This is a genomic window from Nocardia abscessus (genome assembly GCF_015477775.1).
Lineage (GTDB): Bacteria > Actinomycetota > Actinomycetes > Mycobacteriales > Mycobacteriaceae > Nocardia > Nocardia abscessus_A.
The window spans coordinates 57672-114493 of the sequence record NZ_JADLQO010000011.1 but is presented as its reverse complement, the minus strand read 5'-3'; the positions used below and the strand labels follow the sequence as shown (position 1 = coordinate 114493).

At 66.9% G+C, this 56822-nt stretch carries 55 protein-coding genes and 1 pseudogene (2 of these 56 cut by a window edge); 23 read left to right on the top strand and 33 right to left on the bottom strand.

The annotated features are described in order from the left end of the window. The 5 genes in view from IU450_RS25570 to IU450_RS25550 are tightly spaced (at most 37 nt apart) and all read right to left on the bottom strand, a layout consistent with a single transcriptional unit that may run on beyond the window. Nucleotides 1-427 carry the 5' portion of an enoyl-CoA hydratase/isomerase family protein gene (locus IU450_RS25570; protein ID WP_195152437.1) on the bottom strand. The gene continues 365 nt to the left of window position 1, outside the view, so only the first 427 of its 792 coding nucleotides appear in the window; its start codon is at nucleotides 425-427; its stop codon lies beyond the left edge, outside the window. Nucleotides 428-438: 11 nt separating this feature from the next. Then, nucleotides 439-1593, bottom strand: coding sequence for a CaiB/BaiF CoA transferase family protein (locus IU450_RS25565; protein WP_195152291.1), 1155 nt, complete (start codon nucleotides 1591-1593; stop codon nucleotides 439-441). 14 nt (nucleotides 1594-1607) lie between these two features. Further along, nucleotides 1608-2777: an acyl-CoA dehydrogenase family protein gene (locus tag IU450_RS25560; protein ID WP_195152290.1), complete on the bottom strand. Its 1170-nt coding sequence runs from the start codon at nucleotides 2775-2777 to the stop codon at nucleotides 1608-1610. Nucleotides 2778-2779: 2 nt separating this feature from the next. Next, nucleotides 2780-4735: an AMP-binding protein gene (locus tag IU450_RS25555; protein ID WP_195152289.1), complete on the bottom strand. Its 1956-nt coding sequence runs from the start codon at nucleotides 4733-4735 to the stop codon at nucleotides 2780-2782. Between the two features lie 37 nt (nucleotides 4736-4772). After that, complete coding sequence (locus IU450_RS25550; RefSeq protein WP_067488553.1) at nucleotides 4773-5234, bottom strand: MaoC family dehydratase; 462 nt, start codon at nucleotides 5232-5234, stop codon at nucleotides 4773-4775. 130 nt (nucleotides 5235-5364) lie between these two features. On the opposite strand from IU450_RS25550, the gene IU450_RS25545 reads away from it, so the two are divergent. The 5 genes from IU450_RS25545 to IU450_RS25525 are packed head-to-tail and all read left to right on the top strand — an operon-like array spanning nucleotide 5365 to nucleotide 9498. Beyond that, entirely contained in the window at nucleotides 5365-6528 is a 1164-nt protein-coding gene (locus IU450_RS25545) for an acyl-CoA dehydrogenase family protein (RefSeq protein WP_324197819.1), read from the top strand. Further along, complete coding sequence (locus IU450_RS25540) at nucleotides 6525-7424, top strand: HpcH/HpaI aldolase/citrate lyase family protein (protein ID WP_195152288.1); 900 nt, start codon at nucleotides 6525-6527, stop codon at nucleotides 7422-7424. Before IU450_RS25545 ends, IU450_RS25540 begins: the two co-directional genes overlap by 4 nt. After that, complete coding sequence (gene fabG / locus IU450_RS25535; protein WP_195152287.1) at nucleotides 7421-8167, top strand: 3-oxoacyl-ACP reductase FabG; 747 nt, start codon at nucleotides 7421-7423, stop codon at nucleotides 8165-8167. The genes IU450_RS25540 and fabG overlap by 4 nt, the downstream gene beginning before the upstream one ends. Beyond that, complete coding sequence (locus IU450_RS25530) at nucleotides 8164-9033, top strand: FAS1-like dehydratase domain-containing protein (protein WP_195152286.1); 870 nt, start codon at nucleotides 8164-8166, stop codon at nucleotides 9031-9033. The genes fabG and IU450_RS25530 overlap by 4 nt, the downstream gene beginning before the upstream one ends. Before the next feature lie 12 nt (nucleotides 9034-9045). Next, complete coding sequence (locus tag IU450_RS25525) at nucleotides 9046-9498, top strand: MaoC family dehydratase (protein WP_195152285.1); 453 nt, start codon at nucleotides 9046-9048, stop codon at nucleotides 9496-9498. A gap of 56 nt (nucleotides 9499-9554) precedes the next feature. On the opposite strand, the gene IU450_RS25520 is transcribed toward IU450_RS25525, so the two are convergent. The 4 genes from IU450_RS25520 to IU450_RS25505 form a co-directional block, all read right to left on the bottom strand. Next, nucleotides 9555-10448, bottom strand: coding sequence for an HpcH/HpaI aldolase/citrate lyase family protein (locus IU450_RS25520; protein WP_195152284.1), 894 nt, complete (start codon nucleotides 10446-10448; stop codon nucleotides 9555-9557). A gap of 56 nt (nucleotides 10449-10504) precedes the next feature. Then, nucleotides 10505-11641, bottom strand: coding sequence for a lactonase family protein (locus tag IU450_RS25515; RefSeq protein WP_195152283.1), 1137 nt, complete (start codon nucleotides 11639-11641; stop codon nucleotides 10505-10507). Between the two features lie 282 nt (nucleotides 11642-11923). After that, nucleotides 11924-13423 carry an aldehyde dehydrogenase gene (locus tag IU450_RS25510; protein ID WP_195152282.1) on the bottom strand — a complete coding sequence of 500 codons (1500 nt, stop codon included), beginning with the start codon at nucleotides 13421-13423 and terminating at the stop codon, nucleotides 11924-11926. 130 nt (nucleotides 13424-13553) lie between these two features. Then, nucleotides 13554-14267, bottom strand: a complete 714-nt coding sequence (locus IU450_RS25505) for a GntR family transcriptional regulator (RefSeq protein ID WP_195152281.1) — start codon at nucleotides 14265-14267, stop codon at nucleotides 13554-13556. A 244-nt stretch (nucleotides 14268-14511) separates the two neighbouring features. Between IU450_RS25505 and IU450_RS25500 the strand changes: the two genes are divergently transcribed. Both IU450_RS25500 and IU450_RS25495 read left to right on the top strand, forming a co-directional pair. Then, complete coding sequence (locus IU450_RS25500) at nucleotides 14512-14652, top strand: hypothetical protein (protein ID WP_195152280.1); 141 nt, start codon at nucleotides 14512-14514, stop codon at nucleotides 14650-14652. After that, the gene (locus tag IU450_RS25495; RefSeq protein WP_195152279.1) at nucleotides 14649-14927 is read left to right on the top strand and encodes a hypothetical protein; all 279 of its coding nucleotides are present in this window, start codon (nucleotides 14649-14651) and stop codon (nucleotides 14925-14927) included. The genes IU450_RS25500 and IU450_RS25495 overlap by 4 nt, the downstream gene beginning before the upstream one ends. Nucleotides 14928-15085: 158 nt before the next feature. Here the strand turns inward: IU450_RS25495 and IU450_RS25490 are convergent, their stop codons facing one another. From IU450_RS25490 to IU450_RS25470, 5 genes are all read right to left on the bottom strand, one after another. Further along, complete coding sequence (locus IU450_RS25490; protein ID WP_195152278.1) at nucleotides 15086-15451, bottom strand: nuclear transport factor 2 family protein; 366 nt, start codon at nucleotides 15449-15451, stop codon at nucleotides 15086-15088. 223 nt (nucleotides 15452-15674) lie between these two features. Next, entirely contained in the window at nucleotides 15675-16115 is a 441-nt protein-coding gene (locus IU450_RS25485; RefSeq protein WP_195152277.1) for a nuclear transport factor 2 family protein, read from the bottom strand. A gap of 48 nt (nucleotides 16116-16163) precedes the next feature. After that, nucleotides 16164-17654, bottom strand: a complete 1491-nt coding sequence (locus tag IU450_RS25480; protein ID WP_195152276.1) for an aldehyde dehydrogenase family protein — start codon at nucleotides 17652-17654, stop codon at nucleotides 16164-16166. After that, the gene (locus IU450_RS25475; protein ID WP_195152275.1) at nucleotides 17651-18100 is read right to left on the bottom strand and encodes a VOC family protein; all 450 of its coding nucleotides are present in this window, start codon (nucleotides 18098-18100) and stop codon (nucleotides 17651-17653) included. Before IU450_RS25475 ends, IU450_RS25480 begins: the two co-directional genes overlap by 4 nt. A 69-nt stretch (nucleotides 18101-18169) precedes the next feature. Then, the gene (locus IU450_RS25470) at nucleotides 18170-19723 is read right to left on the bottom strand and encodes an aldehyde dehydrogenase family protein (RefSeq protein WP_195152274.1); all 1554 of its coding nucleotides are present in this window, start codon (nucleotides 19721-19723) and stop codon (nucleotides 18170-18172) included. Nucleotides 19724-20307: 584 nt separating this feature from the next. Between IU450_RS25470 and IU450_RS25465 the strand changes: the two genes are divergently transcribed. After that, nucleotides 20308-20601, top strand: coding sequence for a putative quinol monooxygenase (locus IU450_RS25465; RefSeq protein WP_195152273.1), 294 nt, complete (start codon nucleotides 20308-20310; stop codon nucleotides 20599-20601). A 26-nt stretch (nucleotides 20602-20627) separates the two neighbouring features. Further along, complete coding sequence (locus IU450_RS25460) at nucleotides 20628-21776, top strand: lactonase family protein (RefSeq protein WP_195152272.1); 1149 nt, start codon at nucleotides 20628-20630, stop codon at nucleotides 21774-21776. 83 nt (nucleotides 21777-21859) lie between these two features. Here IU450_RS25460 and IU450_RS25455 read toward each other — a convergent pair whose 3' ends face one another. Beyond that, complete coding sequence (locus IU450_RS25455; RefSeq protein WP_195152271.1) at nucleotides 21860-22774, bottom strand: alpha/beta hydrolase; 915 nt, start codon at nucleotides 22772-22774, stop codon at nucleotides 21860-21862. A gap of 316 nt (nucleotides 22775-23090) precedes the next feature. On the opposite strand from IU450_RS25455, the gene IU450_RS25450 reads away from it, so the two are divergent. Beyond that, nucleotides 23091-24320, top strand: a complete 1230-nt coding sequence (locus IU450_RS25450) for a CaiB/BaiF CoA transferase family protein (protein WP_195152270.1) — start codon at nucleotides 23091-23093, stop codon at nucleotides 24318-24320. 39 nt (nucleotides 24321-24359) lie between these two features. Here the strand turns inward: IU450_RS25450 and IU450_RS25445 are convergent, their stop codons facing one another. From IU450_RS25445 to IU450_RS25430, 4 genes are all read right to left on the bottom strand, one after another. Beyond that, nucleotides 24360-25379 (bottom strand): MBL fold metallo-hydrolase, encoded by a 1020-nt coding sequence (locus IU450_RS25445; protein WP_195152269.1) that lies wholly within the window; start codon nucleotides 25377-25379, stop codon nucleotides 24360-24362. Between the two features lie 86 nt (nucleotides 25380-25465). Next, nucleotides 25466-27430 (bottom strand): hydantoinase B/oxoprolinase family protein, encoded by a 1965-nt coding sequence (locus tag IU450_RS25440; RefSeq protein ID WP_195152268.1) that lies wholly within the window; start codon nucleotides 27428-27430, stop codon nucleotides 25466-25468. A gap of 2 nt (nucleotides 27431-27432) precedes the next feature. Next, nucleotides 27433-29511 carry a hydantoinase/oxoprolinase family protein gene (locus IU450_RS25435; RefSeq protein ID WP_228835106.1) on the bottom strand — a complete coding sequence of 693 codons (2079 nt, stop codon included), beginning with the start codon at nucleotides 29509-29511 and terminating at the stop codon, nucleotides 27433-27435. Nucleotides 29512-29531: 20 nt separating this feature from the next. Beyond that, nucleotides 29532-29756, bottom strand: a complete 225-nt coding sequence (locus IU450_RS25430) for a hypothetical protein (RefSeq protein WP_195152267.1) — start codon at nucleotides 29754-29756, stop codon at nucleotides 29532-29534. Between the two features lie 288 nt (nucleotides 29757-30044). On the opposite strand from IU450_RS25430, the gene IU450_RS25425 reads away from it, so the two are divergent. The 5 genes from IU450_RS25425 (at nucleotide 30045) to IU450_RS25405 (ending at nucleotide 36214) form a co-directional block, all read left to right on the top strand. Then, a complete protein-coding gene (locus tag IU450_RS25425; protein ID WP_195152266.1) occupies nucleotides 30045-30692 on the top strand; it encodes a TetR/AcrR family transcriptional regulator in 648 nt (215 codons plus the stop codon). Nucleotides 30693-30947: 255 nt separating this feature from the next. After that, entirely contained in the window at nucleotides 30948-32432 is a 1485-nt protein-coding gene (locus IU450_RS25420; protein ID WP_324197818.1) for an aldehyde dehydrogenase family protein, read from the top strand. Then, the gene (locus IU450_RS25415; protein ID WP_228835104.1) at nucleotides 32432-33385 is read left to right on the top strand and encodes an SDR family NAD(P)-dependent oxidoreductase; all 954 of its coding nucleotides are present in this window, start codon (nucleotides 32432-32434) and stop codon (nucleotides 33383-33385) included. The genes IU450_RS25420 and IU450_RS25415 overlap by 1 nt, the downstream gene beginning before the upstream one ends. After that, on the top strand, nucleotides 33382-35121 hold the full coding sequence (locus tag IU450_RS25410; RefSeq protein WP_195152265.1) for a class I adenylate-forming enzyme family protein: 1740 nt from the start codon (nucleotides 33382-33384) through the stop codon (nucleotides 35119-35121). The genes IU450_RS25415 and IU450_RS25410 overlap by 4 nt, the downstream gene beginning before the upstream one ends. 1 nt (nucleotide 35122) lies before the next feature. After that, the gene (locus IU450_RS25405; protein WP_195152264.1) at nucleotides 35123-36214 is read left to right on the top strand and encodes an NAD(P)H-dependent flavin oxidoreductase; all 1092 of its coding nucleotides are present in this window, start codon (nucleotides 35123-35125) and stop codon (nucleotides 36212-36214) included. A gap of 57 nt (nucleotides 36215-36271) precedes the next feature. Here the strand turns inward: IU450_RS25405 and IU450_RS25400 are convergent, their stop codons facing one another. Further along, nucleotides 36272-37216: an FAD-dependent monooxygenase gene (locus IU450_RS25400; protein ID WP_195152263.1), complete on the bottom strand. Its 945-nt coding sequence runs from the start codon at nucleotides 37214-37216 to the stop codon at nucleotides 36272-36274. A 450-nt stretch (nucleotides 37217-37666) separates the two neighbouring features. Between IU450_RS25400 and IU450_RS25395 the strand changes: the two genes are divergently transcribed. Continuing rightward, nucleotides 37667-38605, top strand: a complete 939-nt coding sequence (locus IU450_RS25395; RefSeq protein WP_416382902.1) for an alpha/beta hydrolase — start codon at nucleotides 37667-37669, stop codon at nucleotides 38603-38605. A gap of 72 nt (nucleotides 38606-38677) precedes the next feature. Here IU450_RS25395 and IU450_RS25390 read toward each other — a convergent pair whose 3' ends face one another. The 5 genes and pseudogenes from IU450_RS25390 to IU450_RS25370 form a co-directional block, all read right to left on the bottom strand. Continuing rightward, nucleotides 38678-39571, bottom strand: coding sequence for a LysR family transcriptional regulator (locus IU450_RS25390; protein ID WP_195152262.1), 894 nt, complete (start codon nucleotides 39569-39571; stop codon nucleotides 38678-38680). 49 nt (nucleotides 39572-39620) lie between these two features. Then, nucleotides 39621-41054 (bottom strand): MmgE/PrpD family protein, encoded by a 1434-nt coding sequence (locus IU450_RS25385; RefSeq protein ID WP_324197817.1) that lies wholly within the window; start codon nucleotides 41052-41054, stop codon nucleotides 39621-39623. Between the two features lie 8 nt (nucleotides 41055-41062). Next, complete coding sequence (locus tag IU450_RS25380; protein ID WP_195152260.1) at nucleotides 41063-41836, bottom strand: N-acyl homoserine lactonase family protein; 774 nt, start codon at nucleotides 41834-41836, stop codon at nucleotides 41063-41065. 61 nt (nucleotides 41837-41897) lie between these two features. Continuing rightward, entirely contained in the window at nucleotides 41898-43361 is a 1464-nt protein-coding gene (locus IU450_RS25375; RefSeq protein WP_195152259.1) for an aldehyde dehydrogenase, read from the bottom strand. Nucleotides 43362-43716: 355 nt separating this feature from the next. Next, nucleotides 43717-43881: pseudogene (locus tag IU450_RS25370) on the bottom strand (bifunctional 3,4-dihydroxy-2-butanone-4-phosphate synthase/GTP cyclohydrolase II); the annotation flags it as partial. 110 nt (nucleotides 43882-43991) lie between these two features. Here IU450_RS25370 and IU450_RS25365 point away from each other — a divergent pair. Beyond that, nucleotides 43992-44150, top strand: coding sequence for a hypothetical protein (locus IU450_RS25365; RefSeq protein WP_195152258.1), 159 nt, complete (start codon nucleotides 43992-43994; stop codon nucleotides 44148-44150). Here IU450_RS25365 and IU450_RS25360 read toward each other — a convergent pair. The 6 genes from IU450_RS25360 to IU450_RS25335 are packed head-to-tail and all read right to left on the bottom strand — an operon-like array spanning nucleotide 44132 to nucleotide 49845. Next, nucleotides 44132-45286, bottom strand: coding sequence for a CaiB/BaiF CoA transferase family protein (locus tag IU450_RS25360; RefSeq protein ID WP_195152257.1), 1155 nt, complete (start codon nucleotides 45284-45286; stop codon nucleotides 44132-44134). The genes IU450_RS25365 and IU450_RS25360 overlap by 19 nt on opposite strands. Beyond that, nucleotides 45279-46457, bottom strand: a complete 1179-nt coding sequence (locus tag IU450_RS25355) for a CaiB/BaiF CoA transferase family protein (protein ID WP_195152256.1) — start codon at nucleotides 46455-46457, stop codon at nucleotides 45279-45281. Before IU450_RS25355 ends, IU450_RS25360 begins: the two co-directional genes overlap by 8 nt. Before the next feature lie 52 nt (nucleotides 46458-46509). Continuing rightward, the gene (locus IU450_RS25350) at nucleotides 46510-46932 is read right to left on the bottom strand and encodes a Zn-ribbon domain-containing OB-fold protein (RefSeq protein ID WP_195152255.1); all 423 of its coding nucleotides are present in this window, start codon (nucleotides 46930-46932) and stop codon (nucleotides 46510-46512) included. A gap of 18 nt (nucleotides 46933-46950) precedes the next feature. Then, the gene (locus IU450_RS25345) at nucleotides 46951-48156 is read right to left on the bottom strand and encodes a thiolase family protein (protein WP_195152254.1); all 1206 of its coding nucleotides are present in this window, start codon (nucleotides 48154-48156) and stop codon (nucleotides 46951-46953) included. A 4-nt stretch (nucleotides 48157-48160) separates the two neighbouring features. Next, on the bottom strand, nucleotides 48161-48664 hold the full coding sequence (locus tag IU450_RS25340; protein ID WP_195152253.1) for a MaoC/PaaZ C-terminal domain-containing protein: 504 nt from the start codon (nucleotides 48662-48664) through the stop codon (nucleotides 48161-48163). 35 nt (nucleotides 48665-48699) lie between these two features. Beyond that, nucleotides 48700-49845, bottom strand: a complete 1146-nt coding sequence (locus tag IU450_RS25335; protein ID WP_195152252.1) for an acyl-CoA dehydrogenase family protein — start codon at nucleotides 49843-49845, stop codon at nucleotides 48700-48702. A 336-nt stretch (nucleotides 49846-50181) separates the two neighbouring features. Between IU450_RS25335 and IU450_RS25330 the strand changes: the two genes are divergently transcribed. The 4 genes from IU450_RS25330 (at nucleotide 50182) to IU450_RS40015 (ending at nucleotide 53987) form a co-directional block, all read left to right on the top strand. After that, nucleotides 50182-51537: a phenylacetate--CoA ligase family protein gene (locus IU450_RS25330; RefSeq protein WP_195152251.1), complete on the top strand. Its 1356-nt coding sequence runs from the start codon at nucleotides 50182-50184 to the stop codon at nucleotides 51535-51537. A 79-nt stretch (nucleotides 51538-51616) separates the two neighbouring features. Further along, nucleotides 51617-52558, top strand: a complete 942-nt coding sequence (locus tag IU450_RS25325) for a LysR family transcriptional regulator (RefSeq protein WP_195152250.1) — start codon at nucleotides 51617-51619, stop codon at nucleotides 52556-52558. 332 nt (nucleotides 52559-52890) lie between these two features. Beyond that, nucleotides 52891-53445: an MFS transporter gene (locus IU450_RS40020; protein ID WP_228835103.1), complete on the top strand. Its 555-nt coding sequence runs from the start codon at nucleotides 52891-52893 to the stop codon at nucleotides 53443-53445. A 281-nt stretch (nucleotides 53446-53726) separates the two neighbouring features. After that, a complete protein-coding gene (locus IU450_RS40015) occupies nucleotides 53727-53987 on the top strand; it encodes a hypothetical protein (protein ID WP_228835102.1) in 261 nt (86 codons plus the stop codon). Between the two features lie 167 nt (nucleotides 53988-54154). On the opposite strand, the gene IU450_RS25315 is transcribed toward IU450_RS40015, so the two are convergent. Continuing rightward, nucleotides 54155-54439 (bottom strand): hypothetical protein, encoded by a 285-nt coding sequence (locus tag IU450_RS25315; protein WP_195152249.1) that lies wholly within the window; start codon nucleotides 54437-54439, stop codon nucleotides 54155-54157. Here IU450_RS25315 and IU450_RS25310 point away from each other — a divergent pair. Beyond that, nucleotides 54438-55583 carry a low temperature requirement protein A gene (locus tag IU450_RS25310; RefSeq protein ID WP_195152248.1) on the top strand — a complete coding sequence of 382 codons (1146 nt, stop codon included), beginning with the start codon at nucleotides 54438-54440 and terminating at the stop codon, nucleotides 55581-55583. The two genes, IU450_RS25315 and IU450_RS25310, sit on opposite strands and share 2 nt — an antisense overlap. A 176-nt stretch (nucleotides 55584-55759) precedes the next feature. On the opposite strand, the gene IU450_RS25305 is transcribed toward IU450_RS25310, so the two are convergent. Next, on the bottom strand, nucleotides 55760-56695 hold the full coding sequence (locus tag IU450_RS25305) for an alpha/beta hydrolase (protein ID WP_195152247.1): 936 nt from the start codon (nucleotides 56693-56695) through the stop codon (nucleotides 55760-55762). Nucleotides 56696-56721: 26 nt separating this feature from the next. On the opposite strand from IU450_RS25305, the gene IU450_RS41010 reads away from it, so the two are divergent. After that, nucleotides 56722-56822, top strand: partial view of a recombinase family protein gene (locus tag IU450_RS41010; protein ID WP_324197831.1) — the beginning only. The gene runs 208 nt beyond the window's last position; 101 of the gene's 309 nt are visible here — the first part of the coding sequence; the start codon lies at nucleotides 56722-56724; its stop codon lies beyond the right edge, outside the window.

Below are 56822 nucleotides of genomic sequence, written 5' to 3'. Positions count from 1 at the left end.
GGCGCACGTGTCCGTCGACGATCTTGGCGCGCCGGCCCGCCACCGAGATGTCGGCGAGCAGCGCCGCCACCAGACCCGCGCCGGCGGCGGGGCCGTTGATCGCGGAGATGATCGGCTGGGGAACCTCGATGATGTTGCGCACCAGGTCCCGCGCCTCCCGCATCACCCTGGTCCGGGAGGTGTAGTCACCGATCATGGCCTCGACCAGGTCGAAGCTGCCCCCGGCAGAGAAGGCCCGCTCCCCCGCGCCGCGGATGACGACTGCTCGCACCGATTCGTCGAGAGCGATCACCGGCCAGATGTCGGCGAGGTGCCGATGTGCCTCGGCGCCGACCGAATTCAGGTTCGGTCCGTCGAGCACGATCCGCAGCACGCCGTCGGCTGGGCGGTCGATCGTCAACGACGAGAACTCCTCGTAACCGGGCACTTGTTGTCCTTTCATTCGCTGATCGACACCGCGTCGGCGCCGGTGGGGGCGGCGGTCGCCCACCGCGCCAGAATGTCGTCGAGGTCGCCGAGACCGGTGGGCGGGCACGACGGGGTGCGGGCCGGCGTCCGGTCGAAGCGCGGCGCGGGCGCCGGGTGCAGCACTCCCGAAACACGGTGGAATACTCCGCGTTCCACGTTGTGCGGGTCTTCGGCGGCTTCGTCGAAGGTGAGCACCGGGGACACACAGGCATCGGTGCCCTGATAAATCTGCCACCACTCGTCGCGGGTCCGCTTCGACACCGCGTCGGCGATGAGTTCGCGCAGTCTCGGCCACTGTTCGCGGTCGTCCTGGCCCGGCCAGCCGGTGGTGTCGACACCGAGCCGGCTCGAGAACTCACGGTAGAAGTCGGGTTCGAGCGCGCCGACCGCCAGATACCGGCCATCGGCGCACCGGTAGGTGTCGTAGAACGGCGCACCGGAGTCGAGGAAGTTGGTTCCCGGTTCGTCGGAGTACAGCCCGGCGGCGCGCAAGCCGTGCAATTTGGCCGTCAACACGGCGACACCGTCGACCATCGCCGCGTCGATGACCTGACCGCGGCCGGTGCGCGCGGCCTCCACCAGCGCGCAGGCGATGCCGAACGCGCCGATCGCCCCGCCACCGGCGTAGTCACCGAGCAGGTTGATCGGCGGTCGCGGCGCCCCGCCTTCGGAGGCGAGGGCGTGCAGGGCGCCGGACTGGGCGACGTAGTTGATGTCGTGTCCGGCGTCCTTGGCGCGGGGACCGGTCTGGCCGTATCCGGTGAGCCGGACGTAGACCAGTCTCGGGTTGCGTGCGGTGGCCACCTCGGGGCCCAGCCCCAGCCGCTCGGTGACACCGGGGCGATAGCCCTCGATGAACACATCGGCCGAATCAGCAAGGCGTAGAACGGCTTCGCGCCCTTCCGGGTCCTTCAGATCCACCGCCACCGACCCGACACCGCGGTTGACCACATCGGTCTCCTCGGTCAGGCCGACGGTCTGGCTCAACTCACGCGCCGAACGGTGCGGTGGCCGCACCACCCGGACGACGTCGGCGCCCATGTCGGCCAGCAGCATCGACACATAGGGCACCGGCCCCATGCCTGCCAGCACGACGACACGCACACCCGCCAACGGTCCCGTCATCGGTATTTCCCCTTCTAGTAGGAACGCGGTAGGCCGAGCACCTGCTGGGAGATGTAGTTGCGCACCATCTCCTGGGAGAACGGCGCATTTCGCAGCAGACGCACCTCCCGCCACAGCCGCTCGATGTGGTACTCCTTCGCGTAGGCGTACCCGCCGAGTGTGGAGAACGCACGATCACACGCCTCGAAACCGGCTTCAGCACCGAGGTACTTGGCCGCGGCCGCCTCGGGACCACACGGCAGACCCGCGTCGAACAGTTCCGCGGCCCGCATGATCATGCCCTCGGCGGCTTCCAGGCGGATCCACGAATCGGCCAGCGGATGCGCCACGGCCTGGTTCTGACCGATCGGACGGTCGAACACCACGCGGTTCTTGGCGTATTCGGCGCCGATCTCGAGCGCGGCGCGACCCAGGCCCACGCCTTCCATGCCGACCACGATGCGCTCGGGGTTCAGGCCGTCGAGCAGGTAGTAGAAACCCTTGTCGACCTCACCGACGAGCCGGTCGTCGGACACCTCGAGGTTGTCGATGAACAGTTCGTTGGTGTCGATCGCGGCACGGCCCAGCTTGTCGATCTCGCGCACGGTGATCTTGGAGCGGTCCATGTCGGCGAGGAACAGCGACATGCCCCACAGCGGCTTGTCCTCCCGCCGCGGCGAGGTACGAGCCAGCAGCAGAATCTTGTGCGCGTTCTGGGCGTTGGTGATGAACACCTTCTGCCCGTTGATCACCCAGCCGCCGTCGACCTTGGTCGCCTTGGTCTTGATGCGCGAAGTGTCCACGCCCGCAGTGGGTTCGGTGACGCCGAAGGCCATCAACATCTCACCGGAGGCCAGCTTGGGCAGGTACTCGCGCTTCATCGCCTCCGAGCCGTACTTCACGACCGGGGCAGGCGGGAAGACATAGAAGTGGATCGCCGAACCACCGCTCATCCCGGCGCCGGAGGCCGAGATCTCGCCGAGCATGACCGCGGCCTCTTTCAGGCCCAGGCCGATGCCGCCGTACTCCTCGGGGATCATCGCGCCCAGCCAGCCGCCCGCGGCGAAGGCTTTCACGAAGTCCCAGGGGTATTCGTGCTTGTTGTCCTTGTCGAGCCAGTAGTTGTTGTCGAACTTGCGCGCGAGCTCGCGCGTGGCCTGTCGGACGACTTCGACGTTGTCGTCGGTCGCTGTAGCGGCAGTCATTGCTACTCCTGTTCGTCGCCCGCGGACACGGGGATCGCTTCGAGTGGGGTGGCTGGGTCGAGGGAGGACATGTCTCCGGTCGGTGCCCCGAGATACCGGGACCGAATGGCCCGGCGCATGATTTTTCCGTTCTTGGTCTTGGGCAGGCTCTCCACGACGACGACCGAGGGGGCGAACGAGCGTCCCGCATTGCCGATCGCGGTGTCCTGCAGGTCTTCCGGTGTCTCACCGGTGGACCGCAGCACTGCGAAAGCGACCGCTCGCTGGCCGCGCAGTTCGTCGGGCACGCCGATCACGGCGACCTCGGCGATCCGGTTGTCGCGCAGCAGCGCCGCCTCGATCTCCGCGGGACCGACCCGGCGACCCGACAGTTTGATGGTGTCGTCGGACCGGCCGTGGATGCGCCACATGCCCTGGTCGTCGATGCTGGCCAGGTCACCGTGCACCCACACACCGTCCCACTGGTTCCAGTAGGTCTCGAGATAGCGTTCGCGATCCTGCCAGAAGGCATGTGTCATACCGGGGAAGGTGTTGCATACCACCAGTTCCCCTATCTCACCGACGACCGGGTTGCCGTCCTCACCGAACACCGCGGCGTCCACGCCGGGCAGTGCGCCGGTGAAGGCGGCCGGGGCGGCGGGCAGGAACGGGTACCCGATGAGCAGGCCGCCGCCGACCTCGGTGCCGCCGCTGTAGTTGACGATGGGCCGGGTACCGCCGCCTACCTCCTGGAACAGCCACCACCAGGTGGGTTCGTCCCAGGCCTCGCCGGTGGACACGAAGGTGCGCAGGCTCGGCATCGCGTGGGTGACGGCCACACCCGCCGCCTTCAGCGCACGCGCCGCGGTGGGCGCGATACCGGCGACGGTGACACCGTTGCGTTCGATGATCTCCCACATCCGGTGCGCGGTGGGGTGCGTCGGCAGACCCTCGATCATCACGATCGTCGCGCCCAACTGCAGCGGACCGGTCATCAGCATGGGGCCGACGAGCCAGCCGAGGTCGGTGATCCAGGAGACGACATCGCCCTCGTGCACGTCGAAGCCATAACCGAAGTCGACCGCCGTCTTCACCGCGAAACCACCGTGGGAATGCACGATGCCCTTGGGGCGACCGGTGGTGCCCGAGGTGTAGACGATGGTCAGCGGGTCGTTGGACTCGGTATCGGCGGTCGGCACCGGGGCCGGATCGGCGTCGAGCTCGTCGTAGTACACGTCGCGGCCCTCGCGCATCGGCACCTCGGTGCCCAGCTGCCGGATGACCACGACCTTGGCCACGGTGGGCGCCGACTCCAGCGCCGCGTCGGCGGTCGCCTTCAGCTCGACCCGCTTACCGCGCCGCGTCGTCCCGTCGGCGGTCACCAGCAGCACCGCTTCGGAATCCTGCAGGCGGGTGGCGAGCGCGTCCGGTGCGTAGCCGCTGAAGGTGGGCACCGACACGGCCCCGATCATCGCGATCGCGAGGAAGGCCACCGCGGCCTCGGGCACCACCGGCATGAACAGCACCACCCGGTCACCGCTCCGCACACCCAGCTGGGTGAGGTTGGCGGCGAAACGCCGCACCTGCGCGTCGAGTTCGGCGAAGGTCAGCGTGCGCCGCTCGCCCTCGTCACCCTCGTAGACCACCGCGAGCCGATCGGCGGCGGGGCCTCGCGCGTGCCGGTGCGCGGCCAGCCGCGCGATGTTGACGCCACCGCCGGTGAACCACCGGGGGAACGGTTTTCCGGCCGAGTCGTCGAGGACGCGGTCGAACGGGACCGAGAAGTCCACGCCCAGGTCGGTCGTCGCGGCCCGCCAGAACCATTCGGGCTCGGCGATGGCTCGCTCGTTGAGCTCGGCGACCGCCGCGGCGTCGTCACCGAATCCCCAGGCGCGCATCGCCGCGAGCAGGCGGCTGCGCTCACGGATCTGTGCATCGGGCACCCAGGCCGGCTGCTCGGCAGGCTGAACGTCCACCATGACGTGTCCTCCTCGTTGCTGGTTCGTCGTGGCCGGATCAGGCCTGCTCGGCCGGACGCTTCATCATCAGGCCGACGCGCAGGGCGTCACAGACCACCTCGTCGCGCTGGTTGATACCGAGGTGACGGAAGGTCACGATGCCGGAGTCGTTGCGGCTCTTGGATTCCCGCTTGTTCTCGATCTTGGTCTGCACGTGGATGGTGTCGCCGTGGAACACCGGCTTGGGAAACTTGATCTGCTCGAAGCCCAGGTTGCCCAGGGTGGTGCCTTGCGTGGTCTCCGGCACGGTGATACCCGAGACCAGACCGAGGATGAACAGACTGTTCACCAGGCGCTGCCCGTAGATGGAGTTCTTGCTGTACTCGGCGTCCAGGTGCAGCGGGGCCAGATTCAACGTCATCACACTGAACAGCGTGTTGTCGGCCTCGGTGACCGTGCGGCGGGTGGGGTGGTCGATGACCATTCCCGGCTCGAACTCCTCGAAATACAGGCCAGCCATGTCGCATCCTCTCGAAATATATTATGTACTAGATAGCGCTGAACGGATGCTACCTCACCGTTCGACTTATCGTATATTATATCATTGTATATTATATCTAGTATTAGCCTCATCCCCAGAGGAGCCGAGAGTGTCCGAACTCAGTGCCGAGGACTTCGAGCCGATCCTGGCTCACGTCCGTACGTTCATCCGTACCAAGGTGGTCCCGCGCGAGCAGGAGATCCTGGAGACCAACGCGATTCCTGACGACATCCGACAGGCCGCCGCCGAGATGGGCCTGTTCGGGTACGCCATCCCGCAGCAATGGGGCGGTCTCGGCGTCGACCTCACCCAGGATGTCGAGCTGGCCATGGAGTTCGGCTACACCTCGCTGGCACTGCGGTCGCTGTTCGGCACCAACAACGGCATCGCCGGCCAGGTGCTGGTCAACTACGGCACCGACGAACAGAAGAAGCAGTGGCTCGAGCGGATCGCCTCGGGCGAGGTGCTGGCCTCCTTCGCGCTCACCGAACCCGGCGCGGGATCCAATCCCGCCGGTCTGCGCACCCGTGCCCGCCGTGACGGCGACGACTGGGTGATCGACGGCCAGAAGCGGTTCATCACCAATGCCCCGCTCGCGGATCTGTTCGTCACCTTCGCCCGCACCGCCGAGCCCGGCCCCGACGGACCCGGTATCGCGGTGTTCCTGGTGCCCGCCGATACACCGGGCGTCATCGTCGGACCCAAGGACGCGAAGATGGGCCAGGAAGGTGCCTGGACCGCCGACGTCACGTTCACCGATGTCCGTGTCCCCGCCGACGCCTTGGTCGGCGGCTCGGAGAACGTCGGATACAAGGCCGCGATGGCCTCGCTCTCGCGTGGTCGCGTGCACATTGCCGCGCTCGCCGTCGGTACCGCCCAGCGCGCGCTCGACGAATCGGTGGCCTACGCCGCCACCGTCACCCAGGGTGGTACGCCCATCGGTGATTTTCAGCTGGTCCAGGCGATGATCGCCGACATGCAGACCGGGGTGATGGCCGGCCGCGCGCTCGTGCGCGACGCCGCCGCCAAGTACGTCTCCGGCGAGGACCGGCGGATCTCCCCCTCGGTGGCCAAGTTGTTCTGCACCGAGATGGTCGGCCGGGTCGCCGACAACGCGGTGCAGATCCACGGTGGCAGCGGGTACATGCGTGAGGTGACGGTCGAGCACATCTACCGCGACGTGCGCCTGCTGCGCCTGTACGAGGGCACCAGCGAGATCCAGCGCCTGATCATCGGTGGCGGGCTCGTGCGCGAAGCGAAGAAGCGCGCGTGAGCACGAATACCGCGACCGATCTCGCCACCCGGGTCCGCGTCGCGTCGACCCTGCTGTTCGTGCCGGCCGACCGTCCCGAACGCTTCGCCAAAGCCGCCGCGGCGAATCCGGGTCTGGTCGTGCTCGATCTCGAGGACGCGGTGGCGCCCGATGCCAAGGAGGCCGCCCGCGAAAACGCCGTCGCCTGGATCGAGGCGGGCAACGAGTGCGCCGTGCGCATCAACGCGGCCGGAACCGTCCGGCACGCGGACGATCTCGCGGCCCTCGCACCGCTGCGCTGCGCGATTGTGCTGCCGAAGGCCGATATCGAGGTTCTCGATGGTGTCGTAGCTACCCTCACCGAGGCACGAGCGAGCGGTCTCTATCACCCGAAAGCCGGCGGCAGCCAACCCCTGCTGATCGCATTGATCGAAACCGCCGCGGGGGTACTGCATTCCACGGCTATCGCGGCCACGCCGGGTGTGGAGCGGCTCGCGGTCGGCACTTTCGACCTCGCCGCTGAACTCGGTGTCGACCCCACCGATCGCGAAGCGCTCGCCGGTACCCGGCACGCACTGGTCCTCGCTTCTGCCGCCGCGGGCCTGCCCGGCCCGATCGACGGTGTCACCGGCGCCGTCGATGATGCCGGCCTGGTCGAGGACGACGCCCGCTACGGCAAGCGGCTCGGGTTCACCGGCAAACTCTGCATCCACCCGCGTCAGCTCCACCCGGTAGCCACGGCGTTTCGCCCCACCGAGGCCGAACATGCCTGGGCACGAAAGATCTTCACCGCGATCACCGATACCTCCGGTGTCGCCGTGGTCGACGGTGCCATGGTCGACAAGCCCGTGCTCGACCGTGCCCGGCGCATCCTGGCGCAGCTCGACGCCACCACCGACAGTGAGGAACAGCCATGACCGGACCACTTCTGGCCGACAAGACCGCCGTCATCACCGGCGCCGCCCAGGGCATCGGCTACGCCATCGCCGAACGATTCGCCGCCGAGGGCGCGCGCGTCGTCATCGGTGACATCGACGGTGCCGCCGCGCAGGCCGCCGCCGACAAACTGGGCGGCGCGACCGTCGCCCGGGGGGTGCGGTGCGATGTCACCGTCGCCGACGACGTCCAAGCCCTGATCGACGCCGCCGCCGAATCCTTCTCCCCCGTCGACGTGATGGTCAACAACGCGGGCATCACCCGCGACGCGACCATGCGCAAGATGACCGAGGACCAGTTCGACCAGGTCATCGCCGTCCACCTCAAGGGCACCTGGAACGGCACCCGGCTGGCCGGTGCGGTGATGCGGGAACGCGGCAGCGGCGCCATCGTCAACATGTCCTCGCTCTCGGGCAAGATCGGCCTGCCCGGCCAGACCAACTACTCCGCGGCCAAGGCAGGCATCGTCGGCCTGTCGAAGGCCGCAGCGAAAGAGCTCGCGCACCTGGGCGTGCGGGTCAACGCCATCCAGCCCGGCCTGATCCGCACCGCCATGACCGAAGCCATGCCGCAGAAGGTGTGGGATCAGAAGATGGCCGAGATCCCGCTCGGCCGCGCCGGTGAGATCGACGAGATCGCCACGGTCGCACTGTTTCTCGCCTCGGACATGTCCTCGTACATGACGGGCACGGTGCTCGAGGTGACCGGCGGGCGGTTCATGTGACCGCGTCCACCTGGCAACCGCATACGGAAACCACCACCGAACTCCTCGATCCCGCGCCGGTGGCCGCGTTGGCCGCGCTGCTCGACCACGGCCTGCCCGCCCCTGGCCCCGGCGATCCGCTGCCACCACTGTGGCACTGGGTGGCGCTGCCGCGATGGGCCACCTCCGGCGTGCTCGGGCCCGACGGGCACCCTCGACGCGGCTCGTTCCTGCCACCGGTCGAACTGCCCCGACGCATGTTCGCCGGCGGTGAGATCCTGCTGCACGCACCGCTTCTCGTCGGATCGACGGTGCGGCGCGAGGCCGAGGTGGTCTCGGTGACCGAGAAGAACGGCCGATCCGGCGCACTGGTCGTGGTCGACGTACGGATCCGTTTGTTCACCGAGACCGACCAGCTCGCCGTCGAGGAAACACAGAACCTGATCTACCGGGAGGCCGCACCCGCGCCGGAACAGCCCGCGCAACCGCCTTCGGCCGTGGACACCCTGCCGCGCACTCCCCTGCACCGCACGGCGGACAACGCCTGGGAGCTGCGGACCGATCCGTCACTGCTGGCGCGGTTCTCCGCGGCCACCGCCAACGCGCACCGCATCCACTACGACTGGCCCTATGCCACCGGCGTGGAGGGATACCCGGGGCTGGTCGTCCACGGCCCGTTGCAGGCCATCGCACTGGCCGAGATCCACCGCCTGATGGGCGGGGCGCCGGTGCGGGAGCTGCGCCACCGCGGCCGGGCGCCGCTGTTCTGTGGACAGCCCGCACGCTTGCTCGCCACCGAGGTGCCCGACGGGGTGGCACTCGAATTGTTCGGTCCCGGTGGCGAATCCGCCGGACCGAACGCCACCGTCGACGTCACCACCGATTGATCAGGAGAGACCGTGCCCCGCGTATTCACCACCCTCGACGAGGTCCGCTCCGCCGTGGGTGAGCCGATCGGCCCGAGCGAACCGTACCTGGTCGACCAGGCGCGCATCTCGGCGTTCGCCGAGATCACCGATGACGAGCAGTGGATTCACGTCGACCCCGAGCGGGCCGCCGCCGGACCGTACGGCACCACCATCGCCCACGGGTATCTCACGCTGTCGCTGATCTCGCATTTCCGGCCGGAGCTGCTCGATTTCCGATTCGGCTCGGCCCGGGTGAATTACGGCGTCAACAAGGTTCGCTTCCCCGCGCCGTTGCCCGCCGGGTCGCGGCTGCGGGCAACCGTGACGATCACCGATGTCACGGACACTCCTGCCGGGGCCTCGGTGACGGCGAAGTACGTGCTCGACGGCGGCGCGGTCAAACCCGCCTGCGTGGCCGAGACGGTCCTGCTGATCGTCGACTGATCGCCTGGCAATAAGAGAAGGGGTGGCCGCGGCCACCCCTTCTCTTATTGTCGCTACTACACGTTGGCCGATACCGCGTCGGCCAAGGCGATCACGCCCTCCGCCGTCTTCACGTGCGCGAGATCGATGTGCTGGCCTTCGAAGTCGACGGCCGCGCTACCCGCGGCCTCCGCCTCGTTGAACGCCGCGATCATGCGCCGGCAGTAGTCGACGGTCTCCGGCGACGGCGAGAACACCTCGTTGGCGATCGCGACGTGCGACGGGTGGATGGCCACCAGGCCGCGGTAACCCAGCTGACGGTTGTCGAGGCAGAAGCGCCGTGCGCCGTCGAGGTCCTTGATGTCCTGCCACACACCGGTGACCGGGTGGTGCAGCCCGTTCGCCCGCGCGGCCAGGATGATCCGGCTGCGCAGATACAGCGTCTCGAGCCCGGCGGGGGTGAACTCGAAGCCGAGTTCGCGACCGACGTCGGCATTGGGACCGGTGGCACCGAGCAGGGAGGCCACCCGGGGGCTCGCGCCCGCGATCTCCTCGCAGTGCGCCATCGACACCGCGGTCTCGAAGGACACGATCAGCTGCACCGTCCCGACTTCGATGCCCTCACGCTGCTCGATGTGGCTCAGCACCGCGTCCAGGCGCACGATCTCGTCGGCCGTGAACACCTTCGCCAGGAACAGCCCAGCCAGCCCCGGTCGCACGACGGCTTCCAGGTCACCGCCGAGCAGCCCGCTCACCTCCGGGTTGGCCCGCACCCACAGGTCGGGGCGCACGCCTTCGGCCGTGAGACGGTCGATCGTGGCCGCGACCGTGCCGCGCGCCTCGACCTTGTCCGCGGCGGGCACCGAATCCTCGAGGTCGAGGATCAGCGCGTCGGCGCCGGAGGCGACGCCCTTGTCGGCCCAGGAACCCTTGTGACCGGGGACGAAGAGCATCGAGCGGTACGGTTTCATCGTGTGCCTCCCTTGGCAGCTTCTGTGCAAGTATAGTCAATATAATATATGTAATATCATCGCTGCGCCGCCAGTACCGCGTTGGCGCCGTCGGCGAAGATCAGCCCCGTGTCGACGGACTGCTCCCCCGTCGCTGTCAGCCGCCCGTCGGACGCCATCGCATACGGATGCACGCGCGCGGTGATGCCGACGGTCAGAGTGTCGATGAGGAAAACCCGCTGCGATTCCGAGTCGACCACCACGCGGCCCGGCAAGGTGCCCGCCGACGCCGGGTACGGCGATCCGGGCAGCGGGCTCAGCGACCCGTTCTCCGCGATCTGGAACCCACCGATCCGGCCCGCCATCGCCTCGGCCATGTACATCCGGCGACTGTCGGCGGTGAAGACCGCACCGTGCGGCAACGGCATCATCCCGGTACGGAAGGGCGACCCCGGAACGGGACTCAGCTTTCCGTCGGCACCGATCGCATAGCCGGAGATGTCACCGCTGGCTTCATTACTGACATACATGAACCGGCCGTCCGGCGTCACACCGGGCAGGGTCGACATCAGACCCGCAGCGACGGAATCGACGAGGGTCAGCACACCATCGGCCCCCACGGCGAAACTGAAGGCCGTCGCCTCCAGCCAGCCGACGGCGAACACGAAACGGCCGTCCGGCGCGATCGCGAGCTGACTGAGCGCACTCACGCCGGGCACCTGAACCGCACCGGTGAACACCAGCCCACCGGTGGCGGTGATCGAATAGGTGCGGATTTCGTTCGTCACCGAACCGCTCGTCACGAACAGCCTCTTTCCATCGGGGGCGACCACGGCTCCGACGCCTGGACCGCCCAGCTCGAGATCGGCCTCGGGAATCGAGGTGAGAACGCCGTCGCTGCCGAGGCGGAAGCCGTTCACGGTGCCCGACACCGTGTTGACCGAGTAGACGTTGCGGCCATCCGGCGTGACCGTCACCGCCAGCGATCCGGTCCCGGACGGAAAGGGTGAGCCAGGCACTGTCGACAACCTGCCCGCGTCGTCGAGGCCGAGCACACTGATATTCGATGATGCCGCCCCGCTGATCACCAGAAACCTCGCACCCGGATCCGCCAGGGCGACCGAGGAATCCAGCCAACCTCCCGAGGCGAGTGCGAGCGTCACCGCGAGACCCGCGGCAGCGCGCCGGGGACGAAAACGCTGGGTAGAGAACATGTGTGCAACCTCCGACCGACCGACGAGCACCGCTGCTCCCCGATCGAATAGACACGCGCGATCTGCGCCAGGTACGAATCGGACGACGTTGTCCGTATGCCACCCTTTTCCCGATAGACGCTAGGCAGATTTCCGTGCACGCAATGTCCAAGAATTTGGACAGCACAGAATTTTCGGGCAGCACAATTTCCAGAGCCGCCGAACAACGCAAAAGGCCCCGCCGACCGAAGTCGACGAGGCATTTTCCGGTGAAATGTCGGTGCAGGGTGTACCTGAGAAGGATCAGTTGCCGAGGCCGGAGATATCGGCCGGCTCGTTGTCGAGTACCAGCGTTTTGGTTTCCAGGAAGGCCAGCAGACCTTCCGAACCACCTTCGCGACCGACGCCGGACAACTTGAAACCACCGAAAGCGATCGAGAAGTCGGTGCGCGGACCGTTCTGCCCGACCGTGCCGGTCCGCAGCTTGCGTGCCACGCGGTAGGCGCGGTCGGTGTCGTTGGTGAAGACCGAGGCGTTGAGGCCGTACGGGTTGTCGTTGGCCAGCGCGATGGCGTCGTCCTCGTCCTTCGCCGCGATGACGGCCAGGACCGGACCGAAGATCTCCTCGGTCGCGATCACCGATCGGTTGTCGACACCGGCGAAAACCGTCGGCTCGACGAAGAAGCCGCGCTCGAGCCCGGCCGGTCGTGCACCACCGGTCACCAGGCGCGCGCCGCCGGATTTCCCTGCGGCGATGTAGCTTTCGACGCGCTCCCGTTGGCGGGCGGACGCGAGCGGCCCCATGGCCACGCTCTCGTCGAACGGGTCACCCACCCGGATCGCCCTCATCGCGGCGCCGAGCGCGTCGGCGAGTTCGTCGTGACGCTTCTCGGAAACGATGACGCGCGTCAGGCTGTGACACGCCTGCCCGGCCAGGTAGCTGATGCCACCGGCGAGCACCTTCGCCGCCGTGCCGATGTCGTAGTCGTCGAGCACGAGAGCGGGCGACTTGCCGCCGAGTTCGAGGGTGCAGCGCGCCATCCGGTCGGCACAGATCGCGCCGATCGTGCGGCCCGCCGCCGTGGATCCGGTGAAGGTAACCTTGTCGACGCCGGGGTGGCGCACCAGCGTTTCCGACACCTGCCGGTCGGCGGTCACCACATTGACCACCCCCGGCGGCAGCCCCACCTGGTCGCAGATCTCGGCGAACAGGTACGCCGAGGTCGGCGCCTCCTGCGGTGGCTTCAGCACGATCGAGCAACCGGCGAGCAGAGCCGGCGCGCACTTGTAGGCCATCAGGCCGGCGGGGCCGTTCCAGGGCACGATCGCCGCTACGACACCGACCGGTTCGCGCACCAGCAGACCGGCGCCGCCGGCCGCGGGTGTGTGCGGCTCCCGGAACGCGAACGTCTCGGCCAGATCGGCATAGGCGTTGAAGGCGCCCGACAGGAAAAACGGAATACGGGTCTTGGCCAGCGAGTACACGATGCCCGATTCGATCGACCAGAGCCGGGCGAAATCGTCGCCCCGCCTGGTCAGTTCGGCGGCGATCGCGCGCAGGTAATAGGCGCGCTCGGTCGGCGACATCAGCGGCCACGGACCGGTGTCGAAGGCCTTGCGCGCGGCCGTCACCGCGGCGTCCACGTCCTCGACGGTCGCCGCACCGACGGCGGTGACGACCTGCTCGGTGGTGCAATCGAGGACCTCGAAGGTCTCCGAGGACGACACCGGAACCCACCTGCCGTCGATATAGGACGCCTCGGGATGCGCAGGCAGCACGCCTGCCACAGCCGACCTGGTCATGGAAAGTCCTCTCACCGCTGTGACGCATGTAACGTACAGGAATATATACTATATTCCGTATCATTGCATCACGCCTTGATCAGGCACAACGCGGGCGAGGGAGGTCGTCGGGTCGAATTCGGCCGACGGGTCAGGCCGTGGATCTGCGGGCCGACTCGGCCCACAGACCTTGCTTCTCCAACATGGCGATCAACTCGTCGGCACTGGACATGATGTGTTCGCGCATCAGGGTATCGGCGGCCTTGGGGCGACGCTTCTGCAACGCTTCGAGGATCAGCGGGTGATCACGCAACGTGTCCTCACCGTGCCCCTCGATATTGATGTAGAAGCGATTCGGCAGCTGCTTGACGACGGTTGCCAGCAGCATGGCCAACCGGCGTGAGTCCGCCGCCAGGTTGATCGAGCGATGGAACTCGTGACCGTAGGCGACGAGCGCCTCATCGGATCCGTTCTCCGCCGCCCGCGCGTGCGCTTCGACGACGCCCGCGAGATGGTCGAGTTCGCGCGCGGAGATCGACTTCGCGGCCCGGCTCGCCAGTTCACCGGCCATCGTCGCCTGCGCCCAGAACAGGTCTCGCACATCCTGTTTGCTGAACTCCGACACCATGAATCCGCGCCGCGCCACCAGTTCGACGAAGCCTTCGCCGCTGAGCAGTAGCAGACCTTCGCGCACCGGAGTGTTGCTGACACCGACGGCCTCGGCGATCGGTTCGATCCGCAGGAACTCACCGGGCCGCACCCGGCCCGAGATGATCAGTTCACGAACGTAGGTCGCGACGTCCTCCGACAGCTGATGACGCTGCTTGTTCGCACTGCGCGGCAAACGCTGCAGGGTGGTTTCCATCGGGGTCCTTTCGGTCGCCTGTTCATGCATTATGCCTCATATGTGACTTCAACCCAGGCGTGACACCAAAGGTCCGAGCATTTGACCAGTTGAGGGTGTCCATTGCTGGACACCGCGTGGTGAGAGCCCGGCTCAGGCTCGCCGAACGTCGCCCCCCACCCGGGCGAACACCCGGCAAGCTCCAGCGTGCCGGGCCGAAGAACGCAGGATGGAAGTTCACGAGGTGAGCCGGACAATCACCCGGATGGTCGACTCCGCAGTGACCACACACAGCGCTTCCGCCGAGGTGCGTGAACAGCTACTCGTCCTGGCCTCCCGATCTGTCGCCTCGGCCGACAAGCTCAGCGACGACACCGAGGCGGTGGCAGTCTGGAACGGGCCGTGACCACGTGCGTCCGGTTGGGCGTCGATCTCGACACCACGTTGTCGATCGTCATCGGAGCCATCGAACTGGTCGTCGACGCCGCGCCCGCGACCTCACCCCTCACCGCCGGCTCCGGGCAGGTACTGCGGACGGTCCGCGTGGCCACCGGGATCGTCGCGCGCGCCTACGGCCGAGCGGCCACCCGACCCACGACAGCGTCGAAGCAGCGCAGGAAGTCGCCGCCGCCCTGCTGCGCGGCGATTCGTCGAAAGTGCTCGGACAGTGCAACCAGATAACTGTCGCCGACGCCTACGCGATCATGGCCGTCCATTTGCCCGCACGGCGCGGCAGACCACACGATACGCCGCGTAGCCCGGCCGAACCCATTGTGGCGCGGCTGTATTCGGAGCTGCGTCGACGCTTCGGCCCGAGTGCGCTCGCACTGCGAGCATTCTCAGAAGGTCGCGGTCTCGAACACGACCCGGTCGTCCTTGATGTGGTACGTCTCGGTCGCGGTCTTGCCGTTGCTCAGATCGAAGGCGAGATACACGTATTCGCCCACCGCCTCCTTCCGGGTGAACGTGGGAGCCGCCGCCGTGTCGAGCTCTTCGGCCCCGGCCGCCATCAGCGTCGCCAGAAAGGCCTTCATAGCGGCCTTTCCGACCAGGGGCTCCGGTGCCAGGGTGGTGATGATGACGGTGTCCTCGGAATAGTCCGCGGCGATCGTGTCGATGTCGCGCGTGCCCATCGCGGCGATGTGCCGGTCGACGACCGCCATCGACGCTTCGGCGACCTTGTCGGCTTCGGAAGTCTTGCTCATCTGTTACCCCAACTCTCAACGGCTGCACGGCAACTGTGTCGTTGCCGATGCCAGGAGAATACGGAGGCTCAACGCCCGAATCCGTCCAGCAAATTGGACAGTCCGCCTCTCCTCGAGCGACTTCCGCACGACCGCCGATCGGCAGGCAAGACCCGGCGCACGCATGAAAGAGGCCCTGCGACAGCTGTCGCAGGGCCTCTTCGCGATGGTAGAGCAGTCCGCGCTACGCGAAGACCGGGCTGTCCGCGACGAAGCTCGCGAATGTCAGGCTTCGGGTCTGCCACTGCCCTTCGCGCTTGACGAACTCGAAAGCGTATGTGCCCGAAAGCAGTACCCGGGTGTCATCGGCAGTGAGACGGAAGTAGAAGACATCGGTGGCCGCTGTCGCGGTGTCACCCTGGATGTCGATCACCGGATTGGTGATGTGGTGATGGCACTGCGGAACTTCCCGCCACACCTTGCGCACCAATTCCCGTATTCCGTCGGTGCCGTGCCCCTCACCGCGAGGAAGCAGGTAGTCGGCGTCGGCGGACCAGATGCTCATGAAGGTCTGCTCGTCCTTCTGATCGATTCCGTGACAGTACTTCGCCATCAGTATCTTGATCTGCTCGAGGTCGACGACCCACTGGATCTTCTGCTCCAGGCCGCCACTGAGATTTGCCATAGTTTGTTCGAACTTTCCAGAGTCGGGATCGAAGGTGCTTCGTTCGAATCAGCGGTCGAGCAGTGTGACGACCGATTTGGTCTCCAGGTACTCCTCGAGCGCATCGGGACCGTTCTCCCGGCCCCATCCGGACTGTTTGAAGCCGCCGACCGGCATCTGGACGCCACCGGCGCGGTGGATGTTCACGCCGATGCGACCACCGCGCAGCCGGCGGGCGACGCGATGGGCCAGTGCGACATCGCGCGTCCAGACACTGCCCGCCAGCCCGTATTCTGTGTCGTTGGCCGCGGCGATGGCGGCGTCGAGATCAGTGAACGACATGGCCGCGATCACCGGACCGAAGATTTCCTCGCGGACGATCTGCATGTCCGGTGTCGCGTCGGCGACGACGGTCGGCGCGTAGTAGAAGCCCCGTCCGTCCAGGCGCTCGCCGCCGCTGACGACCCTCGCGCCCGCCGCCCTGCCACCTTCGACGTACCCGGCGACGCGGTCGAGCTGACGCTGGGAGATCAACGGGCCGAGCAGCGCGTCCGGGTCGGTGCCGTAGCCCACCTTCATGGTCCGGCCCTGCTCGGCGATTCCCTCGACCAGCTCGTCGTAGATGTCGGCGTGCGCGAACAACCGCGTGCCCGAGGTGCAGATCTGGCCCGAATTCCAGAACACGCCGATCGCGATCCCCGCCGCGGCGGCGGCGATGTCGGCATCGGGCAGCACGATCACCGGCGACTTGCCGCCCAGTTCCAGCGACACCCTTTTCAGGTTGCCGGTGGCCGCCGCGACGATCTTGCGACCCACTTCGGTGGAGCCGGTGAAGCTGATCTTGTCGACGCCGGGATGCTCGGCCATCGCCGCGCCCGTCGCCCCGAAACCGGTGACGATGTTGACGACACCGGCCGGAACGCCTGCCTCGAGCAGTATCCGGCCGAGGGCGAGCGCGGAGAGCGAGGCTTCCTCCGACGGCTTGAGCACACACGTGCACCCGGCCGCCAGCGCGGGCGCCAGCTTCATCGACATGGCGATCAGCGGTGCGTTCCACGGCACGATCATCGCCACGACACCCACCGGTTCGCGGTAGGTGGCGCCCTGTAACCGACGCTCGCCGGTCCCGATGTCGACGGTGGTGCCCTGGATCTTGTCCGCCCAGCCGGCGTAGTAGCGGAACTGGTTGATCGCCTCGGCCACCATCAGTTTCGCCTGGGAGACAGGCATACCGACGTCGAGGCTCTCCAGCCGCGCGATCTCCTCGAACTTCGCCTCGAGCAGCTCGGCCACCCGCCACAGCACCACACCGCGCTGCGCCGACGACAGACGCAGCAATCGTTCCTCGTCGAAAGCGCGCCGGGCCGCGGCAACCGCGGCGTCGACATCGGTGGCCCCCGCCTCGGCGACCCTTCCGACGACTTCCTCGGTGCCCGGATCGATCACGTCGAACGTCGAACCCGCCGCGGCGGGCACCCACTCACCGTCGATGAGCAGGTGCCCGGCGTCGGACCCGAACGCCGACCGCACCACCGCTTCCGCTGTCACGACCGGGCTCATGCGTGATCGTGGATGTAGGGAACCGGGTGCGGGATCTTGGTGCCCGGCGGCGGACTCTGCACCGCATTCGGATCACCGGAGACCAACTCGACCAGGTAGCCGTCCGGGTCGGCCACCATGGCCAGGGTCACCGGACCGAAATCGGTTGGTTCAACCCGCATTTCGTATCCGGCGGCCTCGATCTCCGTAGCCGCCGCGTTGACGTCGTCCACGACCAGCACCAGCGGCGCGTACCCGGGGACCGGGGCAGGTGCCGGCAGCAGATCACCGTTGAGCAGAACCAGGGTGCGCACGCCTTCGGAGTTCTCCAGCATCACCTCGGTGAGTTCCGGATCCACGAATTCGAGCAGCGCGCCGACCTTCTGATCGAACAGCTTGTAGAACGCCAGCGAGCGGTCGAGATCGCGAACGATCAGCTTGAAATTGGTGAACTGACCTTTGATCACAAGTTTCTCCGTTGGATCTTTCGAACACGAGCCCGGTCTTCGGGCACGCGCAGGTTCTGCGGAAACGTGCTACTCGGCCGAGGGCGGGGTGCCGAGCACCAGGCCGTAGGCGCGACGGCTGACATCACCGGACAGATCGATGGTGATGCCCTTGTCCTGGGTGAACTCGTCGAGCGCGTCCGGCCCGAGCTCACGACCGGTGCCGGACTGCTTGAATCCGCCGAAGGGCAGGTACTGAGAGATGTTGTGGTAGTCGTTGATCCACACCGAACCTGCCTCGATCTGGCGGGCAACCTCGAGCGCGCGCTGGTTGTCGCGGCTCCACACGGCGGCGGCCAAACCGTACTCGGTGTCGTTGGCGATCTTGATCGCTTCCTCCTCCGAGTCGTACTTCAGCACCGACAACACAGGCCCGAAGATCTCCTCGCGAGCGATGGTCATATCGTTGGTGACGCCGGTGAACACCGTCGGCTCCACCCAGTAGCCCTTGTCGAAGCCCGCACCGGTCGGCACACCGCCACCGACGACGACGGTCGCGCCCTCGGCCTTGCCCTTCTCGATGTAGCTCAGGATCCGCTCGTGCTGAGTCTTGTTCATCACCGCGCCGATGTCGGTGGCCGGGTCGACCGGGCTGCCGATCTTCAGCGTCTTCAGCCGCTCGACCAGGCGGGCGACGAACTCGTCGTGGATCGAGGCGGGCAGCAGCAGCCGGGTGCCGGATTCACACGCCTGGCCGGCGTGCAGCAAGAAGGCGTAGATCGAACCGTCCACGGCCGCAGTCAGATCGGCGTCGTCGAGCACAATGTTCGGGCCCTTGCCACCCAGTTCGAGCAGCACCCGCTTGACGGTGCCCGCGGCGTCGGCCATCACCTGACGGCCGGTCGCGGTGGAGCCGGTGAACGAGACCAACCGCACGTCGGGGTGCTTGACCAGGTGACCACCGACCGTGGGTCCGTCACCGACGACGACATTGAGCGCACCGTCGGGCAGTCCGGCTTCCTGCAGCAGCGCGGCAAGTTCGAGGGCGAAGATCGGGGTCTTCTCGTCGGTCTTGAGGACCACTGTGTTGCCCGCAGCCAGTGCCGGGATCGACTTCCACACGGCGATGACCGCCGGGAAGTTCCACGGGACGATGCCCGCGCACACACCGACCGGCTCCTTACGGATGAAGCTCGCCGAAAGCACCTGTCCGGCAACCGGTCCCGAGCGTTCCCACGCATAGGTGCGGGTCAGCTCCGCGTAGTGGCCGAGGTGCATCAGCGGGAAGCCGACGCCGATGGCACCGGCCAGCCGCAGCGGCATCCCGGTCTCCTTGGCGCTGAGCACGGCCAGCTCGTCCATCTTGCCGCTCAGTGCGGCGATCACCCGGTCGATCACCGCGGCACGCTCGGCGGGCGGGGTGTTGCGCCAGACCCCAGAATCGTGGGTCCGCTTGGCGGCCGCCACCGCGGCGTCGACGTGGCTCGTATCGGCCTGGGCCACGGTGACCACGACCTCTTCGGTGGCCGGGTTGATCACCGGAATGGCGGTGTCGGTGTCGACCCACCGGCCGTCGATGAACAGCCGGTAATGCGGAACTCCGTCACGATCGACAGCCGGAGTTTCGGGAAGAGTGGCAGTCATTTCTCACCTCTGGTTATGTGGTTCGCCGGAATTTCGGCGCGTGGAATTCAGGAACGGATCATGCGGCGGGACATCGGTTTTCGACTCGTCCCGGCCTCGAAATCAACAGTAGAGAGATCAGCGACACGCGAGTGTCCAAGTTTCTGGACAGCCGATTCGATGCATTTCTGCTATCTCCCAGCAACGAGCGCGGAGGCAGCGGAGAACACCAGTCCGGTGCCGACCGGTTGCGCCGATTCCGGCGTCAGCCGGCCGTCCGGTTCGATCCGGTAGCTGCACAGCGCAGCCATCGGCGCGGGTGCGGCCCCGGCGAGGTCGACGGCGCTGCACTGAATAACTCCGGAATTCACGTTTCCGGTGAGTGACTTCGATCATATCGAGCACTACGGGCTATTCAATTGACGTTTTCCGAAACGCCGCTTCACCCACCCCGAACCCCGATATCCAGGTACTTCACGCTGGTCGAATCGCCACTTTCCGATTTGCCAATTGGCCTGGAATGTGATGTGCGTTACGGTCGTTCCGTTCGCTGCCGGAGTTTCCGCCGAACATTCCTTTTCCCGCCGACAGGAGTCTGCATTTCCATGGCTATTCAGGTGACGATCGACATGGCCGCCAAGGTCGGGTGCTTCGACGATCTGCGGGAGTGGTTCGTCAAGAACCTTCCCGGCACCCGCAACTTCGCGGGCAACATCAGCGTCGAGGTCGCGCGCAACCAGGACGAACCGGCCCGCATCCTGTTCGTCGAGAAGTGGGACACCCGGGCGGATTTCGAGGCCTACCTCGCCTGGCGCGACGAGTCCGGCGTCATCGCCGAACTGCTCGAGATGCTCGACGGCGACATCACCTTCCGCTACCACGATTTCCTCGGCGTCTGACACGACGGCGAGGGGGTAGGTAGTCGATGACGACACTCGTACGAAGAAGGGCACGCCGTCGCGCCGCCCTGCTCCAGAAACCGGCCGCCGCGTTCGCGGCCGTTCTCCTCGGTGCCGGCTGGGCAGCGGGCGTCGCCGCAGCAGCTCCCAGCCACAACGCTCAGTTCCTGCTGATGGGCGGCACCGCGACCGGCGATGTGGCGGTGCTGCGGATCGCCGACGACGGTGGCCTGTCCCCTGTCGGGGGCTCACCGTTCAGCGCGGGCCCCGGTGTCCTGTCGGTGGCCGCGGCTCCCGACAGCCGCACCGTCTATGTCACGCAGGTGGGCGCCCAGCGCGTGACCGGATACCACATCGACGGCAACGGCGCGGCCCATCCGATTCCGGGTGGCGAGGTCGCGTTCAGCGGCGGCCCGGTGGTCACCTCGATCCTGACACCCGATGGGCGATTTCTGTTCATCGGCGCGGGCGGCGTACCGGGCCGGATCAGCACCTTCGCGGTCTCCCCCACTGGTGCGCTCACCTTCCTGCGCGAGACCACGGTCACCGGGTTCGCCGTCTTCCCCATGGTCACGGTCGATCCGAACGGCCGATATCTGCGCTTCACCAGCGCCGCCGACGCCAAGATCCACAGCTACCGGATCGGTGCGGAGGGCGAACTCACCTCGCTCGGTGATCCCGTGCCCGGCGGTACTCTCCCGGTCAATCCGGGCTACACGCCCGATGGCCGGTTCGTCTACGTGAGCAATGAGCAGGGCAGCAGTGTCTCGGGTTTCGCGATCGGTGACGACGGACGCCTGACACCCACTCCCGGCTCGCCGTATGCCACCGGCGGGATGCCGCACGCGGCCGAGGTCACCTCCGACGGACGCTTCGTCTACGTTCCTGAGGTCGCCGGCGGTGCGGTCGCGGGTTTCTCGATCGGTCCCGACGGTGCATTGACGCCACTGCCCGGTTCGCCGTATAAGCAACCCGCCGGGTCCTATCCCGGATTGGTGAAACTCAGTGACGACGAGCGCCACCTCTACGTCGCCGACTGCCTGCCGGCCACCGTGACGACCAAGGTCCACATCTTCGATGTCGGCCCCGACGGCACCCTGACCCGCTCGGCACTGCCCTCGGTCGACACCGGAACCATCTTCGGCGACGGACCGATCCTGGTGAAAACTTCCTGACCGACACACGAAAACGTCTGCCCCGCACGAGGATCACCCGCGCGGGGCAGACGTCTGTGTGAACGGTGACGCGACGGCCGGGATCAGCCGGCCAGACCCTTCCCGAAGAACTCGTCGAGCTTCTCCACGGCGGGGGTGACGTACTGGTCCACGTCGTAGAGGTCGATGTGGCTGGCGCCGTCGACCACGAACAGTTCCTTCGGCTCGGCGGCCTTGGCGACGGCTTCCTCGCTGAAGTAGGCGGTATCGGCCTTGGAGCCGACGATCATCAGCAGCGGACGCGGGGAGATCATGGCGATCTTGGCGTAGGCGTCGAACTGGGCGATGCGGTCGATGCTCTGCAACGGCCACTTGTTCTCCGAGCGCGGGTGGTTCGCGCGCGGGGTGATGTAGTAGTCGTGCGCCTCCCGGTACAGATCGGGCGCACCCTCGAGGCCTTCGGCGCTCGGCGGCGCCCAGATCTGGTAGTTCGGCTCGGCGCCCTGCGCCTCGGCGGTGCGCAGCGCACCGGCGGCGTCGAGCATCTCCTGCAGCACCGACGGGTCCTGGGTGCGGCCCAGGCCGTTGTTCAGGTAGTCGCCGATATCGAGACCGCTCACCGTGGCCACCGCCTTGATGCGGTGATCGGTCTGCGCGGCGAAGGGCACGTAACCGCCGGAAGCGCAGATGCCGAGGGCACCGATGCGCGCGGAGTCGATGTCGTCGCGGGTGGTCAGGAAGGTAACCGCGGACTTGACGTCCTCACTGCGCTGGAAGGGGTCTTCCAGAAAGCGCGGCTCGCCTTCGCTCTCGCCCTGGTAGGCGGCGTCGAACACGAGCGCGGCGTAGCCCTTGTCGGCCAGACGCTGCGCGTAGACGCTAGCGGTCTGCTCCTTGACACCACCGCCGGGGTGCGAGACCACCACGGCGGGCAGGCGCTCGCCGCCGCGGTTGTCGGGGGTGAACAGGATGCCCGCCAGGCGCAGGCCGTTGCTCGGGAAGGTGACGCTTGTGCGCATCAGGCACGATCCTTTCGATGAGATCTGTTCCGGCTCCAAGCCGATGCAACAACCTTCTCTCCGGCATAACCTGCCGACAATGGGAAAGATTCTTCCTATGAACCCACGATCCCAGTAATAACTTCTGCCGCAGGGTGACCGCCCGCGATTCAATCCTCGCGAATTCCCGCTTCGGAACATGTCACTGGGTTCGAGCTGCCCACCGGCCTACGATGAGGACAGCCGGTGACCGGGCCTCGGGTTCTCCCGGCACGATTCACGATCGCTGCCGGTGAGCTGCCCCGGCCGTGTTCCCCCATCACGAAAAGAGACGAACATGACCGGACCGCTCGACGGCGTGCGCATCCTCGACCTCACCTCGAACTTCATGGGCCCGTTCGCGACCCTGCTGCTGGCCGACATGGGCGCCGATGTGGTGAAGATCGAGTCGACGGCCGGGGACACCACCCGTGGGGTCGGTCCACGTCGCAACCCCGCCATGAGCGCGATCTTCCTGCACCTCAACCGCAACAAGCGCAGTGTGGTGCTCGATCTCAAGTCCGCCGACGGCAACGCCACACTCCAGCGCATGCTGGCCTCGGCGGATGTGTTGCTCTACAGCCTGCGTCCGAAGTCGATGGCGCGCCTGGGCCTGGCCTACGAGCAGGTCCGTGAGCGCAATCCACGTCTCATCTACTGCGGCGCTTTCGGTTTCGGCCAGAACGGCCCCTATGCCGACCGGCCCGCCTACGACGACCTGATCCAGGCCGCCGTCGGCATGCCGGTCCTGCAGAGCCGCAAAACCGGTGAGCCGACCTACATCGCCACCGCGATCGCCGACCGCGTCGTCGGCATGGCCGCGGCCAACGCAATCACCACGGCTCTCTACCGCCGCGAACGCTCGGGGTACGGCCAGGAGGTGCAGGTCCCGATGTTCGAGACATTCGCCCAGTTCGCCATGGGCGATCACCTCTACGGTCACACCTTCATCCCCTCGATCGGCACCTCCGGCTATGCCCGGATGATGAACTCCGACCGTCGCCCGTACCGGACCCGCGACGGTTACCTCGGCGTGAACGTCTACAACGACAAGCACTGGCATCGATTCTTCGCCCTGGCAGGCAAGCCGGAGATGGCACAGGACCCGCGCTTCGCCGATATCGGCGGCCGCACCGAGAACATCGGCCTGCTCTACCGCTTCCTCGCCGAAGTTCTCGAAACCAAGACGACGGCGGAGTGGGTGCAGATCCTGTCCGAAGCCGACATCCCCGCCATCGAGATGAACACCCCCGAAACCCTCCTCGACGATCCGCACATGAAGGACGTCGGGTTCTTCATCGAGGAGGAACACCCGACCGAAGGCCTGCTGCGATCGCTGGGCATCCCGCAACAGTGGAGCGACGACACGCCCGAATTGCGTTACCCCGCACCGAGACTCGGCGAGAACTCGGTACAGGTCCTGAGCGAGTACGGGTTCGGGGAAGACGAAATCGAGCACCTGGTGTCGACGGGCGCGGCCCACACACCGGAGACCCTGCAGGCCCGATCCGGTCCGGTGACCGGATGAGCGAGTGGAAGGGAACGAGCGCGGGACCCCTGGCCGGAATCACGCCGAAAGCGACCAGCGCGAAACGCCGTCGCGCTCGGTCACGGCCAAGCGCTGCTGCACCGCGAGCAGGTCGAGATGTTGCATCGTCTCGACGATCGCGAGCGCGGCGTTGTACGGTTCGAGCTGGTCGAGCCGTTGCAGGCGCTTGGTCCACGGGAGCAGCGTGGCGACCTCGGCGGTCGTAGCGGCCCCGTCGGCGACCGCCCGCAGGCACAGGTCGAGCCGGCGATCGTGATGGGCCACCAGCTCGTCGATGCGGGCATGGCTGCTCTCGGTGATCGGGCCGTGCGCGGGCAGCAGCCGCATATCGGGCAGGACGCGCACCTTGGCCAGCGAGGCGAGGAACTCGCGCAGCGGCACCTCGGGGCTGCCCGGCTCGAAACCGACCGACGGTGTGATCGTCGGCAGGATGTGGTCACCGGTGAACAGCAGGCCCGCCTCCTCCTCGGCGAAGACGATGTGGCCTCTGGTGTGACCGGGCGTGGCAACCGCGCGCAACCGGCGGGTGCCCGCCAACAGCCGTCGGTCGTCGTCGAGCCAGTCGGTCGGATCGGACCACATGTCGGTGTCGGCCTCCTGATCGAGCAGCCACGTCCGCCAGCCGGGGATCAGGTCGGCCGCGCCCGCCTGTTCGAGGGTGCGGGTATGTACCTGCGAACCCGTCGGGTCTGCGCGCATCGCGTCGAGGTATTCCTTCTCTCCGGTCCCGAGGCGCACCCGGCAACCGAGCTCGGCTGCCAGTGCCACGGCCTGGGTGTAATGATCGCGATGCGCGTGCGTGACCAGGAATTGCCTGATGTCGCGGGTGGACCAGCCCAGTTCGGCCAGCGCACGGTCGAAGACGGTGCGCGCGGCCGGGATGTTCCAGCCGCCGTCGATCACGGTGAGCCCGTCCTCGGTCTCGACGACATAGACGTTGACCGCGGCGAGCGCGTCGCTCGGCAGGGGCAGCGGGACCCGGTGGATGCCCGGCGCCACCGGATGAAGGCCCTCTTCTGCCCAGCCGTATTTCCCCATGACTCTGCCTCTCGATGCTCAGGCCCCGGCACGCCGGTGATGTCCGGCTAGATGATCCGGCCGGACACCGCCGCTGTCGGTTCAGCTCAGCGTGACGAGCGGGCCGCCGCGCGGCGCGTCTCGGTCGCCGCCACGTCGACCCGCAGGCCCTCCGGGTCCCAGTGCGGATCGCCGGTGATCACGACACCGAACTCACGCTCGGCGCCCTCGATGGTCGCGTACCCGTCGCGGACGTCGAGCTTGACCCGCTCCGGGTCGCGGTCGAGCGGGTCGCCCCAGCCGCCGCCGCCGTTGGTCAGATACCGCCAGGTCGCGCCCGGGCGAGTGCTCCACACCGGGGTCTGCCCGAAATAGAAATACTCACCGGCCACATCGGGCACCTGGGTGCGGGGATCGAGGGTGCCCGCGACCGCCGCCGCCTCGGCGTAGACGTCGTCGTCGGTGCCGACCAGGATGTCGGTGCCGCTGGTCGGCGCGCCGTCCTTGCCGAAGATCCAGACGCCACCGAGGGCGCCGTCACGACCGCCGTGTACCCCGATTCCGCTGGCCTGACGGAATCGCAACGGCATGGTCTGGTGCTGGGCGGCCTGGACGTACTGGATATCGCGGGCGATGGCGGCGCCACCGCGGTGCAGGCCGGGACCCGCTGTGTCGGCGATGTATTCGCGACGCATGATCCGCAGCGGGAAGTCGACTTCCAGCGATTCGGTCGAGGGCGACATGATGTTGAGCAGGTAGTTGCACGAGCAGCTGTCGCCGTCGCCTTCCTTGGACGCACCCCACGGCCCGTTCTCACCACCGGCCATGGCCGAGCAGAACCACGGTGTGCCGTCGGGGCCGACACCGTTGGCGTTGTGCACATTGGTCGAACCGAAGTCGCCGCCGATCGCGTTGGCGCCCAACACCGGTTCCAGGGCACGCAACAGCACGGTGAAGATCACGGCTTCGATCTCCCAGTAGCAGAAGATCGCGCCGTCGGGCGGAAGTGCGCTGGTGATGGTGCCCGGCGGGATCACCAGGTCGATATCGCGGAAGGTGCCGGAGGTGAATTCGCTGCCGGGGGCAAGCAGCATCTTCAAGCCGACGCCGATGGCGGACTTGGCGTCGAGTGAACCCGCGTTGATGGAGGTGCGGGCCTGGCGCGACGAGCCGCTGAAGTCCGCCTCGACCTTCGTGCCGCGCTTACGCAGGGTGAGCTGGATCGTGTACTCCTCGTCGGCGTCGACACCGTCGGCGTCCACCGATCCGGAACCGGTGTAGTCGCCGTCGGGGACCGAGGCCAGCGCGCGGCGCATGTTCTCCGCCGACGCGTCGCAGGAGTAGCGCAGGCTGCCGAGGTAGGCCTGCATCCCGTAGCGCTCGATGGTCTCCTGGATCAGTTGCTCACCGAGCGTGCAGCAGCCCTGGATGGTTTTGAAGTCCGGCAGCAGTAGTTCCGAGAGACGCACGTTGTCGAAGATCATCGAAAATGTCTCGCGCACAGGCTCACCGGCGTGATACAGCAGGCGCGGGCTGATCACCAGACCGTTCTCGTAGATATTGCGCTTGGTCCCGGAGAAACCGCCGGGCACGTCACCGCCGATGTCGAGCTGATGGGCGCGCAACACCATGAAGCCCGCGATGCGCTCGTCGTGGAACACCGGCCGGATGAAGCAGACATCGTTGGGGTGGTTGCCCATTCGGTAGACGTCGTTGCAGATCAGCAGATCGCCGGGCACCAGACGTTCGGGCCCGTACTCCTCCACCGCGACGCGCACACCGTCGGGCATCGTGCCGAGGAAAACCGACAGCCCGCTGGTCACCGCGCTCATCGTGTAGTCCTGCTCCGGCGGGGCGCACACGCACGCGGCGAAGTCGTAGGACAGTGCGATGATCGGCGAGAACGCGCGATGCAGCAGGCCCGTGACCACGTGCTGCACCGAATAACTCAGGCGGTTGGACAGCACCGTGGCGGTGAAGCGGTCGCAGTCGTAGCGGGCCCGGAACTGGTCGTCGGTGAGGTCGCGCAGCAGCGTCTCGGGACCGGCCGGAGCGGGAAGGGTGGTGGTCATGATCAGTTCTCCTCGGAAGCGGCGGCGCGGGTGATGACGATCTCGCCGACGGCGCCGACCCGCGCGATCTGGCCGGGCAGGACGAACGTCGTCGACAGCGGCTCCCGGATGACCGCGGGACCGGTGACGACGTCGTCGAGCATGAGATGTTCGCGTTCGTATTCGGCGGCCTCGATGTCGGTGTTCTCGAGGTAGCGCAAGGTGATGGTGCCGGTCGGCTTCAGCTGTTGGTCCTCGGGACGCTTCGGCGGGCAGACGTATTCGACCTTGGCCGTCGGCACGACCGCGGTGAGCCGGAAGGTGACGCCCTGCACCGGCATTCCCTCGAACCGGTTACCCGAGCGCTTCTCGTAACCGTCGTGGAAGTTGGTGATCATCTGCTCGACCACCCCGGGGGTGATCTTGCCGCCGGGTGCCTCGATGAACGGGGTCTCCCAGACCTGGCCCATCAGCTGTCCGTCGAACGAACGCACGAACGACACCCGGTCGGCGTCGCGGCCGAGGGTGCGGAGCATCGACGTCTCCATGTCGGCGTAGATGCCGTCGATCTCGTCGGCCGCCTCCGGGGTGAGCACGGTGTAGGCGGTGCGACTGTCGGCGTGCACCTGATCGGCGCTGACCAGGCCCAATGCCGAGAACAGACCGGGGTGCGGCGGCACGATGATGCTCTTGAGGTTGATCATGTCCAGCAGAGCGGGCAGCATCATCGAACCGGCGGCGCCGAAGGAGACCATCGCGTAGTCGCGCGGGTCCACACCGTTCTTCACCACGACGTCGAAGACGCCCTCGGCCACATTGTTGACCGCCATCTTGTAGGCGAAGCGCACCCGCTCAGGCATGGTCGCCTGGGTGTCGAGACGCTCGAAAGCCTTCTGCGCCAAGGCCGGATCGAGTTTGGACCGACCTGCGGCGAACCGGTTCGGGTCGAGGATGCCGATCATCAGGAAGGTGTCGGTGGTCGTCGGCTGCTCACCGCCACGCCCGTAGCAGGCGGGGCCGGGATCGGCGCCCGCGCTCTCGGGACCGACCTTCAGTTCGCCGGTCGGGGTAATGCTGACGATGCTGCCGCCACCGGCGCCGACGCTGATGATCTCGTTCGACAGCGTGTTCACGATCAGGTCGTGTTCGAGCTCAAAAGTGGTGTTCACGAACGGCGACCCGCCGGTCACGACACTCATGTCGCTGGAGGTTCCGCCGATGTCGACGCACAGCAGATTGGGCTCGTCGATCATCGCGCCCAGATGCGCGCACGCCACGGTGCCCGCCGCCGGACCGGAGAAGACGATGCGCGAGGGACGCTGCATCGCGACCTCGACGGGCGCGAGCGTCGCCGCGCAGTCGGCGAAGTTGAGTTCGCCGGTGAATCCGAGTTCGCCGAGTCCGGCGGCCAATTCGTCGGCGTAGGGGCCGTAGATCTTCTTGCACAGCACGTCGACGACCGTGGTCGAGGCTCGCGGATACTCCCGCGCGAGCGGGGACACCTCACTCGAGATCGAGCAGGCGACGTCGCCGATCTCCTCGTGCACCAACTCGCGTAGTCGCTGCTCGTGCCGACCATCTACATAGGCATTGAGCAGACAGATCGCCACACCTTCGACACTGCACCGCGCCAGGACCTGCAATTCCTTGCGGGCCTGGACTTCGTCGAGCTCGGTCACTATCGAGCCGTCGGCGCCGATCCGTTCGCGGATACCGCGGCGCAGGTAGCGGGGCACGATCGGCGCGGTCGCGTCGCCAAAGCTGCGCCGCCACGTCGGATCGGTGTTGCCTTCGGCCGGACGCCACCCGCGCGCCATGTCGAGGATGTCGCGGTGCCCCTCAGTGGTGACGAAGGCGATCTTTGGGATCCGGCGGGTGATGATGGCGTTGAGCCCGTGTGTGCTGGCGTGATTGAACACCGCGGCCGACTCCACACCCACCTCGGCGGCGCCCTCGAGCACCGCCTTGTAGCTCTCGACGACGTTCGTGGCGACCTTGGTCGTCTCGATGCGGCCATCTCTGATCGCGACGATGTCGGTGAAGGTTCCGCCGACATCGACGCCGATCATGCCGGTCAGCTCCGTTGCTGTGTTGCTAGTCATGAGTGCGATCTCTTCCTGGCTCAGATGCGGTCGGACAGCAGTTCGATAGGCCCGAGCTTCGGGCCGCGGGTGCGCGAGACCGAGTGCAGGCAGGACGAGCACTTGACCACGTCGAACCAGCCGCCCTCCGACAGCACGCGGTAGGCCCGCAGGTCGGTGGCGCCGCACGCCGGGCAGGCGCCGTCGACAGCTTTCCGCTCGACGGACAACCTCGGTTGGCTCGGGCGCGGATGCGCGATGGTCATGTGTTTCTCCTTCGGTTGTCGCGCCGGAACTCGGCGGCAGTAGGGCTCGGCCCACGGCGTGGGCGTGCCCGCGGGGGACCGGGATCTGCGGCGATCTCAACGGGCTCCGGTCCCGGCAGCTGTGGCGGCTGCCTACCACGATTAAATCTAACCGTGAGTAGAAAATATAATATGCATCACAGTTACGCAAGGGGGTGGAGCCACCGAGATTCGATCGATGTCCCCTCTCGCGCCGGAGCGTATTCTGGCGACGATTCGAAACTCCTCGGCAGACAGGTCAGTGCAGTCATGACGCAGAGCAGCACGAACGGACAGGCCAAGTCGGCACGCCCGGCGACGAAATCGGCGGCCACCCGCCGTCGGGTGATCGAGGCCGCCGCGCGGGTTCTGGTGAACCGCGGCTACAACGCCACCCGGCTCTCCGACATCGCGGCCGAGGCGGGGATGCAGGCAGGCAGCCTGTACTACCACTTCGACTCCAAGGAAGCCCTGGTGGAGGAGGTGTTGCGCTACGGCGTGCAATTCACCTACGCCCACGTGCGCGTCGTCGTCGAGCAACTGCCCGATTCGGCGACCGCGGGTGAGCGGATTCGCGCAGCGGTCGACGGGTTCCTGGACGCCACGCTGGAACTCGGCACCATGTCGCCCGCCCACGTCCGGACATTTCACCAGCTGCCGGACGAGATCAAGGAGCGACTACGCCCGGCCCGCCGCGCCTTCGGCCGGTTCTGGGCCGAATTGATCGACGCAGGCGTCGCCTCGGGCGAGATCAGGTCCGATATCGACCCCCTCGCGCTGCGCTTGTTCATCATCGGCACGCTCGAGCGGGTGGCCGAGTGGCCACCCGCCGCCCGCCGCGGCAGCCGCGATCTGTCCGGCATCATGCAGGCGCTGATCTTCGACGGGGTCGGCGGCACGACCCACAGCGCAGAGTAAGTCCGACAGCCCAAGCCGTGCGGTAACCCGTCAGCGGTTGATATTTTTTATATCTTGTCCGAAATTCTAATCTCCGTTAGAGTTTGTTGCAGAGGCAGTGTGCGAGCCTCCGTTGTCCCGGTCGAAGCCGGATCCGTCCGCTACGGGCTCGAATCGAGCGTCTGTTCGATTCCCCGCAGGTTCTGTCCACGCTCCCGGCCACCGAAACCGGGCGACGGTCTGTGCCACCGATTCGCGAACTCGAGGAGTGTCCGAGTGAGAACAGCCGACAATGTCGAGCGCCGAGAACTGGTCCTGACGGGCGAGCTGACGGTGCCGAGACCGGATGCCCTGCTGATCGGCGGCCGGTGGCAGCGTTCGTCGGGACCGTCCGTCGAGGTGGTCTCGCCGGTCACCGGACAACCCGTAGCCACGGTCGTCTCGCCGTCACTCGATGACGCGGATGCCGCCGTAGCCGCCGCGGCCGAGGCCTACCGCGGCGAGTGGCCCCGCCTGCCGCTCACCGACCGGCGCGAGATCTGTGCACGATTCTGCGAGCTGCTCGAGGCGAACCTCGACTGGATCGGTGCGGTCTGGGCTGTGGAATCCGGGATCCCGGTCCGCTGGTCGAAGACCTTGCACCGCTTCGCCGCCCAGGCCGCCTGGCGCACCGCGCTCGCGTCCGCGGAGGCAGCGCTCGCCCCCGAAACCCGCAGCACTCCAGTAGGCGAGGTCTTGCTCGAGCACGGTCCGGTCGGCCCTGTCCTGGCGGTCCTGCCCTACAACGGCCCGCTGGCGACCATGGGTTCCAAGGTGATCCCCGCACTGCTGGCGGGCACCTCGGTCGTGGTGAAGGCCGCCCCCGAATCGGCGCTGATGATGCGCGTCGTCGCGCAGTGCGCGGTCGAGGCCGGTTTCCCGTCCGGCGTGCTGAGCATCCTCGCCGGAGACGTCGAGGTATCGCGTCACCTGGTCCGGCACCCGGCCATCGAACTGATCTCCTTCACCGGCGGACCGGTCGCGGCATCGGACATCCTCGTGCAGACCGCGCAGCGCCTGCCGCGCACCGTTTTCGAGCTCGGCGGTAAGTCGCCGGCCGTGCTGCTCGACGACGTCGATCTGCCCCGGGCGATGCGCTCGCTGGTCGCGGGCGCGATGAGCGGCGCGGGTCAGGTGTGCGCCGCGCTGTCCCGCATCGTGGTACCGGCGTCGCGCCACGACGAGGTCGTCGATGCTCTCGCGGGCGCCTATCGCGGACTGCGCATAGGCGACCCGAGCGATCCGGCCACCGAGCACGGTCCACTCGCCAACCGTGCGGCCTACGAACGCACCGTCGGATTCGTGAAAACCGCTGTGGCCGAAGGTGCTTCGATCGCCTGTGGCGGACAGCGACCGCCCGGCTTCGATACCGGCTGGTTCTACGAACCGACTCTGCTGGTCGGCGTCGGTGAACAGGACACCGTCGTGCAGCAGGAGGTGTTCGGTCCGGTCACTGTCGTACAGCCCTATGACGACGTCGAGGATGCCGTCCGGATCGCCAACAGCACCGAGTACGGGCTGGCCGCGAGCACTTATTCCGCCGACCGCGATCGCGCCCTCGCCGTCGCGCGGCGGATCCGGGCGGGCTCGGTGGCGGTCAACACGTTCGGACCGACGATGGCGGCGCCGTTCGGTGGGGTGAAGCGTTCGGGCTGGGGTCGTGAATGCGGGCCGGAGGGCATCCGGGAGTTCACCGAGACCACCCAGATTCTGCTCGGCTGATGAGGACAACCAGCCACGACGCGGGCGACACCGCCCGCGCGGGCACTACGAAGGGACGAGACATGGCAGCGCAAGCGGCACTGGTGACCGGTGGAGCGAGCGGGATGGGCAGGGCGACGGTCGCCCGCCTCCTCGATCGCGGCATGAACGTGGTCATCGCCGACCTCAACGAGGAGGTAGCGCGCACGGCGATCGCGGAGTTCGCCGAGCTGGGTGCGGGCCGGGACCGGGTGAGCTTCGTGCGCACCGACGTCAGCAGCGAGGCCGACTTCGCCGCGGCGGTCGCCCACACCATCGAGAAGTTCGGCAGCATCGACGTGCTCGTCAACGCCGCCGGTGTCGGTGGCGCGTTCGGTCCGCTCACCGAAATCGACGTCGAGGACTGGGATTACACGTTCGACGTCCTGCTGCGCAGCGTGTTCCTCGGGATCAAGCACGCGGGCAAGGCGATGCGCGAGCAGGGCACCGGCGGATCGATCGTGAACTTCGGGTCGGTCGCCGCGCACGCGGGCGGGCTCGGCGTGCAGCCGTACTCGGTCGCCAAGGCCGCCGTCCTGCATCTGACCCGGGTGGCCTCGCTCGAGTTCGCGCCGGACCGGATCCGGATCAACGCCGTCTCCCCCGGCATCATCCAGACCCCGCTGATCGGGCTCACCGAGCAGGACCTGCAACCGGTCCTCGGCACCCTGCAGCCGCTGCCCGACGCGGGCCAACCCGACTTCGTGGCTGGAGTCGTCTCTTTCCTGGCCGGCCCCGATGCCTGCTTCATCACCGGGGAGAACATCACCGTGGACGGCGGAATGATCGCCGCGGGACCGCAATTGGGCAACATGGTGAACAACAACCCGGCCGCGCGCGGCCTGGTCGGCGTCAATCGCGGCAGCACCGGTGTTCGTTCGACGGTCCGGCGCAAGGTCGAGGTGGCCGCGTCCGCGAGGGACGGTGCCCGGTGAGCACACCGACGCCCGCCGAGCGCAGAGCGGAGCTCGAGCAGGCGTTCACCCCGTGGGTGCCGCGGACCTTCGACGAGCAGTTCGACCATGCCGTCACCCGATACGCCGAGCGACCGTATGTGATCAGCGGCGACCGGGTCTTCACCTACGCCGAAGTGCAGAGCCGCGCACGGCGAATCGCCGACGGCCTGGCCGCACTCGGTGTGCAACCGGGCGACCACATCGGCTTGGTCATGGCCAACTATCCCGAATACGCGCCGCTCAAGATCGCGATCTCCCGCGCCGGTGCCGTCGCGGTGCCGCTGAACTACCTGTACCGAACGCAGGAGCTGGGTTATGTGGTGACCCAGTCGCGCTGCAAGGTGCTGATCACGATGACGTCGTTTCGCGACATGGACTACCTGTCGATGCTCGACGAACTCGCGCCGGGCTGGGAACACGAAGGCGCCACGTCGCTCGGCGATCTGGAACAGGTGATCACTTTCGCCCCGGAGGGCGAGAGCGAATCCCGCAGTGGGACAGTCGATCTCGAAACTCTGGAACGAATCGGCGCAGAGTGTACCGGCGCCGCGCCGGGCGGAGCGCGTACTCCCGACGACATCTCCGACATCCTCTACACCTCGGGGACCACCGGGCAGCCAAAGGGCGTGATGCTCAGCCATGACGGACTGCACCGCGCCGCCTACGGGTCGGCGCTGTGCCGCGCGCTCGGTGACGGCAACCGGGTGGTGTTCGCCCTGCCCTGCTACCACCTGTTCGCCTACGGCCAGGCCGTGATCGCCTCGATCTACGTGGGCGGGGCCATGCTGCCGCAGCCGAAATTCGATCCGGTCGAGTACTTCACGGCGATCGAGCGCTATCGCGTCACCGACGTGCTCGCGGTGCCGACGATGAGCGTGGCGATGGTCGAGCATCCCGACCGGCACCGGTTCGATCTGTCCTCGCTGCGAATGATGCTGTCGGCGGCGGCTTCCGCGCCGACCTGGCTGTGGGACCGGCTGCGCGACGAACTCGGCATCACCGAATTGGTCACCGCCTACGGCATGACCGAGATGAGTGGCACGCTGACGATGACCCAGCCCGAAGACCCCTTCGAGGCGATCAGCACGACGGTCGGCAAACCCCTGCCGAGCGGTCCGGCCGGGCTCGCCGACCACGGCGACATCATCGCCGAATTCCGGGTGGTCGACTCGATCACCGGCGAGGACGTCGCGCCCGATGCGGTGGGCCAACTCGTCGTCCACGGGCCGACCACGATGAAGGGGTACTGGCAACGACCCGACGAGACCCTGGCGGTCCTGCGCGACGGGTGGTTCCGTACCGGCGATCTGGTCCGCTTCCTCGACAACGGGTCGATGACCATCGCGGGCCGGTCCAAAGATCTCATCAAGACCGGTGGCGAGTTGGTGACCCCGACCGAGATCGAGGAGTTCCTCACGGGCAGACCGGGTGTCAGCCAGGCCTATGTAGTCGGCGTGCCAGACGAACGGTGGGGCGAGGTCGTCGGCGCCTTCGTCGTTCCCGAACCGAACACCGAGCTCGACATCGAGGAGCTGACCGACGTGTGCCGCGCGAGCTTGTCGCGGTTCAAGGTGCCCCGCCACATCTTCCTGCTCGGCGCCGACGAGATCCCGCAGACCCCCACCGGCAAGGTGCAGAAATTCAAACTCGTTCCGGCGGCCCAGCGGCTGCTCGGCGCACAGAACTCATCCGTCCCGACCAACTCAGGAGAATGACATGCCGACCCTTCGAACCCCGCTCTGCGACCTGCTCGGCATCGAGGTGCCGATCCTGCAGGCGGGCATGGGCCTGATCGCCTATGCCGACCTCGCCGCCGCCGCCGCGAACGCGGGCGGTCTCGGCTGCCTCGGCGGCATCGACATGTCCGTTGCCGAGGTGGACAGCAACATCCGCCGGTTCCGGGAACTGAGCGGCAAGCCGCTGGCGCTCGACCTCGGGTTCCCCGAGAACGCACCGAGCGCACGGACCGACGTGACCCTGCCCGACCCCCTGCCGCAGCCCATTCAGCAACTACGCGCCGAACTGGAGGAAATGGGCTTTCCGGTCGAGGACAACGTTCCCGACCAGGCGATCAGTCGCGCCGACAACCTCGAGAAGCTCGACCTCGCCCTCGATCAGGGCGTCGAGGTGATCGTCTGCGGCCTCGGCACCCCCGCCGATGTCGTCGAGAAGTGCCACAGCAAGGGCGCCACCGTGATGAGCATCGTCGGCACCGCGCGGGCGGCCCGCAAGGTGATCGCCAACGGCACCGATGTGGTGATCATCCAGGGCACCGAGGGCGGCGGGCACTCCGGGGAGGTGGGCACGCTGGTGCTGCTCGCCGAGGTCCTCGACTTCGCGACAATCCCGGTGGTGGCCGCGGGCGGTATCGCCAACGGTGCGCAGATCGCCGGTGTGCTGGTGGCAGGCGCCGACGGCGCGTGGATCGGCACCAGGTTCATCGCCACCGCGGAGGCCGGTTGCCAGCAGGTGTACAAGGAAGCCGTGGTCGAGGCCGGCCCCAGCTCCACCCTGCGCACACCCCGGTTCGACGGCCTCCACGTGCGTCAGCTGCGCAACCGTTTCACCGATGTGTGGGAGGGCCACGAGAACGAGATGCAGCCCTACCCCGTCCAGCGGATGCTGACCATCCCGATCCGCGACGCCGCCGCCAAGAACTCGGTGAAGAGTCACATGAATCTCGCCGCGGGCCAAGCTGTCGGCCTGATCAACGATCTGCCGAGTGCCGGTGAGGTCGTCCACCGTCTCGCCGACGAGACGATTCGCGCCCTGGACAATTCCGCGAAGCGGATCCAGATCTCGCGCTGATGCTCGCGGACGGAGCGTTCCCCACGGCTCGGCCCGCCGGGACGCTCCGTCGCGGTTCTAGACGCCCGCGAAAGATCGACTGAACGACTGTCCTGCCGACACCCGACTGCGCATTCCCACCAACCGGGCGGATTCGTAGCGCGCGAGGCCTTCTTCGACATCGACGCCGTCGAGTGCCTCGGCCAGTGCTACCGCATCCGTGACCGCCTCTTCGAAACCCGCGCCGGTCATGGGTGTTTGAGCGTGCGCGGCGTCACCGAGCACACCGATGCGGCCGTTGACCACCCGCTGCGGCAGGTATTCGGTGATCGGGGTGGCAACCACCTCCCTTGTCCGGAAGGCTTCGATGACACCCGTGCGCCACGGTTCGTGCCACCGAGTCTCAGCGGTGCGCACCATGTCGTCGTACACCTCGGCGGGGATCGCGTCCACTCGCGGTGTGTGCTTGACCTCCGTGCCCTCGATCGCGCCGATCCGCTGGAACAGCGAGGTGTGGTGCGGATCGAACCAGCCCCACCCGTAGCGGGTGACGCCCCCGTCGCGGTCGATCAGCGGGTACACGGCGAGCATGTCGTCCTCGCCGGAGAAGAAGTCGGGGCCGCCTGCCCGGTCGAGGTAGGACTCGGGCAGCTCCGACTGTCCCAGCCACACGACGTAGCCCGCGTAGTCGGCGACGGGGCGGGCCGCGTCCACCCAGCGGCGCACCACACTGCGATAACCGTCTGCGCCGAGGAGGATGTCGCCGGTCCACGTCGAGCCGTCCGCTTCCCTGGCCCAGGCAGCGGTGTCGTCCTGTCCGACCTCGACGATATGCACGTTCTCGACCGCCGTGACGAGCGGCTCCGCATCGGCGGCGTCGCGCAACGCCGAGTACACGTCCCACCAGGAATGCGGGTACACACCCTGACGCATCGAGGCGGGACCGAGCGCCTTGCCGACGATCTCACGCGCTTGCCGACCAAGCGCCCGGCGTAGACTCGCACCGGATACCAGAATCGCCACGCCACGTTGGGTGCGCCCGGATGTCCGCTCGAGGACCGTCACCGCGGTACCGCGAGCCGCCAGCGCGAGCGCCGTTGTCAACCCACCCAGCGAGCCACCGATGATCAGTGCCGCCGCGTGCCGCGACGTCTGCTCGGAATTCTTCGTAGAAATGACGGTCTCCTCAGTTCACTCGGCGCGACCGCTTCGCCGCGTCGAAGCGGTGGGTGCGTTCGGCCCACGACACTCGGCCGTGCTGATGTCCGACTCGATGGTGGCACCCGCCGACCACCTGTTGCAGGGGAGAATTTGCTCCCAGGAAGGCGATGAACACCACGGGGAACAACCTGGGCGAAAATCTTCCCTGGTTATCAGGCGGCTAACGGCAGAGACTGTGAACAGGCCGAAGAAGTCGGCCGGTTCGAGATCCCCCGTACCAGTCGTGCGGGCGGCGGCGGAAGGAGCTAGCTGGTGGCAACTGACAACATCGAGCACATCAAGTTCCGCAATCCGGACATGACGTGGGACATCGCCGCGGATCTGTACTTCCCGCCCTCGTTCGACCGTTCGAAGACTTACCCGACGATCGTCTGCGCACACCCGATCGGTAGCTGCAAGGAACAGACCGCGGGCAACATCTACGCGACCCGGCTGGCCGAGGAAGGCTATGTAGCCATCGCCTTCGACGCGAGCTTCCAGGGCGAAAGCGGCGGCAGCCCGCGCCGTGTCGAGGATCCGACGCAGCGGGTGGAGGACTTCCGGCGGGTGGCCGACTATCTGACGACCCTGCCCTACGTCGACAAAGACCGGATCGGTGTCCTTGGTGTGTGCGGCGGCGGCGGTTATTCGCTCAATGCCACGATGACCGAGCGCCGGTTCAAGGCGGTGGTTTCGATTACCGGCGTCAACTACGGCCGGATGGTACGGGAGAACTCGCTCGCTCAGGGCGGGCCCGTCGCGGCCCTCGAGGCGGTCGCCAAACAGCGGTCGGCCGAGCTCGGTGGCGCCGGGGGCGAGGTCAGCGCCGCACTGCCGCCGTCGCCCGAGGTCGCTCAGCAGATCGGCGACATCGACATCATCGAGGCGTACGACTACTACTGCACTCCCCGCGGTCAGGCGCCCAACGGTCCGGCGACGTTCGACATCGCGCACGGTGCCTCGGCGCTCGGCTGGGACGCGTTCCACCTCTCCGAAGTTCTGCTCACCCAACCCGCGCTGATCGTCATCGGTGACAAGCCCGGCGCTTTCGGTGCCTATCGCGACGGATATGAGATCTACGACCGGGCCGCCTCGACCGACAAGGAACTCGTGGTGCTGAAGGGCGTATCGCATTATGACCTCTACGACCAGCCCGAGGGCGCGGGCGCCGCGCTGGAGAAAGTAATTCCGTTCCTCTCCAAGCACATCTGACCTACAGATACCGGTTCTCCAGACCGACAGCCGGTAGTTGCACGACAACTACCGGCTGTCGCCGGTTCGCATCTACACCGATAATTGCGATATCTGCCGCATCAAGCACGCGACAAAAGCGGCGACCGTTGGAGTGCCTGCTTTCCGCGTCGCGGTGGCTGCATTGATGCGTCGCACTGCCCATTCCTCGTCGAGTGTCCGCAGCAACATCTCGGAATCCGCTGCCTGGCCGGCCATGCGCCGAGGGACGACGGTTGCCCCGAGGCCGGCTCGGACCATCCCCAGTGCTACCTCCCCTGTGCGCACCACATGCCGGAGGTCGCCGGGCTGGGCTCCGTGTTCTCGGTAGATCGCCGCCGTTGTCTGTGTCGCGATCAGACCCTCCGCGGCGAGTTCGCGGAATCGCACCGAACCCGCGGCTGCGAGGGGATGGTCGCGTGGCAGGACGGCGACGAGTGGCTCGCTGCCGAGCAATGCCAATTCGGCGGCGGCGCACTTCGGTTCGCCGACGCTGGCGAACACGCCGATATCGCACTCTCCGGCTTCGAGCTGGCGAACGACCTCTTTGTTGTCGACTTCGCTGAGCGAGAATTCGACGAACGGGCGCTCGTTGAGGAACAACCCGACCGCGGGCGCCAGGAGATCGATGATCACCGAGTGCGCTGCCGCGACCACCAACCGGTCTTCCAGCCCGACGGTGAGGGCGACCATCTCCGACCGAAGATCGTCGAGGTCGGCGAGCATCTTCCGCGCGTACCGCGCCAGAACTGCCCCCGCCTCGGTGGGCACCACGCCTGTTCGCGTCCGGTCCAGCAGAGGCAGGCCGATCATCGTTTCGAGCGCCTGGATACGCTTCGTCGCGGTGGAGGCAGCGATGTGTTCTCGCGCTGCCGCGAGGCCGATCTGGCGTTCTTCGATGGCCGAGAGAAAGAGTCTCAGGCTGAAAATATCGACCTGCCACTGCATGATCAGGGGATATTACCCCGGCTGTTGCGCCTCGATCGCGAAAAATCGGTCAACTCGTCGCACCTCGCGCCGCGACAACTTTTCGAGCCTCGGCCCATAAAGCCGTGGCCATGGCAAGTGGATCGGAGTCTTCGCGCCAGATCACATCCGCCAACCGCGCACCGCAGCCGTCGGCCCCGGCACCGGCGAGCCCGGCAGCTTTGCCGATGATCTGCTCGACCGACATCGGATGTTCCGATGTTCCGACGCTGTCGACGACCTGTGTCGTTCGGATCGATCCGTCGCTGAGTTCCACCCGCACCGCGGTCGCGAAATGCTGCGGATAGAACTCGGCCTCCATCACCTCGTCCACCTCGAACCGGACCCGCTCGACAACGTCGAGCACCGCCGGATCCCGAAGATTCTCCTCGGTGTAAGCGTCATACCGCTCGGGGCCGTGCACGATCGTCGCCGCCACCACGAACGGGCAGCTGTACTGCGCGGTCATCGACGACTCGGCCCGCGTGAGGTGCTGCTCGGCGATCAGCCGAGGTCCTGTCACCAACACGTCCCGGATTTCGTCGGCGGGCACCGTGAACGCGTCGGTGACCACACGCAGCGCCTCGATGGTCGAGTGGAACAGACGGCAGCACGAGTACGGCTTCAAGCTGATCTGGTGGATCGCGAGCCCTCGGTCGGTTCGGACAGCAGTCGGCTCCCCACCGAAGCAGGCCGCCAGGCCGTACACGCCTTCCAGGGCCAGCCGCGGTGCGGTCACCGCGGGCAGCGCCGCGAAGTCGGCCGCGCGGATCGCATTGTGCGCACCGAGCCCCGCGTGCACCCGCTTGACCTCGCCGCCCTCCGGTTCGGCCGAGAATTGCATCGAACCAGAGGGCTGCGAGAGCGCATGTCCCCACGCGGTCTCGACCACCACCGGATCGACTCGCTCGCCCGCTCGCAGAGCCCGCAGGACCAGGGCGGTGGTCGCACCGCCGTAGGTACCGAGCAGCGATGTCGGATGGAAGCCACGGTGGACGACGCGCATACCGCCTGCGGCTTCACCGAGCAATGCCATCGTCTCGTACCCGGCGGTGATCGCCTGGAAGAACTGCTCGCGCGAGACCGGCGCACCGCTCTCGGCGGCCACCGCCAGTGCGACGGCCATGATGACCGAGCCAGGGTGGCTCGCGGTCGCGTTGTGGGTGTCGTCGAGCTCGAAGGCGTGGGCCGACGTGCCGTGCACGAGGGCGGCGATCGACGGGTCGGTGGTCCACTCTCGTCCGAGCACATGACTGTCGCCGGTCCCGGCGAATCGTGCGGTCCAGTCGGCGAGCTCGGTCACCACCGGACGGGTGGTCCCCCACAGCGAGACGATGAAGTTGTCCAGGAGCAGGCGGCGCAGAGCTTCGGCATCCCGCGGCTGCGGGGGTGTCTCGGCGACCGCGACGACGTGTCGCGCGATCTCTGCCGTGGTCGAAGCATGGCGCGGTTCAGCGATATCCACCGGGTCTCCTACACAATCGCGCCGGCGGCGGCGAATTCGGCCCAGTCCTGCGGGTCGTGGAGAACCCATATCTGGGCGTTCTGGGCGGCGGCGAGCTGCTTGATGCGCTGGATCGACATGATCGCTTCGTGGGCGTTGTAGTCGACCGGGCACGGGCATTCGTACTGGACGCCCGCGCGGAGGTGGACGGTGTCTCCGGTGATGAGGAATTTGCCCGCCTCGGCCAGCTCCACCATCAGGCTGATCTCACCGGGTGTGTGTCCCGGCGTCTGGTACAGGACGACGGCACCGTCACCGAACAGGTCGAGGTCCTCGCGCAGCGGGTTCCAGGCGTAGTCACGGACCGCTTCGAAATCGGCCGCGCGATAGAAGCCGCGGAAGTAGGCGTCCGGCCACATCGCGTACCGGATGTCGACCTCCGACATGAAGAACTGGGCGTCCGGGAACAGGTACATGCCGCCGGTGTGGTCGAAGTGCGAATGCGAGATGACCACGTGGGTGACGTCGGAGAGTTCGTACCCGGCCAGCTCGATCTGGTTCTGCAGAGTGTTCTCCGGCGGACAGTCGAGGGCGAACATATCGACCAGATCGCCGTAGACCGCGCGCGGATCCGACCATGCCTCCGGTACGAGTCCGGTGTCGAACAAGACCAGCCCACGCTCGTGTTCGATGAGGAAGGTCGGGATCGGCACCGTCAGCGGACCTCGGGTACCCATGGTGATGAGACCGCTGTCGAGGGTGATCGATGCTCCGGCCAGCGGAATGAGACGTCGCGCGGGCATGGCGGTGTCCTTTCGGGACTCGGTTGTGTTCGAGTGAATAGGGCTCGGCGACGTGCCGAGGTCAGGCGAGTGAATCGGCCAGTGCCTCAGGCACTCCGAACGACGTGATCTCCGTGAAGGCGTCGAAGCCTTCGAGGCCCGCCTCTCGGCCGATGCCGCTGTGTTTGAATCCGCCCAGGGCGGCATGGAATCCGGTGCTCGCGCCGTTGACCTCGACGCTTCCGGTCTCGAGTCGCTGCGCGACGCGCATCGCTCGCTCGTCGTCGGTGCTGAACACCGCCCCGGACAGTCCGTAGACCGAGTCGTTCGCGACGGCGACGGCCTCGTCCACGTCGGCGACGGCGATCACCGCGACGACGGGACCGAAGATCTCTTCCCGCGCGATCGTCATGTCGTTGGTCACGCCGGTGAACAATGTCGGCTCCACGAACTGACCGGCAGCGAACCCGTCCGGACGGCCGCCGCCGACTGTGACGACGGCTCCTTCGCCGCGTCCGGCGACGAGGTATCCCTCCACGCGGGCCCGCTGCCGGGCGCTGACGAGCGGACCGAGCTCGGTGGCCGGATCGGCGGGATCACCGACCCTGATATCGGCGATCTCGCTCGCCAACGCGTCGACGAGGGCGTCGTGCACGGAACGCGGAACGACGACCCGAGTCTTGTTGGTGCAGGCCTGTCCGTTGTAGCGGAACGACAGGGTGCGCAGCGCCTTGGCGGTGGACTCGATATCGGCGTCCTCCAGGACGACGGCTGCCGACTTGCCCCCGAGTTCGAGGGTGTACCGACGCACGTTGTCACCGCACAGACCAGCGATCCGGCGCCCGGCGGCGGTGGAGCCGGTGAACGACACCTTGTCGACGCCGGGATGGGTGACGAGGTACTCGCTCTCGGCACGGTCGGCGGTGACGATGTTCAGCACGCCGTCGGGCAATCCGGCCGCAGCGGCCGCCGCCGCGAGGTGATTCGAACTCAGCGGGGCTTCCGGGGAGGGTTTGAGGATCACCGTACAGCCAGCGAGCAGGGCGGGAGCGAGCTTGAGCATCGCGACCGAAATCGGTGCGTTCCACGGGATCACCGCGGCGACCACACCGATCGCCCGCCGCACGACGAGCGCGTTCCCCAATGCCGAACGCCGCAACGACCGCCATGGATAGTGTTCGGCAAGTCCGAGATTCGTATCCAGAAGGGCCAGCGCCGCCCCTGCCTGTGACGCCGTCGTCTGCGTGATCGGCACACCCATCTCCGTGGTGATCGTCTCGGCGATCTGTGCCGCGTCGGTGGCCAGGTTCTCCCGCAACCGGCGAACCACTTCGGCGCGTTCGCTCAGCGTCATACGGGGCCAGGGACCGTTGTCGAACGCCTCCCGAGCCGCGGCTACGGAGGCATCGATGTCAGTCCTCGACGCGGCCGCCACCGTAGCCACCAGCGCACCGGAGAAGGGCGATACCACGTCGAACGTCGCGCCCGACGCCGCGGCAGCCCACCTACCGCCGATGAAGAAGTGTGCCGCGTTGTCGTGTTGCACGAAGACCGCCGTTTCTGCCGAGTCGCGAGCCTCGAGACTTCTGCGACTGCAACAGCCGGCCCGCGTGAACGTGATGTAAACCTCCCACTCAAGATCTGCCCACGACGGTGCCGAGTCAATTGACAATCGGGAAACGTGGATTCACGGTGAGCGAAACGAGCCGGTCGGACGACCGTCGGCTCAGGTGTACTCGAGAATTCCCGTGGCCGACGCCGAACTGCCCACCGGGAACCGGTCGTGGCTCGGCAACCGGAGATCCGGCAGCGCGTGGCCCATCCGCTCTCGTTTGGTGAGCACATAGGCGGCGCTGTGAGGGTCTGCCGCCAGGTGAGCGTCAGCAGCGCAGGCACCTGAATCCCGTTGCGCAACGGCGGGAACCGAAGACTTCACCGGTGAGGCATTCCGAGTGCACGCGGGTGAGGACGGGTTCCGGTCCGGACACGTCGCCGAGGACGAGGGCGATGTGCTCGACCCCGTCCTCGACGGACCGATAGCCCACGGCGGTGAAGTCCCCGGCCTGGTGTGCACCATGATCGAACGCGACCTGGCCATTGTCGAGTGCAAGCAAGAGGTAGACAACCGGGAACTCGACGAGGCCCACGCCAGGATGATCTGGAACTATACGGCGGCATGCGCAGCTGGGAGCGCACCGCGGTGGGCCGCGTGGTCACCAACATGCCGTGGCGGGTCGCCGACTATTGGCGGATGACACATCGGATCGAGCTGGCCGATTTCCACACCGCGGGCGCGGTGGTCGAGGCTCGCCGCAGTCAGCCGATCGCGCCCTGATCGCGCAGGGCGGTGAGCTCGGCCGGGGTGAATCCCCAGTCGCTCAGCACCTCGTCGGTGTGCTCACCGGGTTCGGCCGGCGGTCGCTGGATCGCACCGGGGGTGCGACTGAAACGCGGTGCGGGAGCGGGCTGGACCACACCTTCGACATCGATGAAGGTGCCGCGGACCCGCAGGTGCGCGTTGCGCGGCGCCTCAGTGAGTGAGAGTACCGGGGTCAGACACGCCTCCTGCCCCTCTGCGAGAGCACACCATTCGTCGCGGGTCCTGGTGCGGAACACCGCAGCGAACCTCTCCTGCATCGCGGGCCACTGCGATTTGTCGTGCTGGCCGGGCATCTCGGATTCGTCGATGCCCATGATCCGCAGCAGCTTGCGCCAGAAGCGGGATTCGTTGGCGCCCACACTGATCCAGCCGCCGTCGGCGGTTTCGTAGACGTTGTACCAGGGCGCGCCCGAGTCGAGCCGGTTCACGCCGCGCTCGTCGCTCCAGTAGCCCGCGGCGAACAGGCCGTAGAACAGCGTCATCAGCGATGCCGAGCCGTCGACCATGGCGGCGTCGACCACCTGACCTCGACCGGACGTGCGACTCTCCAGCAGCGCGGAAACCACGCCCAGCGCCAAATACAATGACCCACCGCCGAAGTCGCCCGCCAGATTGAGCGGGATGGCAGGAGGTTCACCGGCGCGGCCCACCGAATGCAGCACCCCGGTCAGCGAGATGTAGTTGAGATCGTGACCGGGGTCGCTCGCGAGCGGCCCGTGCTGACCCCACCCGGTCATCCGGCCGTACACCAGCGCCGGATTCACGGCCATACATTCATCAGGGCCGAGGCCGAGTTTCTCCGCGACCCCTGGCCGAAATCCCTCGAGCACCACATGGGCCTCGCCGACGAGCCGTAGTACCGCCTCGACCGCCGCGGGCTTCTTCAGGTCGAAGATCGCGCTGCGCCTGCCCCGGTTGAGCAGATTGAACTTCGCGTCGATCGGCGCGCCGCCGTCGTAGCCCGGCGGGCGGTCCAAACGGATGACGTCGGCGCCCAGATCCGACAGCAGCATCGCGGCGAACGGAGTCGGTCCGACTCCGCCCAGTTCGACGATGCGAATGCCCGTCAGCGGGCCACTGCTGCTAACCATTGCTCTTTCCGTTGCTGTTGGTGCCGGTTCGCTGTCCGAGCAGGTCGCGCAGCTGATCGTCGGCCCCACCGACGTCCTGGGCGGGCGGCAACGGGGGTGGTCGTTTGCCGTCGAACGACAACGGCAGTCCGACGACCCCGATCTCGTCCTCGGTGGGCGCACCGATGATGCCGAGCGCCTTGGTCTGCTCGTGGGCAACCATCTCGGCGGTCGTCTGCACCGGGGCGACGGGAACACCGAAGTCCTGCAACCGTTTCCGCCAGTATTCGCGCGGGCGCTCTGCCATCCGATCACCGATCAAGCGGTCGATTTCCGCCCGGTTGACCAGGCGAGCCGCGTTCGTGGCGAACCGATCGTCACTCGCCCACTCGGGCCGGTCCAGCGCCTGGCTCAGGCGGGCGAACAAGCCGTCGTTACCGCAGCTGACGATCAGATCTCCATCGGCGGCGGAGTACGCGCGGTGCGGGACGATGAACGCGACACCCGAGCCATGACGTTCGCCGGGCGCGCCGTCGGCGTTGTAGCCCGCGACGCCGATCGACATCCACGCGATCGCCGTTTCCAGCAGCGACGCGTTCACCGCGGCACCGTCCAGTTTGGAACTGCGCCGATGCAGCGCGGCGAGAATGCCGATGGCCGCCCACATCCCGGTGCCGAAGTCGATGATCGACACGCCCGCGCGGACCGGTGGTCCGTCGTGCTCGCCGGTGATGCTCATGATGCCGGAGAACGCCTGCATCAGCGGGTCGTAGCCGGGCAAACGGTTCATCGGCCCGTTGTGCCCGAACGCGCCGACCTCGCAGTGCACGAGCTCGGGTTTGGTCACCCGGAGACTTTCGGCGTCCAGACCGTACTTCGCCGCCGAGCCCGGGCGCAGATTGTGCAGGAACACATCGGCACGTTCGGCGATCAACTGGTGCAGCAAGGCGAGCTGATCGCGATGCTTGATGTCGATGCTGATGGTTCGCTTACCCCGGTTGAGCGCGTGGAACGCCGCGCCGCTGCCCTTCCACATGCTCGGGCCCCAGCCTCGCGAGGAATCCCCGGTCGGCCGCTCGACCTTCCACACCTCGGCACCGAGTTCGGCGAGGATCTTGCCGGTGAACGGCGCCGAGGCGCTGTCACCGAGTTCGACCACGACGATTCCGGACAGCGGAAGTTCGTTCTGCATCGGCTGCTCCTGCCCTGGTCGTGATCGATCGTGTGCTGTCATGGTGCACCCTCTACCCGGGGTTCGCGGCGGTGAAGACGGGGATGGTCTGGACACCGCGTTCGACGAACCGGACGGTGACGTCCTGGTCGATCGCGATGGACTCGGGGTCACCCTCGATCTGGGCGAAGAGCATGTACCCCTCGGCCATCTGCACGAACCCGACGGTGTACGGCGTGATCGACGCCCACACCGGGGTCGGGCCGCGCATCACCGTGCTGAAGGAATAGACCGTGCCGCGCCCGGCTGACTCCTCCCAGTTCAGGGCGGCCGAAGCGCAATAGGGGCAGTACGAGTGCGCGGGCCAGACGGCTTCGGCACAGTCGGCGCAGCGTTGAAAGGTCAGGCGCTGCTCGTCCAGCGCCGCCCAGTACGGTGCGGCGTCGAGCAACTGGTACGGCTGTGGCCAGTCGTGGTGTGCGGTGGTCTCGCTCATGATGTTCTCCGATTCCGCTCAGGCCGCCAGCACCAGGACACTGCCCGCCGCCAGCATGCCGCCCGCTCCTTGCACCAGCGCGGTCTCCGGCTTGCGCGTCGGCGCCAGCCCCAGCGCCTGCCCGCGCAGCTGGCGCACGGTCTCGATGAGGGTGTCCATATTGCAGGAGATGCCGGGCTGGCCGAAGGACAGCCAGCCGCCGTTCGTGTCGGTGGGTAGGTCGCCGTCGACGCCGGTGCGACCCTCGCGATAGACGTCGATGCCCCGGCCCTTCTTCGCGAAGCCCAAGTCCTCCATGACGATCGGGCCCATGTGCGCGAAGTTCACCGACATCTGCACCATGTCGATATCGGAAGGGCCGAGTCCGGCCATCGCATAAGCCTGCCTGGCCGCCTCGATGGTGGCGGTATGGGTCAGGTTCGGCAGGGTGCCGAAGTCGGCGAACTTGCAGGTACGCATGTTCATCCGGTCCGACAGGTACTCGTGAGTGGTGGCCGACCCGTACCCGTGCAGGTAGACCGGCTTCTGGTGGGGACGTACATTGTCGGGCGCGGTGACGACCAGCGCGCCGCCGGTGCCACCACCCCAGGTGGAGCACATCCACCGCCGCAGCGGCGTCGCCACGTACGGCGAGGCGAGCACCGTGGCGACATCGATCTCGCCGTGCTTGGCCTTGGCCGCGTGCGGATGGTGGGCGCCCCACCGCTGATTGGCGACGGCGACCTCGGCGAGATCGGTTTCGGTGATGCCGAATTCGTGGAAGTACCGGCGGGCGGCCTGGGCGTAGAGGGATGGGATCGTCGGTCCGTACATCACTTCGAACTGCGGATCCGCGTCGGCCTCCGCGCCCATGGCGACCGCGTCGACGAACAACTCCGTCGCATCGCTCTGCAGACAGAGCACATACTCCGCCTTGCCCGCGGCGATCGTCTGCGACGCCTGCGCGAGCGTGGCGGTGAGTCCGGCGCCGTGCAGTGTGAGTTCGCTGGTGAACGTCAGCGGCATCTGCATGTGCGAGGCGAAGATATTGTTCCACTGCGAGCGCTTGTCGGCCCACGGCGAACGGCCGGTGAACAGGGCGTCCACCTGGTTCTTCGTGATCCCCGCGTCGGCGAGCGCCGCAACGGTGGCCTCGACGGCCAGTTGCAGCGGATCCTTGCGATTCGCGCGCGTGGCATAGGCGTCGCCCATGCCGACGATCGCTGCGACGGGTTGTGCGGTCATGACCTCAGCCCCGCACCTTTTCGGTCGGCAGCGAGGCGCCGACGAGCGCGTCGAGATCCTCGCGCTTGCGCAGCATGAGCAGGCTCCACTCGCTGCGCTGGACCACGTCGCCGTGCTGGTTGAGCGCCTTCATCAGGAAGGTGATGACGCCGAACTTCTCGTCCTTGTCCTTCTTGGCGATGACTTCGGCGGTGACGTAGATGGTGTCGTTGATCAGCACCGGCTTCAGGTAGCGCAGGTTGTCGATGCCGTAGTTCGCCTGGATCGACGGACCGAACTGGATCAGGCCGGTCATCAGCGAGTAGGTCAGCGAACCCTGCACCAGGCGCTCACCGAAGCGGGTCTGCGCGGCGTAGTGGACGTTGGAGTGGATCTCGATCCAATTGCCGGTCAGCGCACAGTAATTCACCACGTCGGCTTCGGTGATGGTGCGTCCGCCGGAGCGGAAGACGGTGCCGACCTCGATCTCGTCGAGCGGCATGTCGATGCGGTTGTTGATGGTTGCCATCGAAGTTCTCCTGAGAGTGCTTGTGGGAGTGCGGATCAGAGGCGCATGGATTTGGCGATGATGGTGCGCTGGATCTGCGAGGTGCCGCCGCCGATGGTCGACTGCACGCTCTCGCGCAGGTACCGCTCCATGTCGGCCTCCGGCAGGTTGGCGTAACCACCGAGGATCTGCATGCCGTCGAGGGCGCACTGCTTGAGGGTCTCGGAGCCGTAGAGCTTGGCCATCGAGGTCTCACGGGCGGCGGGCAGCCCCGCGGCCTTCATCTTGGCGGCGCGGTAGCAGAGCAGACGCGCGGCGTCGACGCGGGTCTGGTTCTCGGCCAGCATGTGCTTGAGCACCTGGAACTCGTAGATCGGCTTGCCGAACTGGATGCGCTCGTGGGCGTACTTGTTGGCCGCGCGCACCGCTTCCTGCGCGTTGCCGACGTACGCGGCGGCCACAGCGCAACGCTCCAGCTCCAGGTGGTCGGTGATGATCTTCCAGCCCTGGCCGACCTCACCCAGCAGCGCGTCGGCGGGCACGCGAACCTCGTCGAGAAAGATCTCGGTAGTGCCCGTGGCGTGGCGCGACAGCGTCGGCAGCTTGCGGATGTCCAGGCCGGGAGTGTCGTTGGGGATCAAAAGGACCGACAGGCCGCCGTGCTTGTCGTCGGCATCGGTGCGCACCAGCATCGCGATGACGGTGTCCTTGGCCGCCGCACCCGAGCACCACAGCTTCTGACCGGACACGATCCAGTCGCCGTTCTCGTCCCGACGCGCGCGGGTCTTGGTGTTGGAGGCGTCCGAACCGGCGTCGGGCTCGGAGATCGAGACCGAGAAACGGATCTGACCGTCGATGAACGGCTTGACGTAGCGCGCCTTCTGCTCGTCGGTGCCGTACTTGAGGATGTTCATCGCGGTGAAGGTGGGCACCAGCACCGAGCAGGCGAAGTCGAACCCGAACTTGCCCAGACCCTCGGCCATCAGCGAGTAGTCGAAGATGTCACCGCCGGAGCCGCCGTCGGCCTCGTCGATGAGGATGCCGAGCCAGCCCTGGGCGGCGATCTTCTCGTACGCCTCGTACGGGTACTCCCGTCCACTGTCGCACTTGCGCACATATTCCACGGTGATCTCGTTGTCCATGAACTTGTTCACGGTGTCGAGCCAGGCGGCCTGCGCCTCGTCCAGGAAGTTCGAATTCATTCTCTGTGCTCCGTATGCGATGAGTTCGGATAGATTTGTTCGCCGAGAAGAACGGTAATTCCGCTCGCCCGATGCGCCAAGTGATGATCTTCGAATTGCCTGTTCGACAGCTCCGAATCCCGGCCATATTCCCGCGAATCAGCAGGTCAGCGGCACATAATGAGAGACAATTCGAGATTGACCAACGGGCATGGCGTTAGCAAGTGAAAAATTGCGAATCGACGATTCGAAGACAGCGAATTGAATAGCAGTAATAGCCCAACTATGGTCGGAGAACAATCGTCGCCGGACACAACGGTAGCGCGGCGACGTTGCAACGGCCATTCGGGAGTCATCATGAGAAGTGTTCCTTTCTCGGCGCGATACTGGAGTGCTGCCGAGACCCTGTCGGCGCAGGAGGCGCGCCGGGTTCAGGACGAGCGGCTCCGCGAGCAGCTCGCGTACCTGGCCGCGAACAGCGCGTTCTATCAGGCGAAGTTCGCCGAGCACGGTGTCGACGTGGACAAGATCGACACCATCGCCGACCTGGCCGATCTGCCGTTCACCGAGAAGCAGGAATTGCGCGACAGCCTCGCGTCCGCGCCGCCCCTCGGCACCCACGTCGCCGCCGCCGATGCCGACATCGTGCAGATTCAGGCTTCGTCGGGGACCACGGGATCACCGTCCTACGTGGGTCTGACGGAAAGCGACATCCGCACCTGGAGTGAGCTGGGCGCCCGCGCCCTCTACGCCAACGGCTTCCGGCCCGGCGATCGACTGCTACACGGCTTCGGCATGAGCAAAGGCTTCGTCGGCGGCCTGCCGATCGTGCAGATTCTGCAGTACATGGGCATCGTCGACATCCCCATCGGCGCGGAAGCAGGCGCCGAGCGACTCTTGCGCGTGCAGGCCGATCAGCGCCCCAACACTCTGATCGGCACCCCCTACTTCCTCACCCATCTGGCCGAGCAGGCGCCGCAGATCGTCGGCCGCGCCGCCGCCGAACTGGGTGTGCGCGCGATCAGCGTGGGTGGCGAACCCGGCGGCGGACTGCCGGCGGTGCGCGAGAAGCTCGAGTCGCTGTGGGGCGCCACGGCACGGGAGATGTTGGGTGGAACCGATATCGCGTGCACCTACTGGGGCGAGTGCGAGGTCGGTGACGGTATGCACTTCCTGTCTCCGGATCTGATGATCGCCGAACTCATCGACCCCGAGACCGGCGACCAGGTGGCGCCCGCCGAAGGCGCCAGCGGTGAACTCGTCTACACCGCGCTGCGCCGCCAGGCCTCTCCTCTGCTGCGCTTCCGCACCCGCGACCACGTGGTCGTCACCGGCGCCGACTGTGCTTGCGGCCGAACGGGTTACAAGGTGCGCTGTGTCGGCCGCACCGACGACATGCTGATCGTGCGTGGCATCAACCTGTTCCCGTCCGCGGTCAAGGAGCTGGTCATGGAACTGGCGCCCGCGACGACCGGCGAGATGCGTATACGCGCCGATTTCGAGGGCCACTCCACCCAGCGTCCGCTGCCTCTGGTCGTGGAATACGCACTGGACCTGACCACCGAACAGCGCGACGACCTGCGCGCCACCATCGAAGGCCGGGTGCGCTCAGCGCTCAACGTGAAGACGATCGTCGAGCTGGTGCCCGACGGCACCCTGAAACGACCCGACCACGTCAAGGTCGCCCTCATCGAGCGGGTGCCGACCTCCTGAATGCGACATATGAAATATTTTTCTCCCCGACCCGCACTATGATCGGAGACACCGGTCACGGCCCGACAGCGGAGGTGACATGGGCACGCTCAACCGGTTGCACCTGATCAGACAGGTCGACCTGTTCACCTTGCGCCTGTTCCTCTCCGCGATCGAGGAACAACAGATCGGCCTGGCCGCGATCCGCGAGAACATCGCCGCGTCCACCGCGACCAAACGCATCCAAGTCCTCGAGAACATCGCGGGCGTCAAGCTGCTCGAGCGCACCCCCAAGGGTGTGGTGCCGAGCCCGGCGGGCGCGATCCTGGCCCGCCACGCGCGGATGATCTTCGACAGTCTCGATGACATGCGCACCGAGTTCGCCTCGCTGTCCGAGGGCGTGCAGGGCGAGTTGCGGATCGTCTCGGCCCGTTCGGTGATCGTGCCGTTCCTGGCCCGCGAGCTCGGCGAGTTCAGCCGCGAGTACCCGCTGGTCGACCTGGTGGTGCACGAGGTGGAGAACGCCGACATCGTGCAGGAGGTCGCCCGCGGCGAAGCCGACCTCGGCGTCTTCGCCTCGGCCTACGGTCTCGACCTCGACGGTGTCGAGGTGACCCCCTACCGCCGCGACCGCATCGTCGCCGTGGTTCCACTCGACCACCCGCTCAGCGGACAGACCAGCGTGACGATCCGAGACCTGTTGCCGGAGAACCTGATCGCACCGCGCGCGCTGGTCGGTGCACTGCGAGCCGCCGCACAACGTATCGGTGAGGACTACGCGCCGAAGCATGTGTTGCGCAGCGGCGGTGCCGCGATCAGCCTGGTGCATGCCGGGCTCGGCGTCACCGTGCAACCGGAATGCCTGGTCGGCCACGAATGGACCGGCCGCGTCGCCGCTCTCGACCTCGCCGAGCCCTGGGCCGAACGGCGGATCCACCTCGCCACCGCCCGCGGCCGCGAATTCAGCCCTGCCACAAGGGTTCTCATCGAACAGCTGCTCACCCGCCCGATCGACGAGAACGCGCTGACACAGGGCCGATGAGCCGGGTCGGCAAGGGTCGCCGACCCGACGCCGTGCAGCGCGAGCCAGGGCGACGCGTCGTCGCCGAACAGGTCGTGGCGTTATCCGGCGAGACCTCGAGGCGGATTCGAGGAAATGCATTAAGCATGATCCGGTCTCGTATCCTCCTGCTGGGAGAAGCTCCTGCGGCCGTTCCCCCGACGACCGCGGAATTCCCATTCCGCACCGCCACTCCCCCACGCCCTTCGCCGGCACCCGATGAGCCCGCGACAGCGCCCGAGGAACAGCGTTCCTTCGCGCCGAACTAGAGAGATCCGGTGAATCCACAGAAGTCTTGGGCAACCACGATCGGCATGCGCCCCAACCAAATAGCAGTCATCCTGTTCTGCGCGTTCCTGAACATGCTCGACGGATACGACGTCCTGGTGATGGGCTTCGCGATGCCGCACCTCCCGGAAGGGTTCGCGTCGAACGCCCAGAAGGGCTATTCGGTCAGCGCAGCGTTGGCCGGCATGGCCGTCGGCGCGATCGGGCTCGCCCGCTTCGCCGACATCTACGGTCGTCGCAAAATTCTGCTGATCGGTTTGGCCGTCAACACGATCGGGCCGGCGACCTCGGCCCTGTCCACCAATTTCGAGACGCTGTTGCTGACCCGGTTCGTCACCGGCATCGCCATCGGCACGATCAGCGTGGTGATCATCGTGCTCGGCCAGGAGAGCGCTCCGGAGAATCGGCGCAGTATCGCGCTGGGTGTGGTGATGATCGGCTATCCGCTCGGCACGATGCTGGCCGGGTTCGCCGGAGCCGGGCTGCTCACCTGGGTCGGTGGCGCCTGGCAGGGGATGTTCTGGATCGGTGCGGCATTCGGCGCCCTGTCCCTGGTTGTCACCGGCCGCCTTCCTTCGTGAATCCGACGAGTTTCGCCAGCGCAGGGCCACCGGCGAGTCGAAGCGACAGGTCGTCGCCACCGCCGAAACCCGACTGTTGGGCCAGACACTGCGGACACGGACGATCTTGCTGGCCGGCGGTTATTCGATGCTGACGGCCGCCTACTACTTCGTCGGTACGTGGACTCCACAGTTGATCGAGAACGCTAGCGGTAACGCCGGTAGCGGTGCGGTCGCCGGGATCATGATCGGCTTGGGCGCCGTCATCGGCGGCACCCCTTTTCGGGGCGGTCGGCCTGAAGTTGGCCGGCGCGCGGATCGCCGCCGTCACCGCACTGGTGGCGGCCGTCGCGATCGCCTTGTTCGCGGTGACACTGCGCGGACCCATCGCACTGACCACTGCTGCTGTGCTCGGCGCGGCGATCTATGCGGCGCTCACCGGGTCCGCCGCGACATCCACTGCCGTCTACCCCGTACTCGCCCGGGCCAAGGGCTACGGCGCGATGATGGGAGTTGGCCGGGCCGGCGCGATTCTCTCGCCGATCATCGCCGCCACGCGTTGAGCGTGTTGACGCCGCGCTCGATGTACCTCGCGGTCATCGGTCCGTTGACGATCGCGGCGATCGTCGCATTGGTCTTGATGCGGATACGCCCGCCACGCGAACCCGAGCCGCAGACACCGCGAGTGGCTGTCGCGACCTAGTGAAGCGCGGCCAGCCGGCGGCACACGCTAGCCGAGACCGGCCACGAACATCTTGATCAGGGTCTGCGACATCTGATCGCCGATTTCTTCGACCCCGAGCCCGCTGCCAGACTCGAACCATTCGCCGATCAAGGCAAGCTCGCCCAGTGCGAGATGCAACCTGCCGTGCAGTCGATGGGCGGCGGTATTGTCGTGTCCGACCTCCGCGATGTCGGCGTTCAGCGGCGTGCCAACAGGCGGTTCCAGCATGTGCTGATCGGTATGCTGAAACTTCGCTAGGCGCTGCTGGAGATCAGCTACGGAGGAAGCCATGAGCGCACCGCGTCTTCCGCTCGCACGCGCGGTTTCGCCCCTGGAGCTGTTCTTCGACCTGGTCTTCGTCCTGGCACTGGGTCAGCTCACCCATCATTTGGTAGCGCATTTGAGCTGGCGGGGCGCGGCCGAGACGCTGGTGGCGTTGATCGCGGTGGTGGGTATCTGGACGTTCACCACCTTCGAGATCACCATGCTCGACGTCGAACGCAAGACCACCCAGATCATCACCGTGGTAGTGATGGCGTTCGGTCTGTTCGCCAACGCCGGGATCGCGCACGCCTTCGATGACAGCCCGTGGCTGTTCGTGGTGCCGATGCTGGCCGCGCTGATCGGACCCTGCGTCTACGCCGCGGTGACCGCGCCCGGCGACGCCCTGCGCGAGCACTTTCTGAGGGTGCTGCTGTGGTTCGCGGTCTCCACTCCCCTGTGGCTGATCGGCGCGGCGGTAGAACCCGAGACCCGCCTGTGGTTCTGGGCCGCTGCGGCCGCGATCGACCTGATCGGAACCTGGGCGGCGCACCCGATCCCCGGGCGGCGGATCCATTCGCGGCAACTGGCCTTCGATGCCGAACACATCGTCGAACGGATGCGGCTGTTCCTCATCATCATGCTCGGTGAGACCGTGCTGACGCTGGGCCGGGTGATCACCGAACACCACGACGACGCTCTGGTGCTGACCCTCGCCTTCGGCTGTTTCGTGGCGCTGGTGTGCCTGTGGCAGATGTACTTCGCCCGCGCCGAGCGCGAGGTGGTCCGCCACATCACCCGCACCGCCGACCCGATCGCCGCCGTGCACCTCGGACTCAGTGCGATCTACGGGGTGGTGGCCGGGCTGGTGATGTTCGCCGCGGGCGCGGAAATGCTGCTCGGCCACGCGTACACAGTCCCCGCCGGTATCGCGGGCGTGCTCGTCCTGACCGGCCCCGCGGTCTACCTTCTCGCGCAGGCCTTCTATTTCTACCGTGAGACGCGCAGTGACTGGGTGCCCCGAGTGGTTGGCGCGGCAGTGCTGGTCGCCGCGTCGATCGTCGCCTACCGGCTACCACCGTGGTCGGTGGTGGCGCTGCTCGTGCTGAGCCTCGGTGGACTGGCCGTTCGACTGTCCCGCACGAGCACGTCCGCGAACACCACCACCGCATAGACACGTCTGCCGATACCGATCCGTCCCGCGCGGCCGAGGCGGAATTCACCGGGCGTGGCGCCACTCTCTTCCGACGGCATCATCCGGCGACGGAGCCTTGCGCTCGGCCACACGGTACGGAACAGAGCGAGGGCCACCGGTGTTCCGGTGGCCCTCGCTTCGTTGTTTCGAGCCGATCAGCTCAGGTGCTTGCCGAAGAACGGCACCAGGCTCTCCAGCGCCTCACCGGTAGGGCCGGGCTGGTCGTACAGGTCGTAGTGCGACGCACCCTCGACCACGACGAGCTGCTTGTCCTTCGACGCGGCACGACCGTAGAGCTCCATGCTCAACCGCTGCGACGCGAAGGCGCCGGGCTTGTCGCCGATCACGACACACAGCGGCTGGGTCAGGAAGACCTCGACGCGGTCGTAGGCATCCCAGTCAGCCAGGGCGGCCTGGCGACCGAAGTTGAAGCTGGTCTTACCACCGGGAGCTCGGCCGCGATCGGTCTTGTAGTAGTCGGTGGCCTCGAGCACATCGATATCGGTGACACCCGCCTGCTTCGCCGCCTCGACCGACGGCGGCAGCAGATCGTTGATCACCTGGGCCTGACCACGCGCCTCCGCGGTGCGCTGCGCCGCGATGGCCTCGAGCATGCCCATCGGGTTGTACTCCGAGAAGCCCTCGCGCATCAGCCGGCCGACATTGCTGCCGACGACGGTGCCCAGGGCCTTGATCCGACGGTCGATCTTGGTGGCCGCCACGGCGTAGCCCGCGCCACCGCAGACCGCGAGCACACCGATGCTGTCCGCGTCGACGTAGGGCAGGGTGACGAGATGGTCGATCACAAAGCTGAAGTCGCTGGTCCGGAAACCGGGATCCTCGACCGAACGCGGATCGCCACCGCTGTCACCTTGGAAGCTCGCGTCGAAGGCCGCTACCACGAAGCCGGCCTCGGCCAGCGCCTTGCCGTAGATATTGCCCGACGTCTGCGCCTTGCAGCTGCCGGTGGGGTGGGCGGAGACAATGGTGGGATACACCTTCGACTCGTCGAAACCCGGCGGGAAGTAGATATCGGTTGCGATGTCCCAGGCCCAGCCCTTGACCGCCACTGTCTCGATGTTGTCTGCCATGACCTTTCCTCTCCCGTTCTCTAGCTATTCACTGGCTACAACTAGAAAGCTACGGCCGTTTCAGCAGCGCTAGAAGGGCAGAACAGGACCTAGGAAAGATCCTTCCCACTCCGAGCAGGAGAGCCGG

Excerpts from the sequence above, each read along its gene's own strand:
- IU450_RS25565 (WP_195152291.1), bottom strand. The coding sequence starts at position 1,593 with ATGACGGGACCGTTGGCGGGTGTGCGTGTCGTCGTGCTGGCAGGCATG.
- IU450_RS25560 (WP_195152290.1), bottom strand. The coding sequence starts at position 2,777 with ATGACTGCCGCTACAGCGACCGACGACAACGTCGAAGTCGTCCGACAG.
- IU450_RS25555 (WP_195152289.1), bottom strand. The coding sequence starts at position 4,735 with ATGGTGGACGTTCAGCCTGCCGAGCAGCCGGCCTGGGTGCCCGATGCA.
- IU450_RS25550 (WP_067488553.1), bottom strand. The coding sequence starts at position 5,234 with ATGGCTGGCCTGTATTTCGAGGAGTTCGAGCCGGGAATGGTCATCGAC.
- fabG (WP_195152287.1), top strand. The coding sequence starts at position 7,421 with ATGACCGGACCACTTCTGGCCGACAAGACCGCCGTCATCACCGGCGCC.
- IU450_RS25520 (WP_195152284.1), bottom strand. The coding sequence starts at position 10,448 with ATGAAACCGTACCGCTCGATGCTCTTCGTCCCCGGTCACAAGGGTTCC.
- IU450_RS25515 (WP_195152283.1), bottom strand. The coding sequence starts at position 11,641 with ATGTTCTCTACCCAGCGTTTTCGTCCCCGGCGCGCTGCCGCGGGTCTC.
- IU450_RS25510 (WP_195152282.1), bottom strand. The coding sequence starts at position 13,423 with ATGACCAGGTCGGCTGTGGCAGGCGTGCTGCCTGCGCATCCCGAGGCG.
- IU450_RS25505 (WP_195152281.1), bottom strand. The coding sequence starts at position 14,267 with ATGGAAACCACCCTGCAGCGTTTGCCGCGCAGTGCGAACAAGCAGCGT.
- IU450_RS25500 (WP_195152280.1), top strand. The coding sequence starts at position 14,512 with ATGGTCGACTCCGCAGTGACCACACACAGCGCTTCCGCCGAGGTGCGT.
- IU450_RS25490 (WP_195152278.1), bottom strand. The coding sequence starts at position 15,451 with ATGAGCAAGACTTCCGAAGCCGACAAGGTCGCCGAAGCGTCGATGGCG.
- IU450_RS25485 (WP_195152277.1), bottom strand. The coding sequence starts at position 16,115 with ATGGCAAATCTCAGTGGCGGCCTGGAGCAGAAGATCCAGTGGGTCGTC.
- IU450_RS25480 (WP_195152276.1), bottom strand. The coding sequence starts at position 17,654 with ATGAGCCCGGTCGTGACAGCGGAAGCGGTGGTGCGGTCGGCGTTCGGG.
- IU450_RS25470 (WP_195152274.1), bottom strand. The coding sequence starts at position 19,723 with ATGACTGCCACTCTTCCCGAAACTCCGGCTGTCGATCGTGACGGAGTT.
- IU450_RS25465 (WP_195152273.1), top strand. The coding sequence starts at position 20,308 with ATGGCTATTCAGGTGACGATCGACATGGCCGCCAAGGTCGGGTGCTTC.
- IU450_RS25460 (WP_195152272.1), top strand. The coding sequence starts at position 20,628 with ATGACGACACTCGTACGAAGAAGGGCACGCCGTCGCGCCGCCCTGCTC.
- IU450_RS25455 (WP_195152271.1), bottom strand. The coding sequence starts at position 22,774 with ATGCGCACAAGCGTCACCTTCCCGAGCAACGGCCTGCGCCTGGCGGGC.
- IU450_RS25450 (WP_195152270.1), top strand. The coding sequence starts at position 23,091 with ATGACCGGACCGCTCGACGGCGTGCGCATCCTCGACCTCACCTCGAAC.
- IU450_RS25445 (WP_195152269.1), bottom strand. The coding sequence starts at position 25,379 with ATGGGGAAATACGGCTGGGCAGAAGAGGGCCTTCATCCGGTGGCGCCG.
- IU450_RS25440 (WP_195152268.1), bottom strand. The coding sequence starts at position 27,430 with ATGACCACCACCCTTCCCGCTCCGGCCGGTCCCGAGACGCTGCTGCGC.
- IU450_RS25435 (WP_228835106.1), bottom strand. The coding sequence starts at position 29,511 with ATGACTAGCAACACAGCAACGGAGCTGACCGGCATGATCGGCGTCGAT.
- IU450_RS25430 (WP_195152267.1), bottom strand. The coding sequence starts at position 29,756 with ATGACCATCGCGCATCCGCGCCCGAGCCAACCGAGGTTGTCCGTCGAG.
- IU450_RS25425 (WP_195152266.1), top strand. The coding sequence starts at position 30,045 with ATGACGCAGAGCAGCACGAACGGACAGGCCAAGTCGGCACGCCCGGCG.
- IU450_RS25415 (WP_228835104.1), top strand. The coding sequence starts at position 32,432 with ATGAGGACAACCAGCCACGACGCGGGCGACACCGCCCGCGCGGGCACT.
- IU450_RS25405 (WP_195152264.1), top strand. The coding sequence starts at position 35,123 with ATGCCGACCCTTCGAACCCCGCTCTGCGACCTGCTCGGCATCGAGGTG.
- IU450_RS25390 (WP_195152262.1), bottom strand. The coding sequence starts at position 39,571 with ATGCAGTGGCAGGTCGATATTTTCAGCCTGAGACTCTTTCTCTCGGCC.
- IU450_RS25380 (WP_195152260.1), bottom strand. The coding sequence starts at position 41,836 with ATGCCCGCGCGACGTCTCATTCCGCTGGCCGGAGCATCGATCACCCTC.
- IU450_RS25365 (WP_195152258.1), top strand. The coding sequence starts at position 43,992 with ATGCGCAGCTGGGAGCGCACCGCGGTGGGCCGCGTGGTCACCAACATG.
- IU450_RS25360 (WP_195152257.1), bottom strand. The coding sequence starts at position 45,286 with ATGGTTAGCAGCAGTGGCCCGCTGACGGGCATTCGCATCGTCGAACTG.
- IU450_RS25355 (WP_195152256.1), bottom strand. The coding sequence starts at position 46,457 with ATGCAGAACGAACTTCCGCTGTCCGGAATCGTCGTGGTCGAACTCGGT.
- IU450_RS25350 (WP_195152255.1), bottom strand. The coding sequence starts at position 46,932 with ATGAGCGAGACCACCGCACACCACGACTGGCCACAGCCGTACCAGTTG.
- IU450_RS25345 (WP_195152254.1), bottom strand. The coding sequence starts at position 48,156 with ATGACCGCACAACCCGTCGCAGCGATCGTCGGCATGGGCGACGCCTAT.
- IU450_RS25340 (WP_195152253.1), bottom strand. The coding sequence starts at position 48,664 with ATGGCAACCATCAACAACCGCATCGACATGCCGCTCGACGAGATCGAG.
- IU450_RS25335 (WP_195152252.1), bottom strand. The coding sequence starts at position 49,845 with ATGAATTCGAACTTCCTGGACGAGGCGCAGGCCGCCTGGCTCGACACC.
- IU450_RS25330 (WP_195152251.1), top strand. The coding sequence starts at position 50,182 with ATGAGAAGTGTTCCTTTCTCGGCGCGATACTGGAGTGCTGCCGAGACC.
- IU450_RS25325 (WP_195152250.1), top strand. The coding sequence starts at position 51,617 with ATGGGCACGCTCAACCGGTTGCACCTGATCAGACAGGTCGACCTGTTC.
- IU450_RS40020 (WP_228835103.1), top strand. The coding sequence starts at position 52,891 with ATGCGCCCCAACCAAATAGCAGTCATCCTGTTCTGCGCGTTCCTGAAC.
- IU450_RS25310 (WP_195152248.1), top strand. The coding sequence starts at position 54,438 with ATGAGCGCACCGCGTCTTCCGCTCGCACGCGCGGTTTCGCCCCTGGAG.
- IU450_RS25315 (WP_195152249.1), bottom strand. The coding sequence starts at position 54,439 with ATGGCTTCCTCCGTAGCTGATCTCCAGCAGCGCCTAGCGAAGTTTCAG.
- IU450_RS25305 (WP_195152247.1), bottom strand. The coding sequence starts at position 56,695 with ATGGCAGACAACATCGAGACAGTGGCGGTCAAGGGCTGGGCCTGGGAC.